The organism is Kitasatospora sp. NPDC101157 (assembly GCF_044768255.1).
Lineage (GTDB): Bacteria > Actinomycetota > Actinomycetes > Streptomycetales > Streptomycetaceae > Kitasatospora.
This window is the reverse complement of record NZ_JBIWPL010000009.1, coordinates 186,429-244,099: the sequence shown is the minus strand read 5'-3', so window position 1 is coordinate 244,099 and position 57,671 is coordinate 186,429. Positions and strand designations below refer to the sequence as shown.

Below are 57,671 nucleotides of genomic sequence, written 5' to 3'. Positions count from 1 at the left end.
GGCTGGTCGCGGTGCACCTCCGTGCGCCAGGTGTTCTGCAGCGGTGAGGCCCTGCCCCCGGACCTGGTCGCCCGCCACTACGGGAGCCACCGCGCGCCGCTCGTCAACCTCTACGGCCCCACCGAGGCGGCGGTGGACGTCACCCACTGGACCTGCCCCGCCGACCCGCTGCCGCGCGTGGTCCCGATCGGCCGGCCGATCCAGAACATCCGGATGTACGTCCTGGACGGCGCCCTCCGACCGCAGGGCATCGGCTGCGTCGGTGACCTCTACATCGCCGGCGACGGCCTGGCCCGGGGCTACCTGAACCAGCCCGAGCTGACCCGCGAGCGCTTCGTCGACGACCCGTTCGTCCCCGGCACCCGGATGTACCGCACCGGAGACCTCGCGCGCTGGCTGCCGGACGGCACCCTGGAGTACCTCGGGCGTTCCGACGACCAGGTCAAGCTGCGCGGGCTGCGGATCGAACTCGGCGAGATCGAGCACCGGCTGGCCGGCCACCCCCGGGTGCGCTCCTGCGCGGTGGTGCTCCGGGAGGACCAGCCGGGCGAGCCGCGCCTGGTGGCGTACACGGTGCTGGAGAAGGAGCAGGAGCAGGGCACGGAGGACGCCGCGGTCCTGCGCGGCGAGCTGGTGCGCCACCTGGAGCGCACCCTGCCCGAGTACATGGTCCCCAGCGCCTTCGTGGTCCTGGAGGCGCTGCCCGTCACCACCCACGGCAAGCTCGACCGCCGGGCGCTGCCCGCTCCCGGCATCGAGGCGTTCGCCCAGGGCGCGTACGTCGCCCCGGCCACGCCCACGGAGCGGCTGCTCGCCTCGCTCTGGGCCGATCTGCTGGGCTTCGACAGCGCGCGGATCGGCGCCGAGGACCACTTCTTCGCGCTCGGCGGCCACTCGTTGATGATCACCGTGCTGGTCGCCCGACTGCGGGAGGCCGGCCTGCACGCCTCCGTCCAGGACGTGTTCCGCGCGACGACCCTCAGCGACCTCGCTGCCCGGATCGACGGGGCGGGGGACGGCGCCCGGTACGAGGTGCCGGCCAACCGCATTCCCGCGGGCTGCGAGCGGATCACCCCGGACATGCTGCCCCTGGCCGCGCTGGACCAGGAGCAGATCGACACGATCACCGCCTCCGTCCCCGGGGGCGCGCCCAACATCCAGGACATCTACCCCCTGGTCTCCGCCCAGGAGGGCATCCTCTTCCACCACCTGATGGACCCGGAGCACGACCCGTACCTGGTCTGCACCCTGTACGCCGCGGACGACGAAGCCGCGGCCGTCCGGTTCGTCGACGCGCTGCAGGCCGTGGTCGACCGGCACGACGCCATGCGCACCGCGGTGCTCACCGCCGGCCTGCCCGAGCCCGTGCAGGTCGTCCACCGCACCGCCCCGCTGCCGGTGGAACGGGTGCTCCTCGCCCCCGACCGCGACGCCGAGGAGCAGATCCGCGCGCTGCTGGTCGCCCCCCGCCCGATGGCGGTCGACCGGGCCCCGCTGCTGCGGCTGGTCGTCGCGGAGGACCCGCACTCCGAGCGGCGCTTCCTCCTGCTGAACGTCCACCACCTGATCGAGGACGCCACCTCGCTCCGGCTGACCCTGGAGGAACTGGGCCTGCACCTGACGGGCCGCACCGACCTGCTCCAACCCCCGGCGCCGTACCGCGAGTTCGTCGCGCACACCTTGCACAACCAGGCGACGGACGAGGTGGAGGCGTACTTCCGGGCCGCTCTCGGGGACGTCACCGAGCCGACCACGCCCTTCGGCCTCGCCGACGTGCACGGCGACGGCCGCGGCGTGGAGCGGCTGCGCCGCGCGCTGCCGGACGACCTCACCCGCGAGGTGCGCGCCCAGGCGCAGCGTCTGCGGCTGAGCCCGGCCGTGCTCTTCCACGCCGCCTGGGCCTGCGTGGTGGCGGCCGGGAGCGGCCGCGACGACGTGGTGTTCGGCGCCATCATGTCCGGCCGCATGCAGGGCGTGCCCGGCGTCGAACGGATGCTGGGCAACTTCATCAACACCCTGCCGATGCGGGTCGGCCTGGCCGGTCGCAGCGTGCGCACGCTGATCGACGACGTCGACCGCGTTCTGAAGGAACTGGTCGCCCTGGAGCAGAGCCCGCTCAGCGTCGCCCAGCGCTGCAGCGGTCTGGAGGGCGACGCCCCGCTGTTCAGCGCGGTCGTCAACTTCCGGCACTTCGAGCCCTCCAGCGGCGAGGAGGCGGCGACCACCCGGATCGACGACGGCGGCGTGCACTTCGTGGCGGCCTCGGACGGCATCAACTACCCGGTGGCCGTCTCGGCCGACGACTTCGGCAGCGAACTGTCGCTGGACATCCAGGTCGACGAGTCGCTGGGCTGCGAGGCGGTCGCCGGCTACGTCGAGACCGCGCTCGCGGGCATCGTCGCCGCCCTCGCCGCCGATGACGGTCTGGCCACCGAAGCGCTCGCCGTCGAGGTGCTGCCCGCCCGGGAGCGCCGGCGCCTGCTGACCGAATGGAACGACACGGCGGCCGAGGTGGCCGGGGAGTCGCTCGTCGAGGCCTTCGAGGCCCAGGTGCGGCGCACCCCCGACGCGACGGCGCTGATCTTCGAGGGCGACACCCTCAGCTACGCCGAGCTCAACGCGCGCGCCAACCGCCTCGCCCACTGGCTGATCGAACGCGGAGCCGGGCCCGACCGTCTGGTGGCGGTCCGGATGCCGCGCTCCTTCGACCTGGTCACCGCGGTCTACGGGGTGGTGAAGTCGGGCGCCGGGTACCTCCCGATGGAGCCCGATCTGCCGGCCGACCGGGTCGAGCAGATGCTGGAGGACGCCGCGCCGCTGCTCGTGCTGGAGGAGCTTCCGGACACCTCCGGTCAGCCCGCGACCGACCCGGTCAGCGGGGTGACGGCCGATCACACCGGCTACGTCATCTACACCTCCGGGTCGACCGGCCGCCCCAACGGCCTGGTGATCCCGCACCGGGCCGGTCTCAACTGGATCGCCTGGAACCAGCACCGCTTCCCGATGGCCCCCCGCCACCGGATGCTCCTGAAGACCTCGGTGAGCTTCGACGTGTCGGTGCCCGAGCTGTTCTGGCCGCTCCAGGTCGGCGCGAGCCTGGTGATCGCCCGCCCCGACGGGCACCGCGACCCGGCCTACCTCGTCCGGCTGATCCGCGAACAGGGCGTCACCGACGTCGACTTCGTCCCGTCCATGCTGGCCGCGTTCCTCGCCGAGCCGCAGGCCGCCGAGTGCACCAGCCTGCGCAGGGTCGAGGCCGCGGGCGAGGCGCTGCCGGTGGAACTCGCCGAGCGCTTCACCCGGGTGCTGCCCGGCGCCGAGCTGTACAACGGGTACGGCCCGACCGAGGCCGGCCCCGCCACCGCCTGGCGCTACCGCACCGAGCCGGGCGCGACCAGTGTGCCGATCGGCACCGTGGCGTGGAACACCCGGGCGTACGTCCTGGACGGTGCCATGCGGCTGGCACCGCAGGGCGTGCCCGGCGAGCTCTACCTGAACAGCGTGCAGCTGGCGCGCGGCTACCTGAACCGCCCCGACCTCACCGCCGAGCGCTTCGTGGACGACCCCTTCGCGCCCTCGCCCGGCGAGCGGATGTACCGCACCGGCGACCTCGTCCGCTGGCGCGCCGACGGCGTGATGGAGTACCTGGGCCGCGCCGACGACCAGGTGAAGGTGCGCGGCTTCCGCGTGGAGCCCGGCGAGATCGCCGACGCACTGCTCGCCCACCCCGCGGTGCACCGGGCCGTCGTCGTTCCGTACGAGTCCGGCCAGGGCGTCGCGCTGGCCGCCTACGTGAGTCCGACGGCCGAGTGGGTGGCGGAGAGCTCGCCGGCGGCCACGGCCGACCACCTCGACCGGTGGCGGAGCGTCCTCGACGAGCGCCACGCGGCCGGCGGGACCGACCGGCCGTGCGGGAACCTCGCCGCCCTGATGGAGGAGCACCGGCCCAAGCGCGTCCTGCAGGTCGGGGGCGCCGACGGGCTGCTGCTGCGGCGCTACGCCCAGGCCTGCGCCGCGGTGGAGGTCCTCGACCTGTCGGAGGAGGCCCTGGACCGCCTCCGGGAGGAGGCGGCCGAGCACGGTTGGTCGCACGTCACGCCGCTCCGCGGCGAGGCCCTGGCCGCCGCGGAACTCACCACCGGGACCTTCGACGCGATCGTGCTCGACGGGGTGGTGCGGACCTTCCCCGACCGCCACTACCTGGAGCAGGCCCTGGCCGTGCTGGTACCGCTGCTGGCGGACGGCGGCCGGATCCTGGTCGGGGACGTGGGCGACCTGGACCTGCACGCCGCGCGGACGGTGGCGCGGGAACTGCGCCGCGCCACCGGCCCGGTGACGGCCGGCGAGCTGGCCCTCCGGGTGCGCAGCGCCCTGCGGCACGAGGAGGAGCTGCTGATCAGCCCCAGCTGGTTCGCCGGGCTGTCCGAGCGCCTCCCCGAACTGGCCGGGTTCGACGTGCTGCTCGGGGGCCCCACCGGGGCCGGCGAGTCCGCCCACGGCTACGACGTGGTCCTCGCCAAGGGCCCGGCCGGGGCGCCGGAGCCGCACCCGTGGCTGGAGGCCGCGACCCCGGAGCGGCTGCGGGAGCTGTTGGACGCCGGGACGCCTGACCGCTTCGGCGTCAGCGGTCTGACCGACCCCCGGCTCACCGGGGACGTCCTCCTCGCCGAGGGGCTGACCCGCGGGGACCCGGCCCGCGAGGTGACCCCGCCGGCCGACGGCGCGCAACCGCCGGCGTGCGAGTCCCCGGAGGCCCGCGCCCTGGAGGACGTGCTGCGCCATGCCGAGGAGCTCGGCTACCGGGTGGCGCTCACCCGCGCGCAGGACCGCCCCGACGGGCTGGACGTCCTGATCAGCCGGGGCGCCCCGCTCCCGGTGCGGGCCCGTGCTCCGTACCGGGCCGCGCACCAGGCCAACGCCCCGCTGACCGGCCGGATCGGGCCCGCGCTCGCGCGCCTGCTCAAGGACCACCTGGCGGCCCGGCTGCCGCACTACATGGTGCCCGGTGTGTTCGTGGTCCTGGAGGACCTGCCGGTCACCGCGAACGGCAAGGTCGACAAGCGGGCACTGCCGCTCCCGGACGAGGAGGACCTGGCCAAGGAGGCGTACGTCGCCCCGCGCACCGAGATCGAGCGCACGCTGTGCCGGATCGTCGGGGAGGTGCTCGGCGTCACCGAAGTCGGACTGCGGGACAGCTTCTTCGACCTCGGCGGCCACTCGCTGCTGGCCACCCGGCTGACCCTGCGGGTGATGCAGGAGCTGCACCGGGAGCTGCCGCTCCAACTGGTCTTCACCGGCGCCACCGTCGAGGCGATGGCCGAGGCGCTGGAGCAGGCGCCGGCCGCCCAGGAGGCCCCGCCGCTCGACCACCCCGCCGACCGGTCCGGGGAGGACGGGTACGGACCCGGGGAGGCACCGCTGGCACTGGCCCAGGCCGACCTGTGGTTCCTCGCCCGGCCCGGGCACCTGGCCGCCGCGCACGACAACGTCCAGCTGGCGTTCCGGATCGAGGGGGCACTGGACCGGGACGCCTACCGGCGGGCGGTCCAGGCGCTGGTCGACCGGCACGCGGTGCTGCGCACCGGCTACCCCCGCCGGGACGGCGAGGTGGTCCAGCGGGTGCACGAAGGGGTCGAGGCGGCGGTGGACGTGGTCGGGATGGGCGACGAGGAGCAGACCGCGGCCTGGCTGCGGGCCGAACGGGCCCGCCCCTTCGACCCGGAGGGGGAACTGATGGTCCGCGCCCACCTCCTGGCCCACTCGGCGGACGAGCACACCGCGGTCCTCACCCGGCCCTGGGGTGTCTTCGACGGCTGGTCCGTCAACCTCGTCCTGGCCGAACTGCTCGTGCTGTACCGGGCGATGAGCCGCGGCGAGGAGCCGGAACCCGGGCCCGCCGCCACGGGGTACGCCGACTTCGCCCGCCGGCAGCGCCACACGGTCGGCCCGGCGGAGCTGGAGCGCCAGCGGGCGTACTGGCGGGAGCGGCTGGCCGGCCTGCCCGTGCGGCCGTCGCTGCCGACCGACTACCGGCGGCCCCCGGTGAAGACCTATCAGGGCTCCTCGGTGGGCCTCCGGGTGCCGGCCGAGCTGCTCGCCGAGCTCCGGCGGCTGAGCCGGGAGCAGGGTGCCACGCTGTACCTGACGCTGCTGTCGGCCTTCGCCGTCCTGCTGGGAGGCTGGTCGGACGCGCGGGAGACCACGGTGGGCACCGCGGTGGCGAACCGCCCGGAGGCCGAACTGGAGCAGGTGGTCGGCTACTTCACCAACACCCTGGTGCTGCGGCTGGACGTGGCCCCGGAGCGCGCCTTCACCGAGGTGCTGACCCTGGCCAGGACGGTCACCGCGGAGGCGCACGAGCACAAGGACCTGCCGTTCCAGGACCTGGTCCGCACCCTGGTGCCGGAACCCGACCCGGCGTGGTCCCCGCTGTTCCAAGTGATGTTCAACCTGCTTCCGGCGCCGCAGGACGCGGCCGGCGGAGCGCGGGAGCCGGGCGACCTGGCGGTCGTCCCGCTGCCCTCCGACCCCGGCACCGCGCACTTCGACCTCAACCTGGTGGTGCGGGAGGAGCCCGACGGGCTGCGCGGCTACCTGGAGTACAGCACCGACCTGTTCGGGCGGCCGACGGCCGAGCGGATGGCGCGCGCCTACGAACGGCTGCTGGGCGCGCTCGCCGCCGACCCGGAGGCGGACGTCCTGACGCTGCGGTCGGCAGCCGAAACCTCGGAGGTGCATGACGTGCGCAACTCTTCTTCGCGCAAACCTTCCTGATGATCAATAAAGTACCGCCGGGGACTGCACATCGACGCCGGTTTGTGATCGACTGGATGTCACTCCCCCCAGCTCTTCCAAGAGGAGGCACTCCCTTGCCCGCCCAGCCCCCTACGATGGCCGGTCACCCGCTGCTCGGTTCCCTGCTCGACCTCCAGAGCGACACCCTGGGCACCTACCTGCGGGCGCGTCGTGAGTACGGCGACGTGGTGCGCTTCTCGGTCGGCCCGCCCGGCCTGCGCGCCTCCTTCGTCGCCGTGTTCTCCGCGGCCGGCGCCCAGCAGGTGCTGGCGGCCTCCTCCGACACCTTCAGCAAGGACAGCCGCTTCCTCGGCGAGATGCGCCAGTCCTTCGGCAACGGCCTGCTCACCAGCCTGGGCGACGAGTACATGCGCCAGCGCAGGATGCTGCAGTCGCTCTTCACCCCGAAGCAGGTGGACAAGTACGGGGGCGACATCGTCGCGGAGTCCCTGCGGTTGGCCGACCGCTGGGCGGCGGTACCGGACGCCACCGTCGAGGTCGCGGAGGAGATGACCGAGCACACGCTGCGCACCATCTGCCGCATCCTCTTCGGCGCCTACGAGGACATGGACGTGATGATCCGCACGGTGCAGCGGAACTTCCCGCTGATCAACGCCTATGCGGTGAAGCGGGCGTTCTCCCCCGTCCACATCTCCCGGAAGTTCCCCAGCCCGTCCAACCTCAAGGCCGCCAAGGCCCACCGCGAGCTGTACGAGGTCTGCGACGAGATCGTCGCCCGGCGCCGGGCGGCCGAGACCTCGGCCCCGTCGGACCGGCGGGACATGCTCAGCCTGCTGGCCAAGGCGGTCTCGGACGACGGCTCGCCGATCACCCCGGAGGAGACCCGCGCCCAGGTGCTGACCTTCCTGGTCACCGGCCACGAGTCCACCGCCACCACGCTGGCCTTCGCCATGCACCTGCTGGCCTGCAACCCCGAGGCGCAGGCGCGGGCCCACGCAGAGGTGGACGGGCTGCTCGACGGCCGGGAGCCCGGCTCGGCGGACGTGGAGGCGCTGCCCTACCTGTCCGCGGTGATCAAGGAGACGCTGCGGCTGTACCCGGCCGCGCCCGCGCTCGGCCGGGTGCCCACCTCGAACGTGCGGGTCGGGGACTTCGAGATCCCGGCCGGCACCGATGTGGTGGTGAGCGCGGGCGTGGTCCAGCGCGATCCCGAGATGTGGCCGGAACCGGACCGGTTCGACCCCGACCGCTTCCTGGGGGAGTCGCAGAACCAGCGGCCCCGGTACGCCTGGTTCCCGTTCGGCGGCGGGCCCAGGGCCTGCATCGGCCAGCACCTGGCGACGCTGGAGTCGATCCTGACGCTCGCCGTGCTGCTGCAGCGCTTCGGTTTCACCGCGGTCGACACGGACGTTCCCTTCAGCTCGGCCATCACGCTCCGCGCGGAGGGCCCGATCCGCTGCAAGGTCACCCCGCGCTGACCGGTCACCGCCGCGAAGGCACCTGACCGGGGCCGGGCCGCCGGTCGGTCGGCCCGGCGACCGGGCGGTCCCGTTCCACCGGGGCGCCGGCGCAGGCCGAGGAGCTGGCGCAGGCCGAGGAGCCGGCGCAGGCCGCGGAGCGCGAATTCGTCGGCGCCTTCGCGGCCTGCCGTGGCTTCTCCCCTGCGGGCGCGCGGTTCTGATCATTTCTCAGATGAATTCGTTGCGCCCCGCGGGTGCGGCGGACTAGGCTCCGGGATGGATGGCGAGGGGGATTCACCAGTGATCTGCCCACGCCGGACTGCCGGCGCCGAAAGCGCACCGCAGATCGTCCCGGGGGGGAAGATGGCGGCCGAATTCCACCGGAATCCGATGCCGTGGAGAAATCACCGACATTCATTGATCTGATGGAATTCAGGCGCGCCCGGCGAGGGTGGATCCAGTTCCATTCGCATGCGATCAAACCGCCGGAAGGCCGATTCTCCGGGCCTGTCCCGGCAACTGCCCGCCCGGCAACGGAGCCGGCCCCGGGGCAGCGGTTCCCAGCACACAATCCAGCCCGGCCCTCCGGCCGGGCGCGCACGCAAGGGGGAGGGTCGGCCCGGTGAGTATCCCCGAGGGTCCGATGGTGGCCGAGACGGACGTCGCGATCGTCGGTATGGCGGGGCGTTTCCCCGGCGCCGACGACGTGGAGTCCTTCTGGCGCCTGCTCAGCGAAGGCCGGGAGGGCATCACCAGGTTCACCCGTGAGGAGCTGGCCCGGGCCGGGGTGCCCGCCGCCCTGTCGGGCGACCCCGACTACGTCCCCGCGCACGGAGTGATCCCGGACGTCGACCTCTTCGACACCGGGTACTTCGAACTGACGCCTTCGGAGGCGGAGTTCATCGACCCTCAGCACCGCGTCCTGCTGACGGTCGGTCATGCGGCGCTGGAGAACGCCGGATACGACCCGAGCCGCTACGGCGGCCTGATCAGCGTGTACGCCGGTGCGGCGATCAACACCTACCTCCAGCAGCAGGTGCTGCCCAACGTCGACCAGACCACCACCTCCAAGCACTTCTCGGTGATGGTCGGCAACGACAAGGACTTCCTCGCGACCCGCCTGTCGTACAAGCTCGACCTCAAGGGCCCCAGCTACAACGTCCAGACGGCCTGTTCCACCTCGCTGGTCGCCATCCACCTCGCCTGCCAGGGGCTCGTCAACGGCGAGTGCGACCTGGCTCTGGCCGGCGGCGTGACCGTCAAGCTGCCGCAGGAGAAGGGCTACCTCTACGAGGAGGGCGCCATCCTGTCCAAGGACGGGCACGTGCGCACCTTCGACGCCGACGCCAGCGGCACCGTGCTCGGCAACGGCGTCGGCGTGGTCGTCCTCAAGCTCCTGCGCGACGCCATCGCCGACCGCGACACCGTCCACGCCGTCATCAAGGGCACGGCGACCAACAACGACGGCTCCGGCAAGGTCAGTTTCGCCGCCCCCAGCGCAGCCGGGCAGACCGCGGTGATCCGGGAGGCGCACGCGGTCTCCGGTGTCGACCCGCGTTCGATCAGCTACGTCGAGGCCCACGGCACCGCCACCCGGCTGGGCGACCCGGTCGAGGTCTCCGCGCTCACCAAGGCCTTCCGGGCGGCCACCCCCGACACCGGCTTCTGCGCGATCGGCTCGGTGAAGTCCAACATCGGTCACCTCGACGCCGCCGCCGGCGTGGCCGGGGTGATCAAGACCGCGCTGATGATGAAGCACCGCACCCTGGTGCCCACCCTCAACCACCGCACCGACAACCCGGCCATCGACTTCGCGTCGGGACCGTTCAAGGTCAGCGGCGCCACCGCGCCCTGGACCGCCGACGGGCCGCTGCGCGCCGGAGTCAGCTCCTTCGGCATCGGCGGCACCAACGCCCACGCCGTGCTGGAGGAGGCCCCGCCCGCCCCGCTCACCGGGCCCTCCCGCCCCGAGCAGGTGCTGGTCGTCTCGGCGCGCACCGCGACCGCCCTGCGCGCCGCCGCCGACCGGCTGGCCGACCACCTCGACGCGGACGAGAACGCCGAGGCCGCCGGACTCGCCGACGTCGCCTACACCCTGGCCGTCGGCCGGCGGGCTCACGAGCACCGGCTCGCCGTCACCGGCGGCGACCGCGCCGCACTCGCCCGCGCCCTGCGTGCCGCGGAACCGACCGGTCCGGCCGGCACCGGCGAACTGTCCTTCGTCTTCGCCGAGCGGATCGCCGACGCCACGGCGCTCGCCGAGCGCTGGGCCGCCGTCGAGCCGGACTTCGCCGAGCAGTACGCGGCGGCCCTCGCGGCCGGCGCCGCCGACCACGGCGAGCGCGGCCAGGCCTTCGCGCTGCAGTACGCGCTCGGCCGGCTCTGGCTCGGATGGGGGCTGCGCCCCGTCGCGATCCACGGCGACGGCGCCGCCGCGCTGGCCGGCGCCTGCGTCACCGGGGCGCTCACCCTGGCCGACGGCGCCGCCGCGTTGGCCGACGGACCTTCGGCCGCGGACGCCCCGAAGCCCGGGCAGGCCAAGGCCCGTGGCTCCCGGATCACCCTGCGCGGCGCCCAGGAGGAGGCCCGCGGCCTCGTGGTGGGCGTCTCCGACGGGCCGTGGCACGCCGTCGCCCGGGCCTGGCAGGCCGGCGTCGAGGTCGACTGGGAGGCCTGGTTCGCCGCCGAGGAACGCGGCCGGGTGCCGCTGCCGACCTACCCCTTCGAGGGCCGCCGGGTCTGGATGACCGCGCCCGACCGTCCGGCCGCCCCCGCCGTCGCCGCGGCGGGCCCGCACCCGATGCTGGACGAGAACGTCTCCACCCTCGACACCCTCGCCTACCGCAGCAGCCGCACGGGCGACGAGTTCTACCTGGCCGACCACCGGGTCGCCGGCGCGCCCGTGATGCCCGCGGTCGGCTACCTGGAGCTGGCCCGCGCCGCCGGCGAGCTGTCCACCGGTGCCCCGGTACGGCTGCGCGGTGTCTCCTTCGAGCAGCTGCTCTCCTACGCGGACGGGCCGCGCACCGCGACCGTCGAGCTCTGGCGCGACGGCGACTCGGTCGGCTTTGAAGTCACCGCCGACGACACCGTTCACGCCCTCGGGGAGCTGCACCCCGCGCCCGCCGAGCCGGCTGCCCCGGTCGACCTGGCCTCGATCGCCGAGCGCTGCGCCGAGGCCGTCGCCCACCAGGACTGCTACACCGAACTGCGCTCCCGCGGCCTCGACTACGGCCCCCGGATGCGGGCCCTGGCCGAGATGGCGCTCGGCGAGGACGAGGCCCTGGGCCTGCTGGAGCCGCCCGAGGGCGCGGCCCTGGACGGCGCGCTGCTCAACCCCGCGCTGCTCGACGGCGCCCTGCACGCCCTGGTGGTGCTGCTCGGCCGCCGCTACGGCCCGGCCGCCGCCGGTTTCCTGCCGCTGGCTCTCGGCGAGCTGACCGTCCACGCCCCGGTCACCGGGTCCTGCTGGGTTCACGTCGCCCTCGGCCGGACCACCGAGCGCTCCGCGACGGCCGAACTGACCCTGCTGGACTCCGACGGGCGGGTGCTGGCCCGGCTGACCGACCTCGCCGTCCGCGTGCTGACCGGTGCGGGCGAGACCGCCGCTCTGCTGGCCCGGCGCTGGGCCGACGCCCCCGTCGAGCAGGACCGCGCGGCCGCGCCGGGTGCCGTCACCGTCGTCGCCGCGACCGAGGCCCGCCGGACCGAACTGGCCGCGCTGCTCACCGCCCTCGGCGCCGAACCGGTCACCGCCGCGGCCGCCGACACCGCGGAGCCTGACGTCACCACCACACTCGTGGTGGACGAGCCGGAGCCCGAGCAGGCCCTGCGCCTGGTCCAGGGGCTGCTGAGGGCCAGGCCGACCGCGCCGGTCCGCGTCCTGCTGCTCCACCGTCACGAACCGGACGGCGCCCGCCCCGAGCGCGCCGCCCTGGCCGCCTTCGCCCGCAGTGTCCGGGCGGAGAACCCGCTGCTCGCCCTCCAGGCCGTGGGCCTCGCCGAGGGCGTCGACGAGGCCGCCGCCCTCGCCGCGGAGCTGGCCGGGCCCGGCCGCGACGCCGAGGTCCGGCACACCACCGCCGGCCGCCAGGTGCCGCAGGCCGTCCCCGCCGAGACCGCCGCTCCGGTGGCCGTCCGCGACGGCGGAACCTACGTGGTCACCGGCGGCGCCGGCGGCCTCGGCCGGGCCGTCGCGAGCCGGCTGCTGGAGCGGGCCGACGCGCGGGTGGTCCTGCTGGGCCGCAGCGCGGAGCCCGCCGCCGGGCTGGACGAGCGGGTGGCCTACCGGGTGGCCGATGTCGCCGACGCCGAGGCGCTGGCCGCCCGACTGGCCGCGGTGCGCGAGGAGTTCGGGCCGATCAACGGGGTCGTGCACGCGGCCGGCGTGCTGCGCGACGGCTTCGCCCTCGGCAAGGCGGCGGAGGACTTCGCCGCCGTCCTGGCGCCCAAGGTCGCCGGGTTGCAGGCCCTGGTGGCCGCCACCGCCGAGGACCCGCTGGACTTCTTCGTCGCCTTCTCCTCCATCGCCGCCCACATCGGCAGCGCCGGGCAGACGGACTACGCCTACGCCAACGCCTATCTGGAGGCGGCCGCCGAGCGCCACCCGGGCCTGACCGCGATCGCCTGGCCGATGTGGGCCGAGGGCGGGATGCGCCAGAGCGACGAGGCCGCCGCCGAGATCGCCGACCGCACCGGCTTCGGTGTGCTGCCCACCGTCGTCGGACTGGACCTGCTGGACCGGGCCCTCGGTACGCCCGGCCCGCTGGTGGCCGCCTACGGCGACGTCGCCAGGATCACCGCCGCCATCGGCGCGCCGGCCGCCGCGCCCGCCCCGGCCGCCGGCACCGCGGCCACCGCCGACGCCGTCGCCGGGTCGCACGCCGACGCCATGGCCCTGCTGCGCGAGCTGATCGCCGCCCAGACCGGCCTGGCGGCCGAGGAACTCGCCGAGGACGTGCCGTTCGACCGCTACGGCATCGACTCCCTGATGATCACCCGGCTCAACCGGGAGCTGGAGCGCCGCTTCGACGGCCTCTCCAAGACGCTGTTCTTCGAGTACGCCAACCTCGGCGAGCTGGCCGGGTACTTCGCCGAGCACCACGCGGCCGAGCTGCTCGGCACCGAGCCCGAGACCGCCGTGCCGCAGCCGCACGGCGGGCCGCGCCCCGCCCGGCCCGCCGTCGAGCGCACCGCCCGGACTGTCCGCCGCCCCGCCCGGACCGAGGCCGTCCCCGAGCACGAACGGGACGAGGCGGTGGCGATCATCGGACTGGCCGGCCGCTACCCGATGGCCGACGACGTCGAGGAGTTCTGGACCAACCTGCTGGAGGGCCGCGACTGCGTCACCGAGATCCCCGAGGACCGCTGGGACCGCGACCGCTGGTACGACGCCGATCCGGCCACCCCCGGGCGCGCCCACACCCGCTGGGGCGGATTCCTGCGCGACGTCGACCGCTTCGACCCGCTGTTCTTCGGCATCTCCCCCCGCCAGGCCGAACTGATGGACCCGCAGGAGCGGCTCTTCCTGCAGAACGCCTGGCACGTCCTGGAGGACGCCGGCTACCGGCGCGCCGACCTGGCCGGCCAGCCGGTCGGCGTCTACGTCGGCGTGATGTACGGCGAGTACCAGTTCCACGGCGCCCTGGACGCCCTTCGCGGCGGCCGCCCGCTCACCGGTTCCTCGTTCGCCACCATCGCCAACCGGGTCTCCTACGCGCTCGACCTCTCCGGCCCGAGCCTGGCGCTGGACACGATGTGCTCCTCCTCGCTCACCGCCATCCACCTGGCCTGCGAGTCGCTGCGCCGGGGCGAGAGCGAACTCGCCATCGCCGGCGGCGTCAACGTCTCCGTCCACCCGTACAAGTACGCCTTCCTCAGCCAGGGCCGCTTCCTCTCCTCCGACGGCCGCTGCCGCGCCTTCGGAGCGGGCGGCGACGGCTACGTGCCCGGCGAGGGCGTCGGCGCCGTCCTGCTGAAGCCCTACCGGCGGGCGCTGGCCGACGGCGACCGCATCCACGGCGTCATCCTCGGCAGCGCGGTCAACCACGGCGCCCGGACCAACGGCTACACCGTGCCCAGCCCGCACGCGCAACAGCGGGCGATCACCGAGGCGATGGCGCGGGCCGGCGTCGAGCCGCAGGACATCGGCTACGTCGAGGCGCACGGCACCGGCACCTCGCTCGGCGACCCGATCGAGCTGACCGGCCTCACCAACGCCTACCGCTCGGCGGCCGCCGAGCCCGGCCGGTGGCCGATCGGCTCCGTCAAGTCCAACGTCGGGCACCTGGAGTCGGCCGCCGGCATGGCCGGGCTGACCAAGGTGCTGCTCCAGTTCGCCCACCGCACCCTGGTGCCCTCACTGCACTCCGCCGAGCTCAACCCCAACATCGACTTCGACCGCTCGCCGTTCCGGGTCCAGCGCGAACTGTCCGCCTGGCCCGACGGCGACCGGCCGCGCCGGGCCGGCCTCAGCTCCTTCGGCGCCGGCGGCGCCAATGCCCATCTGGTGCTGGAGGAGTCCCCGAGCGCCGACCCGACCGACCCCCTCCCGGCAGGTGAGCAGCACACCGTGGAACCCGTCCTGTTCCTGCTCTCCGCCCGCGACCAGGAGCGGCTGCGCGCCTACGCCGACCGCGCCGCGCACTTCGTGGCGACCGAGCACGTCCCGCTCGCCGACCTCTGCTACACCAGCCAGGTCGGCCGCGAGGCGTTCGAGGCGCGGCTCGCCGTCCTCGCCGCCGACGGTGCCGAACTGCTCGCCGCGCTGCGGGCGTTCGCCGACGGTGGAGCGGTGCCCGAGGTCGTCGGCGGCGGCCCGCTGGGCGAACACGCCCGCCGCTGGCTGGCCGGCGCCGACGTCGACTGGGCCGCCTGGCACGCCTCCCGCTCCGGCCCGGCACCGCGCCGGGTCCGCGCCCCGCGCTACCCGTTCGCCGAGGAGCGCTACTGGATCCCGCTCGACCCGGACCTCGGCGACGGTGCGCCGCACCCGCTGGTGGACGCCAACGAGTCCACGGTCCGCGAGTCGCGCTTCCGCAAGACCCTGCGCGCCGGCGACCCGCTGCTGCGCGACCACGTCATCGGAGGCCGTCCGCTGCTGGCCGGCGCCGCCACCCTGGCGTTCGTCCGGGCCGCCGCCGGCCTGGCCGAGCCGGGCGTGCGGCACAGTCTGCGCGAGGTGGTCCTCGGCCGGGCGATCGAGCTGCCGCAGGGCGAACTGGCCCTCTACGCGGCCTTCCGCCCGGAGGACGCCGCGCTCGCCTTCGAGGTCTACAGCGAGGGCCCGGACGGCCGGACCACCCACGCCCGGGGCATCGCCGCGCCCGCCGCCGACGGTGGACAGCCCGCCGCCGACCTCGCCGCGCTGCGCGCCGCCCTGCCGGCGGTGCGCGAGCGGGCCGGGGTCTACGCCGACTACCGGGCTGCCGGCTTCGGCTACGGGCCGTCCTTCCAGGTCGTCGAGGAGGTTCGCAGCGGGGCCGGCCAGGCGCTGTTGAAGCTCACCGGCGAGGCCGGCACGGAGCTGCCCCCCGCGTTGCTCGACGGCGCCCTGCGGGCCTGCCACTGGGCCGGACGCGACACCGCACCGACCCCCGGCGAGCTGGCCGTCCCGTTCAGCCTCGGCGCGCTGGAGCTGTACGGGCCGCTGACCGCCGTCTGCTGGGCGCACGCCCGGCTGGTGGGGGAGTCGGGCGGGGTGCGCCGCTTCGACCTGACCGTTTACGACGAGCAGGGGCGGGTGCTGGCGGTACTGAAGGACTTCGCCGGCCGACTGCCGAGCGCAGCTCCGGCCCCGGTCGCCGCGCTGCCCGCTGCCGGGACCACGCCGGCCACCGTCGCGGCCCCCGCCACCGTGTCGGCCCGGATCGACGCGTCGGCGGCAGCCGACGGAGAGGTCCGCCTCTACGAGCCGTACTGGCGTGCGGCCGCAGAGCCCGAGGCCGGCCCCGTCGCCGGGACGCTCGCCCTGCTGGGCGGCACCCACGAGTTGGCGGACGCGCTGCGCGCCACCGGGACGTGGCGCCGGGTGGTCGCCCTCGCCGAGGAGGCCGACGGCCTCGCGGAGTACGCCGACCAGGGCGGCCTGGACCTGCTGCTCCCCGCGGGTCTCACCGGGGTCGGCCCCGCCGACGCCGAGCCCGACCCCGCCACCCTGGAGCGACTCGGCTTCGTCCTGCTCGGCCTGGTCCGGGCGGTGGCCGCCGACGAACTCCCCGGCCGCGTCCGCTGCCTGCTGCTCCACCCGCAGGAGGACGGCGCCGACCGCCCCGAACTCGGCGCCCTGACCGCCTTCGGACGCTCCACCGCTGCCGTCGCCCCGCGCCTGGAACTGCTGACCCTGGGCGTGCCGGGGCACACTCCGGCCGCCGGACTCGCGGCGGCCGCCGCGGCCGAACTGGCTGCCGCGCCGCGCGTCGGCGGGCTGGAGGTGCGCCGCGCCGCCGACGGCCGGCGCGAGGTCCGCGTCCTGCGCCGGGCCGAGGACGTCGCCCCGACGAGCGGCCAGGTGCTGCGCGAGGGCGGGGTCTACCTGCTCACCGGCGGCGGCGGCGCCATCGGCCGGGTGCTCGCCGAGCACCTGGCCCGGACCCACCGGGCCCGCCTGGTGCTGGTCGGCCGTTCCGAGCCGGACGCCGGGCAGCTGGCCTGGCACGACAGCCTGACCGCCCTCGGCGCGCAGGTGCTCGCCGTCCGCGCCGACGTGGCGGACGTCGGGAAGCTGGAAGCCGCGCTTGACACGGCGCGGGAGCGCTTCGGCGCCCTGCACGGGGTGTTCCACCTGGCCGGGGTCGCCGACGACGGCCTGGCCACGGACGGTGACCGCGAGCGCTTCGCGCGGGTGCTGGCCGCCAAGACCCGCGGCCTGGTCCACCTGGACCGGCTGACCCGCGACGACGCCCTCGACCTGTTCGTGGTCTTCTCCTCGATCTCCTCCCTGGTCGGCGACTTCGGCGCGGCCGCGTACGCCACGGCGAATCGTTTCGCCGACCTCTTCGTCCTGCGGCGCGCGGCCCAGGTGCGCAGCGGCGCCCGCCACGGCCGCAGCCTCTCGTTGGACTGGCCGCTCTGGGCGGTCGGCGGCGTCGACGGGCTGGTCCGGGAGCAGGAGCTGGCCGCCTACGCCCGGCGCACCGGGATGCGCGCCCTCACCGCCGCGCAGGGCCTGGCCGCGTTCGAGCGCGCGCTGGCCCTCGGCGCTCCCTGGCTGCTCCCGGCCTGGGGCGAACCGGCCGTCCTCGACGCCGCCCTGCTGGCGGCCGAACCGGCCGGGACCACGCCCGCCCCGGCCGCGGCGAAACCGACCGGTGCGACGCCGGCCGGGGCGAAGCCGGCCGGTGCGACGGTGGACGGTCGGCGCGCCCGGCTGGTCGAGCACCTGAGCGGAGTGCTCTCCGGGGTGCTCAAGCTGCCCGCCGGACGCTTGGACAGCCGAGTCGCGCTGGACGACTACGGCCTGGACTCGGTGCTGGTGATGGAGTCCAACGGCCTGCTCGGCAAGGACTTCCCGGGCCTGCGCGGCACGGTGTTCTTCGAATGCCGGACGGTGGACGAACTCGCCGACCACGTGCTCGCCGAGCACCCGGACGCGGTGGCGCGGCTCTTCCCCGAGGCCCCCGCCCCCGCCCCCGCCCCCGCCCCCGCCCCCGTTCCGGCTCCGGCCGTGCCACAGCCGGCCCGGCCCGGCACCGGCCCCGAGGCTGAGGTCCGGACACCGGTTCCGGCCCGCAGGGAGCCGGCCGAGGACGAACCGATCGCCGTCATCGGAATCAGCGGCCGCTACCCTCAGGCCCGGAACCTGGACGAGTTCTGGCGCAACCTGGCCGCCGGCCGGGACTGCGTGACCGAGGTGCCCGCCGACCGCTGGGACGCCGAGGCGCTGTTCGACACCGACCCCACCGCGCCCGGCCGCAGCTACAGCCGCTGGGGCGGCTTCCTGTCGGACGTGGACGCCTTCGACTCGCTGTTCTTCCAGATCTCGCCGATGCAGGCCCGCACCATGGACCCCCAGGAGCGGCTGTTCCTGGAGACGGCCTGGTCGGCCCTGGAGAACGCCGGCTACCCCCCGTCCCGCATCCCCGCGCCGCGCTTCGGCGGCCAGGGCCACGACGTGGGCGTGTTCGTCGGCGTCATGTGGGACGACTACGCCGTCCTGGCGGCCACCGAGTCCGCGCGCGGCAACCACCAGGTGGTGCTGGCCAACCGCTCCTCGATCGCCAACCAGGTCTCGTACTTCGGTGACTTCCGCGGCCCCAGCGTGGTGGTCGACACCGCCTGCTCGGCCTCCCTGGTGGCCCTGCACCAGGCCTGCGAGAGCATCCGCCGGGGCGAGTGCTCCTACGCCCTCGCGGGCGGCGTCAACGTCGCCGTGCACCCGGACAAGTACGTCCACCTCAGCCGCAAGACCATGCTGTCGGCCGACGGCCGCTGCCGGGCCTTCGGCGCGGACGGCAGCGGCTACGTACCGGGCGAGGGCGTCGGCGCGGTGCTGCTCAAGCGGCTCTCGGAGGCCGTCCGGGACGGCGACACCGTGCACGCGGTGATCCGCGCGACCGCCGTCAACCACGGCGGTCGCACCAGCGGCTACACCGTCCCCAACCCGCACGCCCAGCAGGCCCTGGTGGAACAGGCGCTGGCCGCCGCCGGAGTGGACGCCCGCACGATCGGCTGCGTCGAGGCGCACGGTACCGGCACCTCGCTGGGCGACCCGATCGAGCACACCGCGCTGGCCCAGGCCTTCCGCAGGCACACCGCGGACACCGGCTTCTGCGCGCTGGGCTCGGTCAAGTCGGCCATCGGCCACCTGGAGGGCGCGGCCGGCATCGCCGGGTTCACCAAGGCCGTGCTCCAGTTGCGGCACGGCACCCTGCTGCCCACGCTGCACGCCGAGACGCTCAACCCGAACATCGACTTCACCCGCTCGCCGTTCACCGTCCAGCGCGAGACCGCGCCCTGGCCGCAGCCGTACGACGCCGAGGGCCGCCCGCAGCCGCGCCGCGCCGCAGTCAGCTCCTTCGGCGCCGGCGGGACCAACGCGCACGTGATCCTGGAGGAGTACGTCGCACCCGGGACGGACGCACAGGTGGCCGGGCCGGAGCTGATCCTGCTCTCCGCCCGCGACGAGCGACGGCTGCGCGCCTACGCGGCCGAGCTGGCGGTGGCGCTGGCCGACCCGGCGGCGCCGCGGCTCGCCGACGTCGCCTACACCCTGCGGGTGGGCCGGGAGCCGATGGCCGAGCGGCTGGCGTTCGTCGCCGCCGACCTCGCCGAGGCCGCCGAGCGGCTGGCCGCCGTCGGCCGTGGCGAGGAGGGCCGGTGGCTGCACCGGGGCAACGTCCGTCAGCACCCGCCGCTGGCCGACCTGTTCACCATGAGCGTCGGCGGGCGGGACTTCCTGACCGCCCAGGTGCTGGCCGGTGACGACGACCTGCTGGCCCGGCTCTGGGTCTCCGGCATCACCCTCGACTGGGACGTGGTGCACAAGGCCCGGGCGAGCGAGCGGCGTCGGGTGCCGCTGCCGACCTACCCGTTCGAGCGGGTGCGCCACTGGCTGGACCTCACGGCCGCTCCGGCTCCCGTCACCCCCACCGCCCCGCCGCAGGCCGGACCCTGGCGCCGCACGCTGTCGGCGGACGCCCCGGTGCTGCGCGACCACGTGGTGGCCGGCCGCCCGATCCTGCCGGGCGTCGGACACCTGGACCTGGTCGCCGAAGCCCTCGGCGGGCTGGCCGGCCGGGCACTGGCCGACGTGCGCTGGATCGCCCCGCTGGCCGTCGACGGCGCCGAGGCGACCGTCGCGGTCCGCTTCGACGGCGACCGCTACGAGCTCCTCGGCGAGGACGGCTCGCTGCGCTCCTGCGGCCGCCTGGACACCGCCCCGGCCGCCCCGCCCGCCGTCGACCTCGCCACGCTGCGCTCCACCCTGGAGGCCGGTCCCGACCGGGCCGCCTTCTACCGCCTGCTGGAGGGGCAGGGCCTGGCGTACGGCCCGTTCTTCCGCCGGGTCGACCAGGTGTGGACCGGCACCGACCGGGTGCTCGGCCGGATCGGCGCCGTCGCCGTCGAGGCCGCCCACCCGCTGCACCCGGGAGTGCTGGACGCCGCCCTGCACACCGTCGCCGCGCTGCTGGTGCGCCGGCGGGGGCCGCTGGCCCGGCCGATGCTGCCGTTCGCGGTGGACCGGGTGGAGGTCTTCGGCCCGGTGCCGGCCACCGGCTGGTCGGACGTCCGTGAGACCGGCGCCGACCGCTGCGACGTCCTGCTGCTCGACGAGGACGGCGCCGTCCGGGTGCGCTTCACCGGCCTGACGTACCGCGAGGCGAAGCCCGCCACCGTGACCGGCTACCGCCCGGTCTGGACCGCGAGCCCCGCCGAGGGCACGGCCGCGCCCGCCCGCCGCGTCCTGCTGGTCGGCGAGCGGCCGGACGCCGAGCCGGCCGTCGGCCTCGCCCTGGCTCACCGGGACGCCCTGCTGCGCCGGCTGCCGATCGGCCCCGGCGGTCTGACGGACGCCGAGCTGGACCGCGCCCTCACCGAGGACGGCGGACCGGACCTGGTGTACTTCCTCGGCACCGGGCCGCAGCAGCAGCCCGCCGACCGGGCCGCCGTGCGCGCCCTGATGGACCGCGGGGTGATCTCGCTCTACCGCCTGGTGCGCGCCCTGGACCGACACGGCCTGCTGGAGCGGGAACTGCGGCTGAAGGTCGTCACCACCGACGTCCACCCGCTGGAGGCCGGCGACGACTCGGGCCCCTGGCCGGCGACCCTGGCCGGGCTGGCGACCGTGGTCGGCAAGGAGTACCCGACGCTACGGGTCTCGCTGGTCGACGTGCGCTCCGCCGAGGCCGCCGAGGTGGCCGGCGCGGTGGCGGCCGAGCCCTTCCCGGCCCGCACGGTGCCGGTCTCGCTGCGGGCGGGCGTGCGCCGGGTGCGGACCCTGGAGCAGGTCGAACTACCGCTCACCGGTACCCGGTTCCGCCGGGGCGGCGTGTACCTGGTGATCGGCGGCCTGGGGGCCGTCGGCCGCGACACCTGCCGCCACCTGGCCGAGACGTACCGGGCGAAGCTGGTCGTGGTCGGCCGCTCCCCGCTGGACGAGCGGAGCCGCGGGACGCTGGCCGAGCTGACCGCGCTCGGTGCCGAGGTCCGCCACCTCGCGCTGGACGCCACCGACCCGGCCGCGCTGGGCGAGGCGATCGCCCTGGCCAAGCGGGAGTTCGGTGCCCTGCACGGGGTGGTCAACGCCGCGATGGTGCTGGTCAACAAGGTCGTCCGGGAGCTGCCGGAAGCGGAGCTGCGCGCGGCGCTGGAGTCCAAGACCGACGCCGCCTGGAGCCTGCTGCACGCGGTGCGGCAGGAGCCGCTGGACTTCGTGCTGTTCTACTCCTCAGGGGTCAGCTTCGAGGGCAACCACGGCCAGGCCGGCTACGCGGCCGGCTGTACCTTCGCCGACGCCTACGCCCTGCACGCCGCGCGCACCCTGCCCTTCCCGGTCCGGGTGCTCAACCTCGGCTACTGGCACGCGGGCGGCGACGCCGGGCGCGAGCGGGTGCTGCGCCGTTTCGAGGCGGCCGGCATCCGGCCGATGTCCGCCGAGCGGGGGATGGGCGTGGTCGAGCGGATGCTCTCCGGCGACCTCCCGCAACTGCTGGCCCTGGACGCCGACCGGCACATCCTGGACAACCTGGGCGTCGTGCCGGACCGCACCCTGGCCGTGCTGCCGGGCGCCGTGCCGACGGTGCTGCCCGAGGTCCGCACCCGACAGGAGTCCGGCACCGACCGTGAACTGATGACCCATCAGGCAGCGGTGGCCGAGCTTGAGGAGCTCGCGGTCCGGCTGCTGGCGGCGTCCCTGCACCGCCTCGGCGTGTTCGAGCAGCCCGAGCTCCGTCACGACCGCGCCGTCCTGGCCGCCCGCCTCGGCGTGGTGGCCGAGCACGCCGCGCTGTTCCAGGTGCAGCTGGACATCCTGGCCGCCGCAGGACTGCTCAAGGCCGAGGGCGGCTGGGTGCAGTCGGTCGGTCCGGCGGTCGAACCGCAGGAGCTGCTCGACCGCGAGACCGACGGGCTGATCAGCCGTCACCCCGGCGTCGCGCCGGTGGCCGCGCTGCTGCGGGACTGCCTGGCGGCGCTGCCCGAGGTGCTCACCGGCCGGCGCGGCGCGATGGAGGTGCTGTTCCCCGACGGTTCCTCCGAACGCGTGGCCGCCGTCTACCGGGGCGACCCGGTCACCGACCGCTGCAACGCCGAGGTGGCCCGCCTGGTCGTCGAGCAGGTCGAGGCCCGGCTGGCCGCCGAGCCCGGCTGCCGGGTGCGGATCCTGGAGGTCGGCTCCGGCACGGGCGGCACCAGCGCGACGGTCCTCGCGGCGCTCGCGCCGTACGCGGACTCGGTCGAGTACGTGTTCACCGACCTCTCCCCGGCCTTCGTCCGCAAGGGCCGCGCCCGGTTCGGCGCGGGCCACCCGTTCGCCCGCTTCGAGGTCCTGGACGTCGAGGCCGACCTGGCGGCCCAGGGCGCGGCGATCGGCAGCTACGACGTGGTCCTCGGCACCAACGTCCTGCACGCCACCAGGTCGCTGGCCACGACCCTGGGCCAGGCCAAGCTGCTGCTGCGCCGCGGCGGCGTGCTGCTGGCCGTCGAGGGCACCCGGCCCCGGCACCAGCTGGCGCTGATCTTCGGCCTCACCACCGGCTGGTGGCTGTTCGAGGACGCCGGGCAGCGGATGCCCGGCTCGCCGCTGGCGAGCGAGCGGCAGTGGCGCGACGTACTGGCGGGCAGCGGCTTCCGGGACATCAGCGTGGGCTCGCCCACCACGGAGGCCGGGCCGGCCCACCAGAGCGTGATCGCGGCGGTCAGCGACGGCCTGCTGCCGGCGCCCGGTAGGGCCACGGCCACGGCCACGGCCCCAGCTGCGCCCGCGTCCGCGGCCGCCCCGGTCTCCGCCCCCGCCGTCGAACCGGCACCGGCACCGGCACCGTCCGCCCTGCCGGTCGGGGACGACGCGCTGGAGCAGGTGACCGCCGTCTTCGCCCGGGTGCTGGAGATGGCGCCCGGGCAGCTGGACCCCGACCTCACCTTCGAGAACTACGGTGTCGACTCACTCGTGGTGCTCGAACTGACCCGGGGCCTGGAGGCCGTCTACGGACCGCAGCCCGCGACCCTGCTGTTCGAGCGGATCACCATCCGCCGGCTGGCCGAGCACTTCGGTGCCGCCCGGCCCGCAGCGGCCGCCCCGGTGGCACCGGAGCCCCCCGCGCCGGCGGCGCCGCAGGCTCCGGGCGGCGAGGCCGAGCGCCTCGTCGCGGGACTGTCCGACGCAGCCGTCGAGGAGCTGCTCGCCGAACTGCTCTCCCAGCGCGGGGAGTCCGAAGGAGGCGCACGATGACCGCCGAGCCGTTCAGCTGCGTGGTGGTGGGCGAGGAGGCCCTGCTGGTCGAGTGCACCCGCGTGCTGCTGGCGCGCGGGCACACGGTGGCCGCCGTGGTGTCCCCGTCCGCCGCGCTGACCGCCTGGGCGCAGGGTGAGGGTCTGACGGCCGTTCCGTTCGGCCCCGACCTCGCCGAGCGGCTCGCCCCGCTGCGCTTCGACTACCTGTTCAGCATCGCCAACCTGCGGATGCTGCCCGACAGCGTGCTCGCCCTGCCGAGCCGCCTGCCGGTCAACTTCCACGACGGGCCGCTGCCCCGGCACGCCGGGCTGTTCGCCACCAGCTGGGCCATTCTGGACGGCGACAAGCAGCACGGCGTCACCTGGCACGTGATGACCACCGAAGCCGACACCGGTGACCTGCTCAAGCAGCGGGAGGTGCCGGTCGACCCGGCCGCCACCGTCCACGACCTGGACGTCGCCTGCTTCGACGCCGGCGTCGAGTCCTTCACCGAGCTGGTCGACGAACTCGCCGCGGGCACCGCCGTGCGCACCCCGCAGGACCTGTCGCTGCGCACCTACCACGGCCGCTTCGACGGCCCGCCCCGCGGCGGCGTCTTCGACCTGCGCCGCCCGGCCGCCGAACTCGACGCGCTGGTGCGGGCCACCGCTTTCGGCCGGCGCCGCAACGACTTCGGCGTTCCGCTGCTGCCGCTCGGCGGACGCCTGCTGGCCGTCCAGGGCGTGGAGATCACCGACCGCCCCTCCACCGCCGACCCCGGCACGGTGGTCGACGCAGGCCCGGACGCCCTCACCGTCGCCACGGCCGACCGGGACCTGCGGCTGACCGCCCTGGCCGATCCGGAGGGGGAGCCGGTCGACCTGCCGGCCCTCGCCGACACCCTGGCCCGCGAGCACGGCGGTCGCTTCCCCGCACCCTCCGAGGCCGAGGTCGTCGAGCTGGCCGCCGCCGGGCGGGCCGCCCTCCGGCAGGAGGGCCGCTGGCTGCGCGTCCTCGAAACGCTGGAACCCGTCCTGCCGCCGCGCTTCGGCCGTCTCACCGCGCCCGCACGCCCGGCCGGCCCGGTGCCGCTGCCCGCTGCCCTGGCGGGTGAGGGCGACGCGCCGGAGCGCACGGCCGTGGCCGCCGTGCTGGCCTTCCTGGCCCGCCTGACCCGGGACGGCGAGCGGGACGTCGCGCTGCTCGCCGAACCCTCGCCGGTGCCCGGGCTGCTGGCCGCCGAGGTGCCACTGCGTGCCCCGGAAGGCCTGCTGGAGCACACCCTGGCGGAGCTGGCCGAGTCGGTCGGCGCCGAGCTGGCGACCCTGCGTGCCCGCTCCCCGTACCGGCGTGACCTGCTGCTGCGCCACCCCGCGCTGCCCGGCGTCGCCCGTGGCGGCCTTCCGGTGGCCGTCCGGCTGCCCGGCGCCGCGCCCCTGGACACCGGGCGCCCGCTGACGGTCGCGATCGACGAGCACGGCACGGTCTCCTTCGACGGCCTGCCGGCCGATCAGCTCGCTTGGCTGGCAGAGCACTTCGCCCTCCTGCTCGACGGCGCGGCGGCCGCCCCCGGGCAGCGGCTCGCCGCGCTGCCGCTGCTCACCGCCGAGGAGCGCGAGCTGCTGGACGGTCGCTGGAACGACACCGCCGAGGAGTACCCGCGCGAGCGCACCGTCAGCCGGCTGTTCGCCGACCTCGCCTGCGCCGCCCCGGCCGCGCCCGCGGTCCGGCACCTCGACCGCGAGCTGACCTACGCCGAACTGGACCAGGCCGCCGACCGGTTGGCCCACCGGCTGATCGAGCTGGGCGTCGGCCCCGGCGCCCTGGTGGGCGTCTACCTGGAGCGCTCCGTCGAACTGGTGACCGCCCTGCTGGCCGTCATGAAGAGCGGCGCGGCCTACGTCCCGATCGACCCGATCTACCCGCCCGCGCGGATCGGCCACATGCTGGACGACTCCGGCGCCCGGCTGGTCCTCACCGACGGGACCCTGGGCGCCGCCCTGGCGGACTTCCCGGTCACCCCCGTCCTGGTGGAGCCGGAGGCCCCCGGGGAGCCGGCCGTCGCGCCGATGGACCGCTCCACCCCGGACGCGCCCGCGTACGTGATCTACACCTCCGGCTCCACCGGCGTCCCCAAGGGCGTCCAGGTGGGCCACCGGGCGCTGGTCAACTTCCTCTGGACGATGGCCCGCAGGCCCGGCTTCGGCTCGCGGGACTCGCTGCTCGCCCTCACCACCGTCTGCTTCGACATCGCCGGGCTGGAGCTCTACCTCCCGCTGGTGCGCGGCGGCACGGTGGAGGTGCTGCCCGCCGCGGTCGCGGCCGACGGTTTCGCTCTGCGCGAGCGGGTCGAGCGGGCGGCGCCGACCGTGCTCCAGGCCACGCCCACCACCTGGCAGATGCTGATCGCCGCCGGCTGGGAGGGTGACCCGAAGCTGCGCGCGCTGTGCGGCGGCGAGCCGCTGCCCGCCGAGCTGGCCGATCGACTCGCGGACCGGGTCGGCGCGTTGTTCAACATGTACGGCCCGACCGAGACCACCATCTGGTCCACCGTGGACCGGGTCCGCCCCGGCGAGCCGGTCACCATCGGCCGCCCGATCGGCAACACCGGCTGCCACGTCCTCGACGAGCGCGGCGAGCCCGTCCCGCCCGGCGTCCCCGGCGAGCTGTACCTGTCCGGTGACGGCGTCGCCGACGGCTACCTCGGCCGGCCCGAGCTGACCGCCGAGCGCTTCGTGACCGCGCCCGCCGGGCGCGGCCGGGCCTACCGCACCGGCGACCTGGTGCGCCACCTGCCGGACGGACGCCTGGAGTACCTGGAGCGCATCGACGGACAGATCAAGCTCAACGGCTACCGGATCGAGCTCGGCGAGGTCGAGTCGGCGCTGCGCCGACTGCCCGGGGTGAGTGCCGCGGTCGCGGTCGTCCGCGAGGACCAGCCCGGCGAGCGCCGGATGGTGGCCTACGCGACCGGCACCGCGGAGCCGGCCGGCCCGGCCGAGCTGCGCGCGGCGCTGCGCGAGCGCCTGCCGGCGTACATGGTCCCCTCGGCCCTGGTGGTGCTGCCCGCGCTGCCGCTCACCCCGAACGGGAAGATCGACCGCAAGGCGCTGCCGAAGCCGGGCACGGCCCGGATCGCCGGCGGCGCGGCGGCCGTCCGCACCGACCTGGAGCGCGGCATCGCCGAGGTCTGGTGCGCGGTGCTCGGACTGGAGACCGTCGGCGCCGAGGACAACTTCTTCGACCTGGGCGGCGATTCGCTGCGACTCACCTCGGTGGTCGCCGCGCTGCGCGAGCGGCTGGGCCGCCCGGTCACCCGCCTGGACATGTTCGGGAACCCGACCGTCCGGGCCATGGCGGCGCACCTCACCGAGAACGCCGGGCCCGCCGCCGCCCCGCCGGCCGCTCAGCGGCGCGGGCGGGACGTCACGGCGCTGGCGCAGCGGCGTGGCCGCAGGAGGCGCGGATGACCGACGCCTCCCGTACCGCAAATCGATCCCAGACGGGTACCACAGGGGGTTCCGTGTCCAGCTGCAAGGTCTGCTCGCTCAAGGCCGACCACCCGGGCGTGGTCCTCGACGACCAGCAGGTGTGCAATCTCTGCAACCTGGACTTCGCCGAGGACCTGCTGAACAACTACCGCTACACCAACGAGGTGTTCACCGAGTTCCAGCAAGCCCCGCCGGCCTCCGGCGAGTTCGACTGCCTGTTCATGTACAGCGGCGGCAAGGACAGCACCTACATGCTGGACAAGTTCGTCAACGAGTACGACAAGCGGGTGCTCGCCTTCACCTTCGACGTGCCGTTCGAGAGCGTGCACGCGGCGCAGAACATCGCGCTGGCGCGGGAGAAGATCCCGGCCACGTTCGTGCTGGACGCCGACGACGACAACATCAAGCTGATGATGCGCGAGGTGTTCAACCGCCGCGCTCCCAAGAAGCCCGGCAAGTACCTGGACGAGAAGCTGCCGTGTGTCTCCTGCCGGACCTTCTTCGTGCTGCGGGCGATCCTGATGGCCTACCGCCAGAAGATCCCGTACATCGCGCTGTGCGCCGACCCGCAGCAGATCCTCACCATGGAGTCCAACGTCCGCGAGGTCGTCCGGGGGTTCTACAAGACCTTCGGCGAGCGGCTGACCGACACCCTCTTCGGCGGGCAGCTGGAGGAGCTGCTCTTCGACGAGGACGAGAACCTGCCGAAGATCGTCTTTCCGTTCATCGCGATGCGGCACGAGTACGACCCGGACCGGATCGTCGAGGAACTGCGCGCCAAGGGGCTGTACGAGTCCTCGCCGCTGGAGACCCACTGCACGCTCTTCCCGCTCCTGAACTACTACTCGTTCAAGAACTGGGACTGCATGTTCTACAAGCTCAACGCGGCGAGCCACGTGCGGTCGGTCAAACGCAACGCCGACTACGACCGCAACACCTTCAGCATCAAGTTCCCGCGCTCGCTGGACCTCGCCGACGTGGAGCAGCGCCTCGGCGAGGTCGTGATGGCGATCGCCGCCGACGAGGGCGAGAGGTCGGACCACGAGGCCGTGCTGGTGGACCTCTTCCAGCGGATGGACGCCTCGGAGGAAGCCGCCCGCTTCGTCGCCCAGACCTTCCTCGACATGCGCTCGGTCGCCGCCGATCTCGGCATCCGGCTCAGCTGAGACCTCACCAGGGAGAACATCGTGACCGTTTCCGACTCCGATGTCGCGATCATCGGCATCAGCTGCCGCTTCCCGGGCGCTGACTCCGTCGACAAGTTCTGGGACGTGCTGCGCGAGGGCCGCGAAACGCTGACCCGCTACACCGACGAGGAGCTGCTCGCCGCCGGGGTTCCGGCCGAACGGCTGGCCGACCCGCGCTACGTGAAGGCCGGCCAGACCATCCCGGACGTCGACCTGTTCGACTCCGAGCTGTTCCGGTTCACCCACGACGAGGCCGAGATCCTCGACCCGCAGCACCGGATCTTCCTGGAGTGCGCCCTGGAGGCCCTGGAACGCGCCGGGTACGACCCCGACCGCCACGAGGGCCACATCGGCGTCTACGCGGGCGCCGGCATGAACACCTACCTGCTGCACAACCTGGGCGAGCGCTACCGCTCGGCGTCCTCCGTCGACCACTACCGGCTGATGCTGGCCAACGACAAGGACTTCCTGGCCACCCGCACCTCGTACAAGCTCAACCTGCGCGGCCCGAGCATCAACATCAACACGGCCTGCTCCACCTCGCTGGTCGCGGTGCACACCGCCTGCCTGGCGCTGCTCAGCGGCGAATGCGACATGGCGCTGGTCGGCGCGGTGCACCTGGGCCAGCCGGGGCAGGGCTACCAGTACCAGGAAGGCATGATCTTCTCCCCGGACGGCCACTGCCGCGCTTTCGACGCCGAGGCCCAGGGCACCGTGATCGGCAGCGGAGCCGGGGTGGTGGTGCTGAAGCGGCTCAAGGAGGCGCTGGCCGACGGGGACTGGATCCACGCCGTGGTCAAGGGGTCGGCGGTCAACAACGACGGGTCGCTGAAGACCGGCTACACCGCGCCGAGCATCGCGGGGCAGGCCGAGGTCATCGCTGACGCCCAGGAGGTCGCCGACGTCGAGCCGGACAGCATCGGCTACGTCGAGGCGCACGGCACCGGCACCCCGCTCGGCGACCCGATCGAGGTCGCCGCGCTCACCCAGGCCTTCCGCCAGGGCACCGAGCGCACCGGCTTCTGCGCCCTCGGCTCGGTGAAGACCAACATCGGCCACCTGGACACCGCCGCCGGCATGGCCGGCCTGGTCAAGACCGCGCTGATGCTGGAGCACGGCACCCTGGTGCCGAGCCTGCACTACACCCGGCCCAACCCGGACATCGACTTCGCGGCCGGTCCGTTCTACGTCAACACCGAGACCACCGCCTGGCCGGCCGCCGACGGGCCGCGTCGGGCCGGCGTCAGCTCCTTCGGCATCGGCGGCACCAACGCCCACGTGGTGCTCCAGGAGCCGCCCGTCCGCACCGAAGCGCCGCGCGGGCGCGACCGCGAGCTGCTGGTGCTCTCCGCCCGTTCCGAGGCCGCCCTCAAGCAGGCCGCCACCGCTCTGGCCCGTCACCTCAAGCAGCACCCGGACCTGGACCTCGGCGCGGTCGCGCAGACACTCGGCCTCGGCCGACGCGGCCACGCCCACCGGCTGGCGCTGGTGGCCCGCAGCACCCGGGACGCCGCCATGGCCCTGGCCGTCGGCGACGAGGAGCGGCTGCACCAGGCCGTGGCCGGCCCCGACGGTGCCGGGCCCGTCCTGGTGCTGACCGGGGAGGGCGCGGACGAGGCGGACACCGACGAGCTGTACCGGACGGTGCCCGCGTACCGCGCCGCCGCCGATGCCTGCGCCGCCGCGCTGGGCCGGGACGGTCGGAGCGAGGCGGTGCTGCGCGAGCACGGCGCCGTCCACGAGTACGCGCTGGCCTCCGCACTGACCGCCTGGGGAGTGGCCCCGGCCGCCCTGGCGGCGAGTGGCCGCGGCACGGCCGTCGCGGCGGCCCTCGCCGGGGCGCTGCCGCTCGCCGAGGCGCTGGCCCTGGCCGGCGGCGAGGCGCCCGCCAGGCCGGAGGTGCCGCGCCTGCCGGTGCTGAACCCCCGCACCGGCCGCTGGATGACCGAGGACGAGAGCCGGCTGCCCGACAGCTGGAGCGCCGCGGTCGCGCCGGTGGAGGGCCTGGACGCGCTGCTCGCCGCCGAGGGCCGCCACGCGCTGCGCCTTGCCCCGACCGAGGAGGGGGCGGCGGGCCTGGCCCACCTGCTGGCGCTCGCCGGACAGGCGTGGACGCACGGCGCGCAGCTGGACTTCAGGGCCGTGCACGAGGGCAGCGACCCCCGCCGGGTACCGCTGCCGACCCATCGCTTCGAGCGGCGCCGGCACTGGGTGGAGCCGGGCGGCCACGCCACCGCCGCCGCCCCGGCCGCCGCGGACCGGCTGCTCGCCCGCTTCGATGCGGAGGACCCGGCGCACAACGTCGAGCTGGTCACCGACTACCTCGTCGAGGAGATCGGCAAGGTGCTCGGCGGCCGTCATCTCGCCGCCCTGGAAACCAACCTGTTCGACCTGGGCCTGGACTCGCTGGTGCTGATCGAGGTCGTCGCGAAGCTGAGCGAGGAACTGGACTTCGCCGTCCCGGCCACCTCCTTCGTCGAGTTCCCGACCATCCGCGCCTTCGTCGACAACCTCGCCGAGCTGATGGAGTTCGGCCCCGCCCAGGGCACCGCTCCGGCCGCCGCCGGCCGTACCTCCCGGCGGGCGCAGCGCGCGGCGGCCCGGCAGTAGTCCCCGTCCGGTGGACCGGCTCCGCCCACGCCGATCCACCGGACGCCCCCCGGCGTCCTCGCGCCGCCCCGGCGCAGCAGCGGTACGCACCCGGCCTCAGCGCCAACCGATGACCTTGAAAGAAGAGAACTGTGGACGACAAGCGCAAGCTGCTGCTGAGCCTGCTGGCGCAGGCCGGAGCCGGGGCCGCCACCCCCGCCGGCGAGGCCGTGGCCATCGTCGGCGTCGCCGGCCGCTACCCGCTGGCCGACACCGTCGGCGAGCTGTGGGACAACCTGGTCGCCGGCCGCAACTGCATCCGTGAGGTGCCCGCCGACCGCTGGGACGCGGACGCGCACTGGGACCCGTCCGGCGTGTCCGGCGGCTACAGCAAGTGGGCCGGATTCATCGACGACGTCGACAAGTTCGACCCGCTGTTCTTCCAGATCTCTCCGGCCGACGCGGAGGCGATGGACCCGCAGGAGCGGCTGTTCCTGCAGACCGCAGCGCTCACCCTGGACGACGCCGGCTACCCGGCGGCCCGGCTGGCGGCCCAGGGACCGGTCGGCGTGTTCGTCGGCGTGATGAACAGCAACTACGAGTGGATGGGTGGTGAGGCGAGTGCGCTCGGCGTGCAGACCGACGCCCACTCCAACCACTGGTCCATCGCCAACCGGGTCTCGTACACCTTCGACTTCACCGGGCCCAGCCTCGCGGTGGACACCGCCTGCTCGGCCTCGCTGACCGCGATCCACCTGGCCTGCGAGAGCCTGCGCACCGGGGAGTGCGCCGCGGCGATCGCCGGCGGCGTCAACCTGATCCTGCACCCGATGCACCTTCGCACCCTGGCGCAGCGCGGGATGATCTCGCGCGACGACCGGCTGAAGAGCTTCGGCGAGGGCGCGGACGGCTTCGTCGACGGCGAGGGCGTCGGCGCGGTGCTGCTCAAGCCGCTCAAGGCGGCGATCGCGGACGGCGACCGGATCCTCGGCGTGATCCGTGGGTCGGCCATCAACTCCGGTGGGAAGACCGGTGGTTACACCGTCCCTAGCTCGGCGGCCCAGGCCGAGGTGATCCGCGGCGCGCTCGGCCGGGCCGGGGTGGACGCGGACACCGTCGGCTACGTGGAGGCGCACGGCACCGGTACCCCGCTCGGCGACCCGATCGAGATATCGGGCCTTGCCGAGGCCTTCGGCGGACGGATCGATCCGGCCCGCCGCGCAGAGCTGCCGACGGTCGCCGTCGGCTCGGTGAAGTCCAACATCGGCCACCTGGAGTCGGCCGCCGGCATCGCCGGGCTGACCAAGGTGCTGCTCCAGTTCCGGCACGGGCAGCTGGTGCCCTCGCTGAACTCCGCCCGGCTCAACCCGGAGATCGACTTCTCCACCACCCGCTTCGAGGTCCAGCAGACCCTGCGGTCCTGGCCGCGCGTGGAGCGTGCCGGCGCGGACGGTGCCCGCGAACAGCTGCCCCTGCGTGCGGTGGTCAGCTCGTTCGGCGGCGGCGGCGCCAACGCCTGTGTGGTCGTCGAGGAGTACCGGCCGACCGGCGTGCCGGAGGCGGCCGAGGCGGGGCAGCCGCAACTCCTGGTGCTCTCGGCCAAGGCCGAGGACCGGCTGCGGGCGGCCGCCGGCGAGCTGGCGGCCGTGCTGCGCCAGGGCGGCCCGGCGCAGCCGGCCGCCGACCCCGGCGCGCTGGCCGAGGCCCAGCGCCGCTGCCTGCGGCTGGCCGCCGAAACGATCGGTGTGGCACCGGAATTTCTGGACCTCGGCACCGAACTGGCCGACTGCGGCTTCGGCGTGGCCGAGCGGGCCCGCTACCACGCCCTGCTTGCCGCCGAGTTGGGCGCCGAGCTGCCGGCCGCCGCGATCGCCGCGGACACCGTCGCCGCGGTCGCCGAGGCCGTCGCCGGCGCTCTCCCGGCGGCCCCCCGCGAGGGCGCGGGCCCGAACCTCGCCGATGTCGCCCTCACCCTCCAGTCGGGCCGCACCGCCCACGAGTTCCGGCTGGCCCTGGTGGCGGCCTCGGCCGAGCGAGCCGCCGAGCTGCTGGCGGAGTACGCGGACGGAAGGACGCCCGACGGGGTGGTCCTCGGCCGCGCGACCCGCGCCCGCGTCGAGCTGACCGGCGATCAGGCCGATTCTCTGGAGAAGGCGCTGGCTCACCGTGACCTGGCCGCGGTGGCCGGGCACTGGGTGGCCGGCGCGGCCGTCGACTGGTCACGGACGACCCCCGCCACCGCCCGCCGCGTCGAGCTGCCCGGCTACCCCTTCGCCCGCCGGCGCTACTGGATCCCGCAGCCGCCCGCGCCGGTCGCCGCGCCGGCCCCGGCCGCCGTCGGGACCGAGGAGGACGGGCCCGAGTTCTACCGCCCGCTCTGGGTCCGCGCCCAGGCCCCGGCCGAGCCCGCCGCCCGGGCCGAGCGGATCGTCGCCCTCGTCACCGCCGCTTCCCGCCGGCTGGGCGAGGCGATCGCCGCCGTCCGTCCGTCCGCCCGGGTCGAGCTGGTGGACCTGGACGACGACGACTGGCTCGCCCGTACGGCCGGCGCGGATCTCGTGCTCCACCTCGGCGGCGCCTGGCTGAAGGTGACCGAGGGCGTCGGCGAGCACCAGGCCGCCGAGCACCTGCGCCGCGGCTCGCACGCGCTGTTCCGTCTGCTCGGCGAGGGCCGCGCCAAGCGCGTCGCCGTCGTCACCAGCGACGTGCACCCGGTGGCCGACGGCACTGCGAACGGCGGCGAGGTGGCCAACCCCTTCGCCGCCGGCCTGCACGGCCTGTTGCAGGTCGCCCCCAAGGAGGACCCCGACCTGCGGGTGGTCGGCATCGACTTCGCCTCCGCCGAGGCCGAGGGCGAGGCCGCCCTCCGGAGCCTCGCCGAGGCCGTCCTCGCCGAGCCCCTGGACGGCACCGGCCGCAGCGTCGCCCTGCGCGGCGGGGTGCGCTACCACCGCCGGCTCGGCCGGGTCGACCTGCCCGAGGGCGGACCGGTCTTCCGCGACGGCGGGGTCTACCTGCTGATCGGCGGCACCGGTGGCATCGCCCAGGAGCTGAGCCTGCACCTGGCCCGCCGACACCGCGCCAAGGTCGTCTGGTTCAGCCGGGGCGCGCTCGGCGCCGCCCACGAGGCCGTCGCCGAGCAGGTCCGCGCCCACGGCGGCGACGTCGCCCACCTGCGCGGCGACGCCTGCTCCGTCGAGGACCTCGCGGCGGCCGTCGCCGAGGCGCACCACCGCTTCGGGGCGCTGCACGGCGTCGTGCACGCCGCGATGGCCTTCGACAACCACCTGCTCGCCGACCTCGACGAGGCCGCCTTCACCGCCGCCACCCGGGTGAAGACCGAGGGCGCCGCCGCGCTCGCCGCCGCCGTCGCCGGGCAGCCGCTGGACTTCCTGACCTACTTCTCCTCGGCCGGCTCGTTCGGCAGCTTCGCCGGCAACGGCGCCTACATCTGCGCCTCCGCCACCGAGGACGCCTACGCACTGTTCCTGCGCGCGCGGCTGGACGTCCCGGTCACCGTGATCAACCAGGGCTACTGGGGCCAGGTCGGGTCCGGCACCCGGCCCGGGCTGGAGGACATCTTCGCGGGCCTGGGCATCAGCGGCTTCACCGCCGCCCAGGGCATCGCCGCCGTCCGCCGCATCCTCGCGAGCGGTCTGTCGCAGGCCATGCCGATCCGGGCCAACCGCCGCGCGCTGGAGGCCATGGGTCACGACCCGGCTCTCGACGGCGAGGTGCTGTCCGGAGGCCACCCGGCCGCGCTGGCCCGCGCCACCGACCGCCTGGCCGCCGACCTGGACACCGACCCGGCCGCCCGCCGGGTGCTGGCCGGCTACGCCGAGCTGGAGACCGTGTCCGCAGCCATGCTGCTCGGCGTCTACCAGCGGATGGGCGTGTTCCGCCGCTCCGGCGAGCGCCACCACGCGGCGGAGCTGCGCGTCGCCCTGGGCATCCTCGGCAAGTTCGACCGGATGAACGAGGCGCTGCTCAACATCCTCACCGCGGCCGGCTTCCTGACCCGCGACGGCGAGCGGCTCACCACCACCGCCGCGGTCGACACCGTCGACCAGGCCGAGCAGACGCCGCGCTGGGAAGCCGAGTTCGACCGCCTGGCCGCCGAGTACCCGGACATCGAGCCCACCGTCACCCTCAACCGCCTGTTCCTGCAGTCCTATCCGCAGATCCTGCGCGGCGAGGTCGGCGCCACCGAGATCATGTTCCCCGGCTCCTCGATGAAGCTGGTGCAGAACTTCTACAAGGGCAACCCGCTCACCGACTCCTTCAACCTGCTGGTGCGCGAGACCGTCCGCCGCTTCCTGGAACTGCGCCTGCCGGAGCTGCCGGCCGGCCGCACCGTCGAGGTGGTCGAGCTGGGCGCCGGCACCGGCGCCACCAGCGAGCGGGTGCTGCCCGCCCTGGCCGACCACCCGGGCCGGGTCGGCTACACCTTCACCGACATCTCCCCGCGCTTCCTGGACTACGGCCGTGAGCGGTTCGCCGACCGCTACCCGTTCACCCGCTACCAGGTGCTCAACCTGGACCGCGGCCTCGCCGAGCAGGGCTTCGCCCCGGCCCAGGCCGACCTGGTGCTCGCCACCAACGTCGTGCACGCCACCCGCAACCTGCGCGCCACCCTGCGCAGGGCCAAGGCGCTGCTGCGGCCCGGCGGTTGGCTGGTCCTCAACGAGCTGACCGAGGTACGGGCGCTGCTGACCATCGGCGGTGGCGTACTGGAGGGCTGGTGGGTCTTCGACGACGGCGAGCTGCGCATGCCCGACTCGCCGCTCGCCTCGCCGGAGGGCTGGACCAGGCTGCTGCAGGAGGAGGGCTTCCGGCCGGTCCGCACGCTCGGCGCGGGCGACCTGGGCCAGACCGTGCTCGTCGCGGAGAGCGACGGCGTGGTGCTGAGCGCCGCCCCGGTGGCCCCCGCGCCCTCCCGTACGGCCGCCGACGGGCCGGCGCGAGCCGAGGCGGCCCCGACCGGGCAGGCCGACGCCGCCGGCGCGGTGGGGGAACGGCTGCGCGAACTGGTCGAGCGGGTCCTCAAGCTGGACGAGCGGATCGACCCGGACCGCGCGCTGGCCGACTACGGCTTCGACTCGCTCAGCGGGATGAAGATCGTCACCGCGGTGGACGAGGCCTTCGGCGTCACCGTGCCGCTCGGCGACTTCTTCGAGCGGCCCACCCTGCGGGAGCTGGCCGACCACCTGGTCTCCGGCTGGCTCGCCGGCGCCGTCGCCGCGACGGCGGCCCCGGCCGCCGCTCGGCCCGTTCAGGCCGCTTCGGCCGCGCCGGCCGTCCCGCCCGCCGGCGCCGCCGCCGACCTGGTGCTGCGCCCGCGCGGCGACCACGAGCTGACCACGCACCGCCTCTCCGAGGGGCAGCGCGCCCTGTGGGTCATCGAGCAGATCGCGCCCGGCAACTACGCCTACAACCTGCCGCTCGCCCTCTGGCTCGACGCCGACGCCGACGTCCTCGCCCTGCGGGTCGTCCTCCAGGACCTGCTCGACCGGCAGGAGGAGCTGCGCGCCACCGTCCGCACCGGCGAGGACGGCCCGTACGTGCGGATAGCGGCCGAACCCGAGCTGCCGTTCCAGCAGGTCTGGCTCACCACCCGCGACGAGGCCGAGTTGCGCGAGCGCATGCGGGCGGACCTGCGGCGCGCCTTCGACCTCGCCGTCGGCCCGCTGCTGCGCGCCACCCTCTACACCCTCGGCGACGGCCGCCAGGCCCTGCTGCTGACCTTCCACCACCTGGTCTTCGACGGGGTCTCCATCGCCGGCCTGCTCACCGAGCTGGAACACGGCTACCGCACCGTCCGGGCCGGCCGGCTGCTGCCCGCCGAGCGGCCCGCCCGCAGCTACGCCGACTTCACCGCCTGGCAGCGCGACATGCTGGCCGGCCCCGAGGGTGAGCGGCTGCGCACCTACTGGGTCGAGCGGCTGCGCGGCCGCCGCACCGCCGTACCGCTGCCGCTGGACCGTCCCCGTCCGGCCGTCCCCGGCTTCCGGGGCGCCAGCGTGGACGGGCACATCGCCGCCGACGTCACCGACCGGGCCCGCGCGCTCGCCTCGGCGGAGCAGACGTCGCTCTTCGGTGTGCTGCTGGCCGGCTACTTCGCGCTGCTGCACCGCTACAGCGACCAGGCCGACCTCGCGGTCGGCACCCCCACCGCCGGCCGCCCCGCCGGCGGGTACGAGGACGTGTTCGGCTACTTCATGAACATGGTGGTCCTCGCCGAGCGCATCGACACCGGGGAGGCCTTCCGCACGCTGGTCCGCCGGGTCCACCGCACCGTCCTGGAGGCCCTGGACCACAGCGCCTACCCGCTGCTCACCCTCGTCGAGGAGCTGCGCCGGGAGGACCCCTCCGCCGCCGTCCAGCCCTTCAACACCGCCTTCTACTTCCAGAACTGGGCCCGGGCCGCGCAGTCGGGCGGCCTCGTCCTCGGTCCGGTCGAAGGAGTCCACCAGGAAGGCGAGTTCGACCTGACCCTGGAGCTCGTCGAGCAGGCCGACGGCTGCCGCTGGACCCTCAAGTACGACCCCGACCTCTTCGACGCCGCCACCGTCGAGCGGATCGGCGAGCACTTCACCACCCTGCTCGCCGCCGCCGTCGGCGCTCCCGACACCGCCGTCGGCGACCTCGACCTGCTGACCGCCGCCGAGCGGTCCCGGCTCACCGCCCCGGCCGCCGCCGACTACCCGGCCGACACCCTGGTCTGGGAGCTGGTCCGGCGCCAGGCCGACGCCCGGCCCGAGCAGGTGGCCGTCCGCAGCCGCGGCACCGAACTGACGTACCGGCAGCTGGCGGAGCGGGTCGACGCGCTGGCCGACCGGCTGCGCACCGCCGGGGTCGGCCGGGGCCGCACCGTCGGCGTGCTGCTGCCGCGCGACGCCGACCTGCCCGTCGCCCTGCTCGCCGTCCAGGCTGCCGGCGGCGCGTACGTGCCGCTCGATCCCGCCTTCCCGCAGAAGCGGCTCGCCTACATGGCCGAGGACGCCGGGCTGCACCTGATGCTCACCCACTCCGCGATCCCCGGCGGCCACGGCACCGTCCCCCGGCTGCTCGTCGACGGCGAGGAGCAGCCGCCCCCGGCCCCCTCGCCCGGCCCGGCCGGGCCCGCCGACCCCGCGTACGTCCTCTACACCTCCGGCTCCACCGGCCGGCCCAAGGGCGTCGTCGTTCCACACCGGGCCCTGGTCAACTTCCTCTGGTCGATGGCCCGAGAGCCCGGATTCGGCCCCGGCGACACCCTGCTGGCCCTGACCACCGTCTGCTTCGACATCTCCGGCCTGGAGCTGTACCTGCCGCTGATCAGCGGCGGCACGGTCGAGGTGCTCGACACGGAGACGGCCAAGGACGGCCTGCGGCTGCGCGAGGCTCTGGAGCGCTCGAAGGCCACCGTCGTCCAGGCCACCCCGGCGACCTGGAGCATGCTGCTCGCCGCGGGCTGGCAGGGCGACCCCGGCCTGACCGTGCTCTGCGGCGGTGACGCGTTGCCCGCCGAGACCGCCGACGCGCTGCTCGCCGGCAACCGCGCGGTGTGGAACCTCTACGGCCCCACCGAGACCACCATCTGGTCGACGGCCGCCCGGCTGCGCCGGGGCGAGAAGGTCACCGTCGGCCACCCGATCGCCAACACCCTGCTGTACGTGCTCGACAGCGCCCGCAACCCGGTGCCCACCGGCGTCGCCGGCGAGCTGTACATCGGTGGCGACGGCGTCGCCACCGGCTACCTGGGCCGGCCCGAGCTGACCGCCGAACGCTTCCTGGCCGACCCCTTCGCCGGCGACCCCGCCGCCCGGATGTACCGCACCGGCGACCTCGTCCGCCGCCTCGCCGACGGCCGGCTGGAGTACCTCGGCCGGATCGACTCCCAGGTGAAGGTGCGCGGCTTCCGGGTCGAGCTGGAGGAGATCGAGGCGACCCTGCGCCGGCTCGACGGCGTGCGCGAGGCCGTCGTGGTGGCCCGGGGCAAGGACGGCGCCAACCACTCGCTGCTGGCCTGCTACGTGCCCGCCGGGAGCGGCGCCGAGCCGACCCGCGAGCAGCTGGCCGAGTGGCTGCCCGGCCACATGGTCCCGGACCTGCTGATCGCGGTCACCGGCTTCCCGCACACCCTCAACGACAAGGTCGACCGCGCCACCCTGGCCGCCCTGCCGCCGGCCGAGCTGCGCGCCCGGTACGGCACCGCGCCGGTCGAGGCCGCCGCCGAGACCGCTCCTCCTTCCCCCGCGGGCCGGGTCGAACTGCTGGTCGCCGAACTCGCCGGCGCCGTCGCCCGGATCTCCGGGACGAGCCCCGAGGAGATCGGCCCGCGCACCCCGCTCGGCGAGGTCGGAATGAACTCGGTGAGCTTCACCGAACTCGCCACCGAGCTGCGCAAGCGGTACGGCATCGACGTCTACCCGACGCTCTTCTACCAGCGCGGCACCCTGCTCGCGCTGGCCGAGCACCTGTGGGAGCACCACTCCGGCGAACTGACGGCCCGGTTCGGTGCCCTGCCGGCGGCCGTCGCGCCCGCGTCCGCCGCTGCGCCGTCCCCGGCCGCCGAGCGGCCGCGCGACGCCGGGATCGCTGTCATCGGCATGGCCGGCCGCCTGCCCGGCTCCACCGACCTCAGGGAGTTCTGGCAGCACCTCGAAGCCGGGCACGACCTGGTCGGGGAGATCCCCGCCGACCGCTGGGACTGGCGCGACCAGCCCGGCTCCCGCTCCCGCTGGGGCGGCTTCGCCCCCGACATCGACCGCTTCGACGCCGCCTTCTTCGGGATCTCCCCGCGCGAGGCCGAGCTGATGGACCCGCAGCAGCGGCTGATCCTGGAGGTCGTCTGGTCGGCGATCGAGGACGCCGGCTACCGCCCGTCCGAGCTCGCGGGCAAGCGCGTCGGCGTCTTCATCGCCGTCACCAACTCCGACTACCTGGAGGTCCAGCGCGCCGCCGGCCGGAGCACCGAGGGCCACACCATCACCGGTGCCGCGCTGTCCATCGTCCCCAATCGCGTCTCCTACCTGCTGGACCTGCGCGGCCCCAGCATCGCGGTGGACACCGCCTGTTCCGGCTCGCTCACCGCGGTCCACCAGGCCTCCGCCGCCCTGCGCGACGGCACCTGCGACCTGGCCATCGCCGGCGGCGTCAGCCTGATCCTCTCGCCGAGCGTGTACGAGGCGCTGAGCCGCGGCGAGATGCTCAGCCCCGACGGCCGCTGCAAGGCCTTCGACCGCCGGGCCGACGGCTACGTCCGCGGCGAGGGCGCGGGTGTGGTGCTGCTCAAGCCCGAGGAGCGGGCGCGGCGCGACGGCGACGCCGTGCACGCGGTCATCCGATCCGTAGTGATCAACCACGGCGGCCGCACCACCTCGCTCACCGCCCCCAACCCGGACGCCCAGGCCGACCTGCTGGTCGAGGCCTACCGCACCGCCGGCGTGCCGCTGGAGACGGTCGGCTACATCGAGGCGCACGGCACCGGGACGGCCCTCGGCGACCCGATCGAGACCACCGGGCTGAGCAGCGCCTTCCGCCGGTTGCGCGCGGAGCAGGGCGGCGGGGCCGCGCCCGGCTGCGCGATCGGCTCGGTCAAGACCAACATCGGCCACCTGGAGGCCGCCGCCGGCATCGCCGGGCTGTTCAAGGTCGCGCTCGCCCTGCGGCACGCCACCATCCCGGCCAGCCTGCACTTCCAGGAGCAGAACCCCTACCTGGAGCTCGACGGCGGCCCGTTCGAGGTCGCCGCCACCGCTCGACCCTGGCCCTCCCCGCGCGACGCCGCCGGGAGCGAACTCCCGCGCCGCGCCGGGGTCAGCTCCTTCGGCTTCGGCGGGGCCAACGCGCACATCGTGCTGGAGGAACCGAACGTGCCGGAAACCCGCGAGGAGAGCACGGCGGAGCAGCTGTACGTGCTCTCCGCCCGCGACGAGGACGCGCTGCGGCTCGCCGCCGAGCGGCTCGCCGACCACCTGGAACGGCAGGACGTCCGTGCCGACGACCTCGCCCACACCCTCCAGGTCGGCCGCGAGGCGATGGCCCACCGGCTCGCCGTGGTCGCCGACGGCCCGGCCGCGCTGCGCGCCGAGCTGGCCGCGTACCTGGCCGGCCGGCCGTCGGCCGTTCGCACGGGCCGGGCCGAACGGGGCGTCACCGCCCGTCCGGCCACCGGGGGCACCGATCTGGCGGCCCTGGCGCGGGACTGGCTGTCCGGCGCCGAGGTCGACTGGGCGGCCCTGCGTGGCGGCGCCGCCGGCCGCCGGGTCCACCTGCCGACCTACCCGTTCGCCCGCACCCGGCACTGGGTGCGCCCGGAGGTCTCCCCGGCGGCTTCGGCCCCGGCGTCCTCCGCGGGGCAGGCGGCCGGACGGCTGCACCCCACCCTGCTGGACACCAACCTCTCCACCTTCGGCGAACAGCTCTTCGAGAAGACGCTGACCGGCGAGGAGTACTTCCTGCGCGACCACGTGGTCGTCGGCGAGCGGGTGCTGCCCGGCGTCGCGTACCTGGAGATGGCGCGGCTGGCCGGCGAACTGGCCGCCGCCGGTACTCCGGTGCGCGGGGTGGACGGCCTGGTCTGGGCCACCCCGGTCCGGCTGCCCGCCGGCGCCCGCGAGCACCGGCTGCTCGTCCAGGTGACACCTGACCGTGCTGCCGACACCGTTGAGCGCGCCTCCTTCGAGGTGCGGACCGCCGGGGCCGGATCCTCGGTGCACGCCCGGGGCACCCTCCTCTTCGGCGCGCCCGGCGACCGTCCGGCCCGGATCGACCTGGCCGCCGTGCGCGAGCGCTGCACCACCGTCCACGACGGCCCGGACTGCTACGCCGCGTTCTCCCGGCTCGGCTTCGACTACGGCCCCGGCTTCCAGGTCATCGACCGCCTCGCCCGGGGCGAGAACGAGGCGCTGGCCACCCTCCGGCTGCCCAAGGCGCTCGGCGCCGACTCCGGCCGGTTCGTCTTCCACCCCTCGCTGTTCGACGCGGCCCTGCAGACCGCAGGGCGCCTCGCGCCCGGGGCGGACGGCCCCACGGGCCAGGTGCCGTACCTGCCGTACTCGCTGGGCGCGGTGCGGCTGTACGCCGACCTGCCGGAGCAGGTCCACGCGTACGCCACCCCCTCGGCGCGCCCCGTCCCGGCGGGCACGCTCTGCTTCGACGTCGCCCTGCTGGACGGGACCGGCGAGGTGGTCGCCTCGATCGACGCCTTCACCTTGCGGGCCGTACCCGCCGCCCCGGCCGGCGGGGCCACGGGTGACACCGTCCACGCCTTCGAACCGCTCTGGCGGCCCGCGCCGACCGCCGCGCGCGAACCGGCCGGCACCGTGTTGGTGCTGGACGCCGGCACCCGCGGCGAAGCGGTGGCCGCCGCGCTGACCGAAACCGGCGCCGACGCCCGCGTGCTCGCGCTCGGAACCGGCTTCGACGCCGACGCGACCGTCCGCGCCCTGCCGGCCGGCCCGGTCGACGTGGTCCACCTGGCCGACGAGGACGCCGGCACCGCCAGCGCCGTCGAGCACGGCTTCCACGGCGCACTGGCCTTCCTGCAGGCCTGGCAGCGGGACCGGCGCGGCGCCCTGCGCTACGTGTACGCCCACCGCGAGGTCGCGGCCTCGCCGGTCCACGCCGCGATGGCCGCCTTCGCCCGTACCGTGCGCCTGGAACACCCCTCGGTGGACTTCGGCGTGCTGACCGTCGCCGCCGGGCCGCTCGCCGACGCGGTGGCCGCCGAGCTGCGCACCCAGGGCGAACCCGAGGTGCGCGTCGGGGCGGACGGCCGTACCCGCCGCGCCTGGCGGCAGGCCGAACTGCCCACCGCCGGGCGGGTGTTCACCGGGACCGGTGCCCACGTCATCACCGGCGGCACCGGCGCCCTCGGCCTGCTGCTCGCCGAGCACCTCGCCGCGGCCCGACGTGCCGCCGGCGTCACCGGCGGCGGAATCGTGCTCGCCGCCCGTACCGCCCCCGGTCCGGAGGCGCTCGCCCGGATCGAGGCGGCCGGCGCCCTCGTGGTCCTGGCCGACGCCGCCGACCCGGCCGGCGTGCGCACCCTGATCGCCGAGGCCCGGCGGGCCCACGGCTCGGTCAGCGGAGTCCTGCACGCCGCCGGGGTGCTGCGCGACGGCCTGCTGGGCCGCAAGGAGCGGGCCGACGCCGAGGCCGTCCTGGCCGCCAAGGTGTACGGCACCGTGCTGCTCGACGACGCCACCCGGGACGAGCCGCTGGACTACTTCGTCGCCCTCTCCTCGGCGGCGGCCTCCTTCGGCAACATCGGCCAGAGCGACTACGCCTTCGCCAACGCCTTCCTCGACCACTTCGCCGAGCGCCGCGAACAGCAGCGCCGCCAGGGCACCCGACCGGGCCGCACCCTGGCCGCCGCCTGGCCGGTCTGGGCCGAGGGCGGCATGCGGATCGACGCCGCGGCCGTGGAGTTCATGGACCGGGCACTCGGCATGCGCCCGGTGCGCACCGCCCCCGGGCTGGCCGCCCTGGAGCGCGCGCTGAGCGGGACCGCGCCGCGGCTGCTGCTCGCCCCGGGCGACCCGGCCCGCATCCTGTCCGCCCTCGACGGCGGGCCGGCCACGGCCGAGCCGTCGCACGTCCCCGCCGACGCCGTCGTACGGACTCCGGCCGGGGTCACCGGGGCGGAGAGCGGCACGGACGCGCGGTCCCGGGCCGAGGCGCTCGTCCTGCGGCTGCTCGCCGAGGAGCTGAAGCTGCCCGAGTCGGAGATCGCGGTCACCGAGCCCTTCGAGTACTTCGGCGTGGACTCGCTGATCACCATGAGCCTGGTCCGGCGCCTGGAGGAACGGATCGCGCCGCTGTCCAAGACGCTGCTCTTCGAGTACGTGACGGTCGCCCAGCTGGCGGACCACCTGGCCGGCGCCCATCCGGAGGCGTTCGCCGCACCGGCCGAGGACGACGCATCCGCCGCGCCGGCGGAGGACGACGCTTCCGCCGCGCCGGTCGCGGCCGAGCAGCTGCCGGTCGCAGTGGCCGAGCCGGTGCCCGTGGCCGCACCCGTCGCCTCCGGTGGGGACGACATCGCCATCATCGGAGTGGCCGGCCGCTACCCGCAGGCCGACGACGTGGACGCGTTCTGGCGCAACCTGCGGGCCGGCGTCGACAGCGTCGAGGAGATCCCCGGCGAGCGCTGGGACCACGACCGCTTCTACGACCCCGACAAGTCCGTCTTCGGCAAGACCTACGGCAAGTGGGGCGGCTTCGTGCGCGGCGCCGACCGCTTCGATCCGCTGTTCTTCCGCATGTCGCAGATCGAGGCCGAACACACCGACCCGCAGGAGCGGGTGTTCCTGGAGACCGTCTGGCACCTGCTGGAGGACGCCGGCTACACCCGCGAGCAGCTGCGCGGCACCCGTACCGGGGTGTTCGTCGGCATGATGTACGGCCACTACCAGCTGTACGGCGTCCAGGAGGCGCTGCGCGGCAAGGGCTTCGCCACCTCCTCGTCGTACGCCTCGGTGGCCAACCGGGTCTCGTACTTCTTCGACTTCGCCGGGCCCAGCGTCGCCCTGGACACCATGTGCTCCTCGTCGCTGGTCACCATCCACCAGGCCTGCCTGGCCATCCGCAACGGGGACTGCGAGGTCGCCGTCGCCGGCGGCGTCAACATCTCCAGCCACCCGGTGAAGTTCCTCCAGCTCGCCCAGCGCGGTTTCCTGGCCGAGGACGGCCGCTGCCGCAGCTTCGGCGAGGGCGGCACCGGCTACGTCCCGGCCGAGGGTTCCGGCGCCGTCCTGCTCAAGCGCCTGGACGCGGCCCTGGCCGACGGCGACCGCGTGCTGGCGGTCGTCAAGGCCTCCACCGTCAACCACGGCGGCGCGGGCGCCGGTTACAGCGTGCCCAACCCGCAGGCGCAGGGTGACCTGGTGCGCGCCGCGCTGGAGCGCGCCGGACTGCGCCCCACCGACCTGGACTACCTGGAGGCCCACGGCACCGGCACCGCGCTGGGCGACCCGGTCGAGGTCAACGGCATGCTGCGGGCCTTCGCGGGCGACCTGCCCGAGCGGCTGCCGATCGGCTCGGTGAAGTCGAACATCGGGCACGCCGAGTCGGCCGCCGGCATCGCGGCGATCACCAAGGTGCTGCTCCAGCTGCGTCACGGCGAGCTTGCGCCCTCGCTCCACGCGGACCGGCTCAACCCGAACATCGACTTCGGCGCGACCCCGTTCGAGGTGCAGCGCGAGCGGGCGCCCTGGCCGCGCCGGGTCGCAGCGGACGGCACCGTACGGCCCCGCACCGCGGGCGTCAGCTCCTTCGGCGCCGGCGGCACCAACGCCCACATCATCCTGCAGGAGTACCTCGGTGAGCCGCAGGCCCCGGCGGCGCCGGCCGGCCCGCAGCTGGCCGTGCTCTCCGCCCGGGACGCCGAGCGGCTGACCCGGCAGGCCCACCGCCTCGCCGCCCACCTGCGGGTCGTTGCCACCGAGGGCACCGCCCCGGCCCCGCAACAGGTCGCCTGGACGCTCCAGTCGGGCCGCGAGGCGATGGCCCACCGGTTCGCCGTGCTCTTCCAGGACCTGGCCGAACTGGCCGACCGCCTGGAGGAGTTCGCGGCCGGCGGCGCACCCGCCGGCAGCTGGACCGGCACCGTCGACCCGCGCCGTCCGGCCACCGGCGACGCGCTGCCGGCCGACCCCGCCGCATACGCCGCCGCCTGGACCGGCGGCCGCAGGGTCGACTGGTCGGCCCTGCACCGGGGTGCCCGGCCCGGCCGGGTCGCACTGCCCGGCTACCCCTTCGAGGGCGGCCGGGTCTGGCTGGCCGCCGCCGACGCCGAGCTGGCCGCGCTGGACGCCGACCGCGCCCGGCAGGGCCTGCTGCTGACCCGGCAGTGGACGCCCGCCGAGCCGGCCGCCCGCACCGCGCCGCCCGCCCGGACCGCCATCCTGGCCGTACCGGGCACCGAGGCGTCGGCCGCCCGACTCGCCGCCGCCCTGCCGTCCGCCGAGGTCCTCACCGTCGACGCCCTCACCGCCGAACTCGCCGCCCCCGCCACCCGCTGGGAGCGCTTCGACGCGGTGGTCGACCTGGCCGGCTGCGCCGACCCGGCGCTGCCGCCCGCGCACTCCGTCCTTCCCACCTGGCTGCGCTGGCTCCAGCAGCTGGTCGACCGGGGCAGCCGTGAGCTGACCGTCCTGCTGGTCTCCCGGGGCGCGGAGCCCGGCCCCGACGGCGGCTCGGCCGCCCTCGGCGGCGCGGCCCGCGTCGGCCTCTACCGGATGCTCCAGAGCGAGTACCGTCACCTGCGCTCCCGCCACGTCGACCTGGAACGGAACGCCTCGGACGAGCAGTTGGTCCACTGGGTGACCGAGGAGCTGAGCAGCGGCGACGAGCTCGCCGAGACCGCCTGGCGCGGGGGCGTGCGGCACCGTGCCGAGCTGCGCGAGCTGCCCGAGGGGCCGAAGAGCACGCTGCGTTTCCCGGCCGGACACGTTCTGTGGGTCACCGGCGGCACTCGTGGCATCGGCCTGCTGACGGCCCGCCACTTCGTCGCGGAGCACGGCGTGCGCAAGCTCGTCCTCACCGGCCGCGAGGAGCTGCCACCGCGCACCGAGTGGGCCGCCCACATCGCGGCCGACGGCCCGCTCGGGCGCAAGCTCCGGCCGCTGGCCGAGCTCGCCGACCAGGGCGTGGAGCTTGAGGTCGTCGCCGTACCGCTGGAGGAGCGGGAAGCGCTGGCCAAGACGCTCGCGGACGTCAAGCTGCGGCTCGGCCCCGTCGGGGGTGTCGTCCACAGCGCCGGCTTCACCGACTTCGAGAACCCGGCGTTCGTCCGCAAGCCGCAGACCGGCATGGCCCGGGTGATCGGCCCGAAGGTGTTCGGCGTCGACGCCCTGGTGGAGGTCTTCCGGGACGAGCCGCTGAGCCTGTTCGTGCTGTACTCCTCGGTCGCCGCCACCGTCCCCGCGCTCGCGGTCGGCCAGAGCGACTACGCGCTGGCCAACGCCTACCTGGACGCGGTCGCCGAGGCCCGCCCTCACGGGCTGCCGCTGGTCAGCGTGCAGTGGCCGAGCTGGAGGGAGAGCGGCATGGGGGAGGCGCGCAGCGCCGCCTACCAGGCCTCGGGTCTGGCCACGCTCACCGACCGGCAGGGGCTCGACCTGCTGGAGCGGGCGCTGGCGAGCGGCGCCCGGGTCGTGCTGCCGGCGATCGCGCGGCCGGACGCCGAGTGGCGTCCGGAGCGGTTGTCGGACCGGAGGCTGGCGGCCGCGACCCCGTCGGCTGCCGCTGTTCCCCCGGCTCCGGCTCCCGCCGGGACGGCTCCGGCTGCCGCTGTTCCCCCGGCTCCGGCTCCCGCTGGGCCGGCCCCTGCCGCGGCCGACGCGTCGGCGGCGGTCGCGGCGGCGGTCGCGGCGGTGTCCTCCTGGCTGCTCGACCGGCTCGCCGAGGAACTGCGTTTCGAGCGGGCCAAGTTGACCGGTGACGTGCCGGTACAGGACTTCGGCATCGACTCGATCATGGTCTCCCAGCTCGTCCAGACCGTTGCCAAGCGGCTCGACATCACGATCGACCCCTCGGCGCTGCTGGAGCACCCCACGACGAACGGCTTCGCGCAGTACCTCGCCGAGGAGCACCGGGAGGAACTGCTCGCCGCGTTCGGCGAAGCCGTACCGTCCGTGCCGGCGGCTGCGCCGGCGGCCGTGCCGGTTGCCGTCCCCGCTCGGGCCGCTGAACCCGCGCCGATCGTCGTGACGGCCGCGCCGCCCGTCGGCGCCGACATCGCCGTCGTCGGCCTGTCCTGCCGCTTCCCGGACGCCGCCTCCCCGGACGCGTACTGGGAGCTGCTGCGCCAGGGCCGATCGGCGCTGCACCCGATCCCCGAGCGGCGCTTCGGCCGCCCGGTCGGCTACCACGCGGGCCTGCTGCCCGAGGTGCTGCGCTTCGACCCGGAGAGCTTCCTGCTCTCCGAGCCCGATGTCGCGGCCATGGACCCGCAAGCGCTGCTGCTGCTGGAGGAGGTCCACCAGGCGGTCCACCACGCCGGCTACCGTCCGGCCGAGTTGAAGGGCCACCGGGTCGGCGTGTACGTCGGCGGCCGGGCCACCCACACGCCGGACGCCCTGGCACTGGAGCAGGCCAAGAACCCGGTCGTGGTCACCGGTCAGAACTATCTCTCCGCCAACGTCTCGCAGTTCTTCGACTTCCGCGGCCCCAGCGTGGTGATCGACACGGCCTGCTCCTCCGCCCTGGTGGCGATGGACATGGCCGTCCAGGCCCTGCGGGCCGGCGACCTGGAGGCCGCCGTGGTCGCCGGGGTCAACCTGCTCGCCGACGACCGCGCCCACCAGGTCTTCGGGAAGCGTGGATTGCTCAACCCGGGCGCCGAGTTCCACGTGTTCGACCGCCGGGCGGCCGGCCTGGTGCTGGGCGAGGGGATCGGCGTCGTCGTCCTCAAGCCGCTGGCGCGGGCCCAGGCCGACGGCGACCAGGTACTCGCCGTCCTGCGCGGCATCGCCATCAACAACGACGGCCGGACCGCCGGCCCGGCCACGCCCAACCTCCAGGCCCAGAAGGACGTGATGGTCGAGGCGCTGGCGCGCAGCGGCCACGGTCCGCAGGACATCGGCTGGGTGGAGGCCAACGGCTCCGGCTCGACCGTCACCGACCTGCTCGAACTCAAGGCCGTCGAGTCGGTCTACCGCAAGGGGTCGAAGCAGCCGGTCGCGCTCGGCTCGATCAAGCCGAACATCGGCCACCCGCTGGCCGCCGAGGGCATCGCCGCCTTCATCAAGGTGGTCCTGATGCTGCACCACGGCCAGCAGGTGCCGTTCGGTTCCGGGCAGGTGCCGCTGGACCACTTCGACGTGGACGCCTCGCCGTTGTACTTCCCGCGTGAGGCACGTCCGTGGCCCGACTCGGCCCGGCTCGCCGCGCTCAACTGCTTCGCCGACGGCGGCACCAACGCCCACCTGCTGCTCGCCCCCGCCCCGGCCGGGCACCGCGGCACCCGGGCCCCGCTGCCGCAGCCCACGCTGAACCGGCGGGTGGTCATCCGGGGCACCGGGGAGCCGGCCGCCGCGGCGGCGCACGCGCCGGAGGTTCCCGCCGTGCCGGCGCCCGCAGCCCCCGGAGCGGGCATGTTCTGGGACACCTACCGATGAGGGCGCCGACGGCCGACCAGGCCGCCCAGGGCTCCCTGCCCGTGGTGTTCATGTTCTCCGGCCAGGGCTCGCAGTACTACCGGATGGGCAAGGAGCTCTTCGACGACAACCCGGTCTTCCGTGCGGAACTGGTCCGGCTGGACGCCGAGGCCACCGATGCACTGGGCGAGTCCGTCCTGGACCGGGTCTTCGACCCGGCCAGGCGGAAGGCCGACCCCTTCACCGACACCAGGATCACCCACCCGGCGATCGTCATGATCGAACTCGCCATGGCGGAGACCCTCCGCGCGGCGGGTGTCGAGCCCGACCACCTGCTCGCCTGCAGCCTGGGCGAGTACGCGGCGGCCGTCGTCTCGGGCAGCCTCTCCGCGGGGGACTGCCTGCGGCTCCTGGTCCGCCAGGCCGACGCACTGCGGGCGGGCCCGCGCGGCGGAATGCTCGCCGTGCTGGCCGGGCCCGAGGTGATGGACCGGGTGCCCGAGCTGCGGGCCTGCGAGGTGGCAGCCCGCAACTACCCGGGCCACTTCGTCGTCGCCGGTACGGACGAGCGGCTGGACCGCGCGGAGTCCGCGCTGCGCGCCGCCGACGTGATGCACCAGCGGGTCCCCGTCGAGTACGGCTACCACTCCAGCCTGATGGACGAGGTGCTGCAGGCCTGCCGCAGCACCTTCGACGGGGTGGAGTTCGCCCCGCCGCGTCTGCCCTGGACCTCCGGGGTGGACGGCCGCCAGGTCGAGCGGGCCACCGCCGAGCACTTCTGGCAGGTCGCCCGCCGGCCCATCGAGTTCGAGCGGGCGATGGCCTCGCTGCGGGGGCGCGGGGAGTTCCTCTACCTGGACCTCGGCCCCTCCGGCACCCTCCACAACTTCGCGCGCAACAACCTGCCGGCCGGGAGCCGTTCGGTCTCCCTGCCGCTGCTCAGCCCCTTCGGGAACGATCCGGGTCTGCTCGGCAAGGCCCTCGCGGCCGCCGGCCCGAACCGGGCTCCAGCCGCCCCGAAGCGCGCTTCGGCCCCAGGGACGGCACCCGTCCCCGACGCACCAGCACCGAGGAAGGCACACGGTATGAAGGTCTACGGCTTCCCTGGCCAGGGATCCCAGCAGCGGGGCATGGGCAAGGGGCTGTTCGAGAGGTTCCCGGAGCAGACCGCGATCGCGGACCGCGTACTCGGCTACTCGATCGAGGAACTGTGCGTCTCGGACCCCGAGCGCCGGCTCGGCCGCACCGAGTACACCCAGCCCGCCCTCTACGTGGTCAGCGCGCTGACCTACCTGGACCGCGTCGCCCAGGACCCGGAGCCCGCGGACTACCTGATCGGCCACAGCCTCGGCGAGTACGTGGCCCTGTTCGCGGCCGGGGTCTTCGACTTCGAGACCGGCCTGCGCCTGGTGCAACGCCGTGGCGCGCTGATGGCGGCGGCCGGCGGCGGCGGGATGGCCGCGGTGGTCGGCAGCGACGAGGACGCCATCACCCGGACCCTCGCCGACGCCGGCCTCGACGGCCTCGACCTGGCCAACCACAATGCTCTGGACCAGTTCGTCCTCTCCGGGCCGGTCGAGCAGATCGACGCCGCGTGCACCGCCTTCGAGGCGGTCGGCGCCCGCGCCGTCCGCCTCAACGTCAGCGCGCCGTTCCACTCCCGCTACATGCGGGGCACGGCTGAGGAGTTCGCCGGCTTCCTGGGCGGGTTCACGCTGCGCCCGCCGACCGTCCCGGTGCTCGCCAACGTGGACGCCCAGCCGTACCGGGCGGCCGCGATCGCACAGACGCTGACCGCGCAGATCGCCTCCCCGGTCCGCTGGACCGAGACCGTTCGCAGGCTGATGGGGCACGGTGACTTCGAGTTCGTCGAGCTGGGCCCCGGCCAGGTGCTCACCCGGCTGGTCACCAAGATCCGCGCCGCCGCCGAGCCGCTGCCGGCGCCGGTGGTGGCAGCGCCGGTCGTTCCCGAGCCGGTCGTGACGGAGCCGGTCGTGACGGAGCCGGTCGTTCCCGAGCCGATCGCGACGGAGCCTGTTGCCCCGGCTCCGGCGGTGTCGGCTCCGGCGGTCCCGGCTCCGGTCGTGTCCGGTATCAGCGCCGACAGCCTCGGCGCGCGCAGCTTCCGTGAGCGGTACGGGCTGAGCCGGGCGTACCTGGCCGGCTCGCTCTACGGCGGCATCTCCGGGCAGGAGATGCTGCGCTCGCTCGCCAAGGCCGGCCTGCTCGGCTTCCTCGGCACCGGCGGGCTCAGCCTGACCGAGGTGGAGCAGCAGCTGCGCGCCATCACCGGCGAGCTGGGTCTCGGCGGCGCCTTCGGCGCGAACCTGCTCTACCGCCACGGCGCGCCGGAGGAGGAGAACGCGCTGGTGGACGTCCTGCTGCGGAACGGCGTGGACCTGGTCGAGGCCTCCGGCTTCCCCCTGATCACCCCGGCCCTGGTGCGCTTCCGGCTCAAGGGCGGCCGGATCGTCGCCAAGGTCTCCCGTACCGACGTCGCCACCGAGTTCCTCGCCCCGCCGCCCGAGCGCATCGTCGCCCGGCTGCTCGCGGACGGGCAGGTCACCGCGGAGGAGGCCCGCGCCGCCTCCGGCCGCCCGATGGCCGACGACCTGTGCGTGGAGGCCGACTCCGGCTGGCTGACCAGCACCGCGGACCTGCTCACCCTGCTGCCCGCCGTGCTCCGCCTGCGCGACCGGCACGCCGTCCCCGGCCACAAGGTGCACGTCGGCTGCGCCGGCGGCATCGGCACCCCGGAGGCGGCCGCCGCGGCCTTCCTGCTGGGCGCTGACTTCATCCTCACCGGCTCGGTCAACCAGTGCTCCGTCGAGGCGGCCACGAGCCCCGAGGTGAAGGACATCCTCCAGGAGACGCGCGAGTACGACGTCGACACCGCGCCCTGGGGCGAGATGTTCGAGCTCGGCGTCCGCGCCCGCTACCTCAAGCGCGGACTGTTCTTCCCCGCCCGCGCCTCCCGGCTGCACGAGCTGTGGCGCCGCCACGGCTCGCTCGCAGAACTCGACGCGGAGACCAGGAGCCAGGTCTTCGACCGCTACCTCGGAGGCGAGTCCGCGCCCGCCCCGGCCTTCGGCACCGACCCCAAGGCCGAGCTGGCGGCCGTCTTCCGCCGCTACTTCCAGCGGGGCTTCCGCCTCGCCGTCACCGGCGACCAGCGCTCCAGGGTTGACTACCTGATCCACTGCGGCCCGGCCATGGGCGCCTTCAACCAGGTCGTCGCCGGTACCCAGCTGGAGCCCTGGCGCGCCCGTACCGTCGACGCCATCGCCGACACCCTCCTTGAGGGCGCCGGCGAGCACCTCGTGGAGCGCATGAGGGCCTTCGGTCGATGACCAGCCCCCGCTGACGCCGTTTCGAAGCGGGGCGGCCCGGCAAAGGGGGGTCTGCAGGTCGAGCCGCCCGGGGTTGTCGACACCGAGCCGGGCGGTCACGGCCTCGGACGACCACGGCCTCGGACGCCCCCGGAGGCGGGTGCGGGTGGTTCGACGACCACATGGCCCGGGAGAGGCTGTCCCCGAGCGGGACAGCCTCTCCCTCAGCAGGGCCTGCACCGGACTCCTACGCGTACGCCGTGGCCCGGCGCGGGAGCTCCCGGCCGGGTGCGCGCGGCGGCCCGATCCGAACCGGACCGGGGCGTTCGGCGTCGGGCGCACCGAGGGACTTCGCGTGCTTGGCCGCATCGACGGAACCGGCTCCGTGGACGGTGAGTTCGAAGTCCTGGTGCGCCTTGGCGTCCGGGGCGAACGGCAGGCGGATCCGCTCGTCCACGACCAGACGGCGCACCTCGGCCCGGCTCAGGCCGAGGCCGAGCTGGAGCAGCCGCTCCACCCGGACCGGCGCGGGCAGCTCGAAGCGCACCTGCACGGAGAGCGGGTTGGGGTCGTCGAGCGCGTACAGCGGCGTGCGGGTCTCCAGCTCCCACGTCCCGGTCCAGTCGAGCCGGTACCGGTTCTTCGCCGCGAGCGACGCGCTCATCACCAACTCCCGTACCGCTGCCGGGTCGTTGATCTCGTACGCCACCAGCCGGGACGGCTCCAGCGTCGAGACGTGGACGCGCTCGTGCACGGGCACCTTCGAGGTCCGGTCGCACGTCGCGCAGCTCAGCAGCAGCCAGACGTCGAGCAGCTTGCCGTTCGCGTTGGCGCGGATCTTCCCCGAGGCGCGGTGCCGCATGCCGGGACAGTCCGGGCAGGACCGGACGACGGTGGGCAGGGCGGACTGACGCACGGCCCACAGGGCCTTGCGGTCGGTATTCATGTGTGTTGGGTGCTTTCAGGACTCAGCAGGAGGGCACGCCGAACTCACTCGGCGGCTCCCGCTCTCCGACGGTTGCTCACGAGGGGCGCGACCCATCGCCCCGGGCCGGGTCGTCAGGCTCCGAGGTCGATCGCGCGACAGGTACGTACTACGTGGCAGTCATCAAAAGTCCATGCGGGCGATCATGATCGAGACGGCGGCCCGCGGCAACCGGATTTCTCCGGCGGCGCCGCGCGACGCCTGGGGGTTCGGAGCGCCGGTCGGGGCAGGGGGTGCCGCCGGTGGCGTCGAGGACCTCGGCGGTGAGGCGCTCCACGGCCTTCGTCGAGGAGCGCGGTGTCGAGGAAGGCGGGTGGCGCGGGCGGATCGCCCCCGTTTTCCGGACCGGCGGCGGGGCACACGCACCGGCATGGACCAGTCCCAGGCGCCGGTACTCGAAGCCCTTGGCGCGTTCCACGCCAACCCGCTGACCGTGTTCACCCCGCCCGGCCACAAGCAGGGCCGCGGCACCGACCCCCGCGTCCTTCAGGTGATGGGCGCGGACGTGTTCCGCTCCGACGTGCTGGCCACCGGAGGTCTGGACGACCGTCTGGACTCGCGCGGCATCCTCCAGCACGCCCAGGAGCTGATGGCCGAAGCCGTCGGCGCCGACCACACGTTCTTCTCCACCTGCGGCAGCTCCCTGTCGGTGAAGTCCGCGATGCTCGCCGTCGCCGGCCCCCACGAGAAGCTGGTGGTCGGCCGGGACGCCCACAAGTCCGTCGTCGCCGGACTCATCCTGGCCGGCATCCGCCCCGTGTGGGTCGACCCCCAATGGGACGCGGAGCTGCACCTGGCCCACCCGCCGTCCGCCGACGCGTTCCGTGCCGCCCTCGGACAGCACCCCGACGCCCGGGGCGCCCTGGTCACCACGCCCACGCCGTACGGGACGTGCGCCGACCTGGAGGCGATCGCCGCCGTGTGCCACGCCGTGGGCAAGCCGCTGATCGTGGACGAGGCCTGGGGCGCGCACCTGCCCTTCCACCCCCGACTGCCGCGCTGGGCCATGGACGCCGGCGCGGACGTGTGCGTCACCTCCGTCCACAAGATGGGCTCAGCCCTGGAACAGAGCTCCGTCTTCCACCTCCAGGGCGACCTCGTCGACCCGGCCGTCCTCAAGCAGCGCGAGGACCTGCTCGCCACCACCAGCCCCTCCACCCTGGTCTATGCCGCCCTCGACGGCTGGCGCCGCCAGATGGTCCAACAGGGCCGCAAGCTCTACGACCACGCCCTCGGCCTCGCCGACACCGCCCGCACCCGGGGCGAGCAGATCGACGGACTCCACGTCCACGGCCGCGACGACTTCTGCGCCCCCGGCCTGGCCTTCGATCTCGACCCCCTCCAGGTCATCATCGACATCTCCGCCCTGGGCACCACCGGCTACCGTGCCGGCGACTGGCTGCGCTCCCACCACCAGCTCACCCTGCACATCTGCGACCACCGCCGCATCAGCGCCCAGCTCACCCACGCCGACGACACCACCACCGTCGACAGGCTCCTGCACGGCCTGACCGAACTCGTCGCGATCGCCGAAGACCTGCGCCCCGCCCCCCGCGTCCACATCCCCGCCCCCCACGACCTGCGCCTGGAGCAGGTCCTGTTGCCACGCGACGCGTTCTTCGGCCCCACCGAACAGGTCCCCGTGGAGAAGGCGCCCGGGCGGATCACCGCCGAGATGCTCACCCCCTACCCGCCCGGCATCCCCGCCGCCCTGCCCGGCGAGCGTCTCAACCGGGACGTCATCGACTACCTGCGCACCGGCCTCGACGCCGGGATGCTCGTCCCCGACAGCGCCGACCCCCGCCTGGACACCGTGCGCGTCGCCGTCGAGACCTGATCTGGCCGGCGGTCCTCATGCACGACCACGCCCCGGCCGCACCCGCCGCACCGTCGTCCTCCCGCGGCAACGACCGGGCGGCGCCCGAGAGCACGGCCCGCAGCCGCACCGGCGTCCTGGCGCGCCAGATCACCGCCGCCCTGGCAGCGGCCGGGCACACCGTCGCCGTCGCGGAATCCCTGACCGCCGGGCGCCTCGCCACCGCCCTCGCGGACGCGCCCGGCGCCGGGCAGACCTTCCTGGGCGGCATCACCGCCTACGACACCGCCCTCAAGGCGACCCTCCTGCACGTCGACGCGCACCTGCTGGCGCGGCGGGGAGCCGTGGACCCCGACGTCGCCGCACAGATGGCGCACGGCGCCCGTGCCCTCACCGGCGCCACCTACGCCCTCGCCACCACCGGGGTCGCCGGCCCCGCCCCGCAGGACGGCCGACCGGTGGGCACCGTCTACATCGCCGCCGCCACCCCGGCCATCACCGTCGTGACCGCCCCCGAGCCGCCGTCGTGCGGGCGCGAAGCCATCCAGGACGGCGCCGTCCTCTCGGCTCTCCAGCTCCTGCACGACCTCCTGCGGCCTGCGGGGGCGCCGCACGGGCCGGAACACGGCCCGTGAGGCGCCCTCGGCCCGGGGGCAGCCACGCGGGCGAGAGCGCCGTCGGCGGCATCCGCCCGCACGGCCGGCGGCGGGTGGAGCCACCGCGCGACCGCTCAAAGCCAACTGGCCTCGCGACGGAGGATTGGTGTCCCGCCGTCCGGAAAGACGGGCCAGTGTCCGTACCCCTCGCCGCCACGTACGGAGGCCCGTCATGGTCAAGGAGCTCCACAAACCGCCGGCTCCTCTTCGGCACGCTCGGCGGAGTGGGCCGCCGGGGCGTTCTTCCAGCGCCTGCGGGCGCTGCTGGGCCATGAGGACGACGCGCCGTCGCCCACCGGTCCCGAGCGCACCCGGAAGGAGGTGTTGTCCGCACACGGCCCGACCGAGAAGGCACCGCCGACCCGGACAGCCCGCTCCGGTAGCGGGCCGCTCGACGAGCACCGATGGTCGAAGCCATGGGCACAAAGAAGTGGACCGCGGCCGTCGTGCACTGCCTGCCCGGAGCCGTGCCAGGGACGGCCGCCGTGCACGTCAGCGGGCAGGTACGCCTGAGCGGCCGCTGGGTCAGGATCCGCCCCGCCGACGACGGCGACGAGACGTGGATCTCCGCAGCCGCCGTCCAGCGCATCGTCTGGACCGCCGGCGCACCGGACTGAACCCGAGGCAACCCCACTGGACAGGAGGCACACGTGCCACAGGGCGCGTCCGGCCGCGACGAGACAGCCACGGAGAGGGCGGACCGGCTCTGGGACGAGATGCTCCAAGAAGTCCGAGTCTGCCAGACCGGTGCCCAGATCCTCTTCGGCTTCCTCATCTCGGTGGTCTTCACCCCGCGGTTCACCGCGCTGCCCACCTTCGACCGCCACCTGTACGTTGCCACCGTGATGCTCGGCGCGGCCGCCACCGCCGCCCTCGTCGCCCCGGCAGCCTTCCACCGAGTCCTCGCCGGCCGCGGCATGAAACCCGAACTCGTCCGCGCCGCCGGCCACCTGATCACCACCGGCCTGGCCCTGCTCGCCCTGACCATCACCAGCGCCCTGCTGCTCCTGCTCCGCACCGCCCTGTACGCCTCCACCACCGCATGGGTCTTCAGCGGTGCGGTGCTCCTGTTGTTCACCACCTGCTGGCTCATCCTGCCGTTCCTCGTGCTGCGACGGGAACGACACCGGTAGGGCGTGTACCCGAGTGCTCTTCACGGCCGGCTGGGGAACACGGTCCCTGTCATGCGACGCCGACGCCATGACCGATCACCGCGAGGCGTCCGCTCGGAGAAGACGGGCGGCAACCGGAGCAGAGGGCTCCGGCCGGCACCGGACCTCCATCAGGCAGCGAATCGCCGGAGTCGGGTCGGGCCTGTCCCAGGTGATTGCGGACAGGCCCGGTGGCGGAATGTGGCCGGGTCAGGCCGTGCAGCCTGCGGGCGCACGTCAGGTGGACTCCTCACGCCGGGCCGCGCGCCACCCCGGCACGCTCCTGCCCGCCTTGAGGATTCACCGCCCTGCGCACCCGCGTTCCTCGCCGCACCGACTGGGAGATCGAGTTCGACTCCCCACCACCAGTGCAGCTCAGCATCGCGTACAGGTGGCAGAGCACACTTCACAGCTCACACCATGTGCGGATCCGCGTCAGGTGACGCGGGTCAGCGGAGGGCACTGCCACGTCGCGTCGATCACCTCGGGGCGGGGCCGGTACATGCGGAGGACGACGAACCAGGTGCCGTCCTTCGCTGTGGGCAGCCAGTTGCCTTCCCCGTCCTGCCGGGGCGGCTCGCTCTGGAGCCGGATGGTCAGCCCGCCGTCCGCGTCCCGCCGCAGGCCGGAGGTGCGGTCACCGATCGAGTAACGGTCGACCGGGTTGGGGATGAGGTTCATGTCCTCCCGGTAGGCAGTCAGCGACCAGAAGGCGTCGACCGGCGGCAGTGCGTCGACGGCGAAGCGCAGGCAGTACTGGCCGTCGCAGACCAGCGTGTTGCCGTCGGCGTC

The 57,671-nt window shown here is 74.8% G+C and carries 14 protein-coding genes (2 of these 14 cut by a window edge); 12 read left to right on the top strand and 2 right to left on the bottom strand.

Annotation, left to right across the window (positions count from 1 at the left end):
• From ACIRVF_RS20755 to fabD, 8 genes are all read left to right on the top strand, one after another.
• On the top strand, positions 1–6,774 hold the 3' portion of the coding sequence (locus tag ACIRVF_RS20755) for an amino acid adenylation domain-containing protein (protein ID WP_402819574.1). It extends 2,295 nt beyond the left edge of the window; only the last 6,774 of its 9,069 coding nucleotides appear in the window; the start codon falls outside the window, past its left edge; its stop codon occupies positions 6,772–6,774.
• A gap of 95 nt (positions 6,775–6,869) precedes the next feature.
• The gene (locus ACIRVF_RS20750; RefSeq protein ID WP_402819571.1) at positions 6,870–8,234 is read left to right on the top strand and encodes a cytochrome P450; all 1,365 of its coding nucleotides are present in this window, start codon (positions 6,870–6,872) and stop codon (positions 8,232–8,234) included.
• A gap of 604 nt (positions 8,235–8,838) precedes the next feature.
• Positions 8,839–23,604 carry an SDR family NAD(P)-dependent oxidoreductase gene (locus ACIRVF_RS20745; protein ID WP_402819568.1) on the top strand — a complete coding sequence of 4,922 codons (14,766 nt, stop codon included), beginning with the start codon at positions 8,839–8,841 and terminating at the stop codon, positions 23,602–23,604.
• The gene (locus ACIRVF_RS20740) at positions 23,601–27,056 is read left to right on the top strand and encodes an amino acid adenylation domain-containing protein (protein ID WP_402819565.1); all 3,456 of its coding nucleotides are present in this window, start codon (positions 23,601–23,603) and stop codon (positions 27,054–27,056) included. The genes ACIRVF_RS20745 and ACIRVF_RS20740 overlap by 4 nt, the downstream gene beginning before the upstream one ends.
• Positions 27,057–27,109: 53 nt before the next feature.
• Entirely contained in the window at positions 27,110–28,243 is a 1,134-nt protein-coding gene (locus ACIRVF_RS20735; RefSeq protein WP_402819562.1) for an OzmP, read from the top strand.
• A 21-nt stretch (positions 28,244–28,264) separates the two neighbouring features.
• On the top strand, positions 28,265–30,874 hold the full coding sequence (locus ACIRVF_RS20730) for a beta-ketoacyl synthase N-terminal-like domain-containing protein (RefSeq protein ID WP_402819559.1): 2,610 nt from the start codon (positions 28,265–28,267) through the stop codon (positions 30,872–30,874).
• Positions 30,875–31,005: 131 nt separating this feature from the next.
• Positions 31,006–48,963 (top strand): amino acid adenylation domain-containing protein, encoded by a 17,958-nt coding sequence (locus ACIRVF_RS20725; protein ID WP_402819556.1) that lies wholly within the window; start codon positions 31,006–31,008, stop codon positions 48,961–48,963.
• Positions 48,960–52,292: an ACP S-malonyltransferase gene (gene fabD, locus ACIRVF_RS20720; RefSeq protein ID WP_402819553.1), complete on the top strand. Its 3,333-nt coding sequence runs from the start codon at positions 48,960–48,962 to the stop codon at positions 52,290–52,292. The genes ACIRVF_RS20725 and fabD overlap by 4 nt, the downstream gene beginning before the upstream one ends.
• Before the next feature lie 226 nt (positions 52,293–52,518).
• Here the strand turns inward: fabD and ACIRVF_RS20715 are convergent, their stop codons facing one another.
• Positions 52,519–53,217 carry a DUF1062 domain-containing protein gene (locus tag ACIRVF_RS20715; protein ID WP_402819550.1) on the bottom strand — a complete coding sequence of 233 codons (699 nt, stop codon included), beginning with the start codon at positions 53,215–53,217 and terminating at the stop codon, positions 52,519–52,521.
• Between the two features lie 409 nt (positions 53,218–53,626).
• Here ACIRVF_RS20715 and ACIRVF_RS20710 point away from each other — a divergent pair, with 409 nt between their 5' ends.
• From ACIRVF_RS20710 to ACIRVF_RS20695, 4 genes are all read left to right on the top strand, one after another.
• A complete protein-coding gene (locus tag ACIRVF_RS20710) occupies positions 53,627–55,093 on the top strand; it encodes an aminotransferase class I/II-fold pyridoxal phosphate-dependent enzyme (RefSeq protein ID WP_402819547.1) in 1,467 nt (488 codons plus the stop codon).
• A 17-nt stretch (positions 55,094–55,110) separates the two neighbouring features.
• A complete protein-coding gene (locus tag ACIRVF_RS20705; RefSeq protein WP_402819544.1) occupies positions 55,111–55,707 on the top strand; it encodes a CinA family protein in 597 nt (198 codons plus the stop codon).
• A gap of 437 nt (positions 55,708–56,144) precedes the next feature.
• The gene (locus tag ACIRVF_RS20700) at positions 56,145–56,345 is read left to right on the top strand and encodes a hypothetical protein (RefSeq protein ID WP_402819541.1); all 201 of its coding nucleotides are present in this window, start codon (positions 56,145–56,147) and stop codon (positions 56,343–56,345) included.
• A 33-nt stretch (positions 56,346–56,378) separates the two neighbouring features.
• Positions 56,379–56,861, top strand: coding sequence for a DUF6328 family protein (locus ACIRVF_RS20695; RefSeq protein WP_402819538.1), 483 nt, complete (start codon positions 56,379–56,381; stop codon positions 56,859–56,861).
• A 453-nt stretch (positions 56,862–57,314) separates the two neighbouring features.
• Here ACIRVF_RS20695 and ACIRVF_RS20690 read toward each other — a convergent pair whose 3' ends face one another.
• Positions 57,315–57,671, bottom strand: partial view of a DUF1254 domain-containing protein gene (locus tag ACIRVF_RS20690; RefSeq protein ID WP_402819535.1) — the end only. The gene runs 1,236 nt beyond the window's last position; the window shows 357 of its 1,593 coding nt (coding positions 1,237–1,593); the start codon falls outside the window, past its right edge; it ends in the stop codon at positions 57,315–57,317.

What these genes read in the sequence shown, in the direction of transcription:
- ACIRVF_RS20740 (WP_402819565.1), top strand. Translation starts at nt 23,601, where the DNA reads ATGACCGCCGAGCCGTTCAGCTGCGTGGTGGTGGGCGAGGAGGCCCTG.
- fabD (WP_402819553.1), top strand. Translation starts at nt 48,960, where the DNA reads ATGAGGGCGCCGACGGCCGACCAGGCCGCCCAGGGCTCCCTGCCCGTG.
- ACIRVF_RS20715 (WP_402819550.1), bottom strand. Translation starts at nt 53,217, where the DNA reads ATGAATACCGACCGCAAGGCCCTGTGGGCCGTGCGTCAGTCCGCCCTG.
- ACIRVF_RS20710 (WP_402819547.1), top strand. Translation starts at nt 53,627, where the DNA reads ATGGACCAGTCCCAGGCGCCGGTACTCGAAGCCCTTGGCGCGTTCCAC.
- ACIRVF_RS20705 (WP_402819544.1), top strand. Translation starts at nt 55,111, where the DNA reads ATGCACGACCACGCCCCGGCCGCACCCGCCGCACCGTCGTCCTCCCGC.
- ACIRVF_RS20700 (WP_402819541.1), top strand. Translation starts at nt 56,145, where the DNA reads ATGGGCACAAAGAAGTGGACCGCGGCCGTCGTGCACTGCCTGCCCGGA.